Here is a 47,894-nt window from a genome sequence, read left to right as displayed (position 1 = left end):
GACACGCAGTTCGTGCTCGGCGCGAGCGGCCATATCGCGGGCGTGATCAATCCGGCTTCGAAGAACAAGCGCAGCTACTGGATCGACGGCAAGCTCGGCGGCAGTCCGGATGCGTGGCTCGAATCGGCGAAGTCGCAGCCGGGAAGCTGGTGGACGCACTGGTCCAACTGGCTGAAGCCGCACGCCGGCCAGGAGATCGCGGCGCCGAAGAAGCTGGGCAACGCGAAATACAAACCCATCGAACCGGCACCGGGGCGTTATGTCGCCAAGCATCCGCCGGAAGTGATGGGCACCTGAGCTGATGACCACGGGAAACATGGCTATCCACGACGAAGACAAGATCGATTGCCACAACCATGTGTTCGATCCGGCGCGGTTTCCCTATCGGGAGGACACCGTGTACCGGCCCTCCGGGCAGGAGATCGGCACGGCGAAGCAGTTCCTGCGCGTGATGGACGCCCACGGCGTGCGTCACGCGCTGCTCGTCGGGCCGACGAGCGGCTATCGCACCGACAACCGCTGCATGCTCGATGCAATCGCGCAGGCGCCGGGGCGCTTCAAGGGTATCGCGGTGGTGGACAACGATGTCAGCCGTGAGGCGCTCGTTGCGCTGAAGGGCGGGGGCGTCGTGGGGGTCGCGTTCAATCCGGCAATGGAAGGCGCCGAGGTCGTGACCGGTGCGGGCGCGCTGCTCGACCTGCTCGCTGACCTCGACCTGTTCGCGCAGATCCAGGTCGTGGGCGATCAGCTAGTCGAGTTGATACCCACCATCGAAAGGATGCGCACGCGCGTGCTGATCGACCATTGTGGGCGGCCGGAGGTCGGCGGCGGATTGAACCAGCCTGGGTTTCAGGCGCTGCTGCGTCTCGCGGACGGCGGGCGCACGGTGGTCAAGCTCTCGGGCTGGCAGAAGATTTCACAGCAGGATCACCCGTACGAGGATGTGCAGCCTTACGTGAGGGAACTGCTGCGCACGTTCGGAGCCGACGCGTGCGTGTGGGGCTCGGACTGGCCGTTCCTGCGCGCGCCGGTGCGGCTCGATTACGGGCCGTTGCTCACCCTTTTCGCGGAGATGGTTCCCGATGCCGGGCAGCGGCGGCGCGTCTTTTGGGACACGCCGCGAAGGCTGTTCAAGTTTGGGGGATGAAAGGCGGCGTCACCGGCCTGCCGTCGCACCCACTACCGCGCCACGCTGCTTGAACGCCCAGGCGATCGTCATGCCGATACCGAGCGTCGCAAGACACACCACCGGCACGATCATCGGCGCGCTCGCGCTGCCCGCGACCTTGCCCACGTACGGCATCAGGTTCTGGCTGAAGAACCCGCCGAGATTGCCGATGGAGTTGATCGCCGCGACGCTCGCCGCTGCCCGCGCGCCGGAAAAGAAACGCGGCGGCAGCGACCAGAAGCACGGGTAGAGCAGCGGGATGCAGGCCCCGCCGAGCACGAGCGCGGCAAAGCGCAAGGGCAGCGTCGGCAAGACAAGGCTCAAGGCGAAGCCCACGACGCCGACGCCCGCAACGATCCCCATCGCCTTCAGCACGACGCCCTCGCGCTTCAGTTTCGACGGCAGCCACAGCAGCAGCAACGCGCCGAGCGCCCACGGAATCATGTTCAGCAGCCCATTGAGCGACGACGAAACGCCGCCGCTCTTGAGCAGCGTCGGCATCCAGTAGGTCACGCCATAGAGCGACGTCGACATCAGCATGTACGCGCCGGCGAACATCAAGACGCGCGGGTCGATGAGCGCGCGCCACGGATGCTCGGAGGTCGCCTCGGGTGACGCTTCCCGCAACAACGCGGCTTTCATCACGCGCTTCTCCTCGTCGGAGAGAAACGGCGCGCTTTCCACCGAATTCGGCAAATAGCGCAGCGCGACGGCGGCGATCGCGATCGCCGGCGCGCCCGTCGCGACGAACACCCATTGCCAGCCCGCGAGGCCAAGGTTGCCATCGAGCGAGAGCAGCAGCCCGCCCGAGAGCGAGCCGAGCATGTTGGCGAGCGCGCTGCCGAGCGTGAAGAACCCCAACATGCGCGTGCGATGGCTTTGCGGAAACCAGAGCGTCAGATAGAAGATGACGCCCGGATAGAAGCCCGCTTCCGCGACGCCCAGCGCAAAGCGGAACACGTAGAAGAGGGCCATCGAGTGCGTGAAGGCCATCAGCACCGTGATCACGCCCCACGTCGCCATGATCCGCGCGAGCCACAGCCGCGCTCCGAAGCGATGCAGCGCGAGCGTGCTCGGCACCTCGAACAGCAGGTAGCCGATGAAGAACAACGACGCGCCCAGCCCGTATGACGCCTCGGTCATGCCGAGGTCATGCACCATTTGCAGCTTGGCGAAGCCGACGTTCTGCCGGTCGATGAACGCGATCAGGAACATGACGATGAGCAGCGGCATCAGCCGCCAGGCGGTCTTCGTCACGACCTGCTGTTCGGTGGGGGTTGCGGTCTGCATCATGCGGTCGACTCCGGTGAATTCATACATATGTTTAGTTGAATCGTTGGTCGACACAATCAGTGATAACCCGCTGGCGGTCTTGCATAGGGGTTTGCCCCGGCGTGACGAATGGCTCGTCTTCGTGGAAACATATAGATGAATTCATCAGGCCCCGACATGCAAGCCGACAACCGACTTCCCCGCTATCAACGTCTGCGCGACGAACTCGTCGCGATGATCGCCGCGCGCCACTGGCGTCCGGGCGAGGCCATCCCGACCGAGCAGGCGCTCGCGAAAAGCTACGACGTCGCGGTCGGCACGGTGCGCAAGGCGGTGGATTTGCTGGTCGCGGAAGGCATGCTCGAACGCTTCCAGGGTCGCGGCACCTTCGTGCGCCGCGCGAGCTTCGACAGTTCGCTGTTCCGCTTCTTTCGCTTCCAGACCAAGCAGGGCGAGCGGCGCATTCCCGAAAGCCGCATCCTGCGCCGGGAAGTCGTCGAGGCGCCATCCGCCGTCGCGGCCGCGCTGCAGATCGCGCCGAACGCGCGCGTCATCCGCTTGTCGCGGCTGCGCCTGATCGACGACGTCCCCATGCTCGCCGAGGAAATCTGGCTGCCGTTCGATCGCTTCGAGGCGTTCGCCCGGTTGCCGATCGACGGAATCGGCGACCTGCTGTATCCGGTCTACGAGGCGGAGTGCAATCAGGTGATCGCGTCAGCGACCGAGACGCTCACCGTCGAAGCGATCGGGCCGCTGCACGCGCGCCTTTTGCGCATCGAACCGGGCACGCCGACGGTCGTCATCGAACGGCTTGCGTATGGCTACGACCGTCATCCGCTCGAATGGCGGCGCTCGCGCGGCCCCGCGAGCGAATTCATCTACCAGGCCGAGATTCGCTGACCGGATCGCATCCGGCACGATCGATCGACCAGCGCGCACGGCGCGGCGCAATCAGGAGGCAAGCGATGTTCGGATGGTTCAGGGAGATTTCCGGCAACGAGCGGCGCACGTTCTGGGCGTGCTTCGGCGGATGGGCGCTCGATTCCCTCGACGTGCAGATGTTCAGCCTCGTGATTCCGGCGATCATCGCGGAATGGTCGATCAGCCGGACGCAAGCGGGGCTGGTCGGCGGGGCGACGCTGGTTGCATCGGCGCTCGGCGGATGGATTGCGGGCATGCTCGCCGACCGCATCGGCCGCGTGAAGACGCTGCAATGGACCGTCGCGTTCTTCTCGGTCTTCACGTTCCTTTGCGCGTTCGCCCAGACGTATCCGCAGTTCCTCGTGCTCAAGAGCCTGCAGGGGTTCGGCTTCGGCGGCGAGTGGGCCGCGGGCGCCGTCCTGATGGCCGAGGCGATCCGGCCGCAGCATCGCGGCAAGGCGATGGGCACGGTGCAGAGCGCGTGGGCGGTCGGCTGGGCGGCGGCGGTGCTGCTGTACGCGTTGATGTTCTCGCTGCTTCCCGCCGACACCGCCTGGCGCGTGATGTTCGGCATCGGCATCCTGCCCGCGTTGCTGATCCTCTATGTGCGACGAGGGGTCCAGGAGCCTCCGGCGCCGCCGCGCAGCGCGGCGCGGCCTTCCGCGACACTCGACCGTGTGCCGCTCCTCGGCATTTTCTCGCCGCAGGTGTTGCGCATGACGCTCGTCGGCGCGCTGCTCGGCGTCGGCGCGCACGGCGGTTACTACGCGTTGATGACGTGGCTTCCCACCTACCTGAAGACCGAGCGCCATCTGTCGGTGCTTGGCACGGGCGGCTATCTGGCGGTCATCATCGTCGCGTTCTTTTGCGGGTGTCTCGCGAGCGCGCAGCTACTCGACCGCATCGGCCGGCGCGGCACGATACTGCTGTTCTCGATCTGCTGCGTTGCGACGGTGGTGGCCTATCTGTTCCTGCCGCTCGGCAACGCCGCGATGCTGGTGCTCGGCTTTCCGCTCGGATTCTTCGCGGCCGGCATTCCGGCGAGCATGGGCGCGCTCTTCTCCGAGCTGTATCCACGCGGCACCCGAGGTACCGGCGTGGGCTTTTGCTACAACTTCGGGCGTATCGTCTCGGCGGGTTTTCCCGTGCTGGTCGGACACATGTCCGCGAACATGGGGCTCGGCACGGCCATCGGCATCGACGCGGGGATCGCGTATTCGATAGTCGTGGTGGCGGTGCTGATGTTGCCGGAGACACGCGGACGAACGCTCGCGGATGACCTGCCCGAACGTGAAGTCGCCGTGCCGATGCCGCGCGTTCATCGCCGTTGAGCGGGACCCGACGAAACATGGCGATTCAACCTGAACACAAGGCGGCGCCCGGGCCGATCACGGCGATCGACACGCACGCGCACGTCTTCGAGCGAGGGCTGCCGCTCGCCACGCGCCGCCGCTATGCGCCTCGCTACGATGCGCCGCTTCCCGACTATCTCGCGCAACTCGACGCCCACGGCATCTCGCATGGCGTGCTGGTGCAGCCAAGTTTTCTCGGCACGGACTGTCGCTATCTGCTGCGTGCGCTGGCTTTGGCGCCTGAACGGCTGCGCGGCGTCGCGGTGATCGATCCGGCGTGCCCTCCGACGTGCAACCCGGCGCATCTCGACGCGATGCATCGCGCGGGTGTCGTCGGCATCCGTCTGAATCTCTTCGACGCGCCCGATCCGCGTTTCGACGACCCCGTTTGGCATGCCACGCTCGGCCATCTCGGGCGTCTGGGGTGGCATGTGGAGGTGCATGTCGAAGCGAAGCGGCTTGCGGGAATCGTCGAGCCGCTTTTGGAGCACGAGGTGAGGATCGTCGTCGATCATTTCGGACGGCCCGATCCCGCGTTGGGTGTCGAGGACCCGGGGTTTCGGTATTTGCTGTCGCTGGGTCGAACGGGGCGGGTCTGGGTGAAGATATCTGGCGCTTATCGCAATGGCGTGGAGGCGGTTGCGACCGCGTTCGCGCGGGTGGCGGCCGATGCCCTCAAGCATGAATTTGGCGTCGAACGGCTGGTGTGGGGCAGCGACTGGCCGCACACGCAGTTCGAGCAGACCGAGCGCTTCGAGCGGGCGTTACGGGTGTTGGATGCGGTCGTTCGGGATGAGCGTGAACGTCGTGCCGTATTGGTGAGTACGCCGGCGCGGTTGTTCAACTTTGGTCAGGGATCGACGCCACCTTAACCCTCAAGCCGCCTTACTCTGCACATCCTGCTCGACCCAAAGCTGGCTGTCCGGAAACCAGAACGCATCCGGCCGGGGCGGCGCGGCCAGTTTCACCGGCAGCGACGGATTAAAAATCTTCGACCAGGCCGACAAATAAGACGGCGTCTTCACGAGAAACCCGCAATTCGAAAGCAACAAGCTCGACACCAGCGCTTCACGTCCGATTTCAAGTCCCGGATAACCGCTGAAATGAATCGGCATATCGCCATTCGCCAGCAGTTTCGCGGGCGCCACTTTAACAGGCCGGCTAAACGACCAAGCACAAAAGAAATCGATAAACGTCTGTTCGTCGCTTGAAACGAAGATATTCGTCAAATGCGGATGATCGGCAAGCGTCGATTCAACCAGCCGGCAGAAATCGCCCCACGGCACCGTCATCGCCTCGACTTTCTTGTCCGTACCTCTGAAATGAACGCCGAGTGTCGATTTACCGATCTCGAGTCTTTTGCAGATCGCACTGACTTCATCGCGAATAGGCGCAGCCGGCCGATAATGCGAGAGAAACAATTCGCTCGCGCTCTCGATACGAAGCCGTGCTTCATATCGCTGTCGAAAACCGAGTTGAACCAGATCGCTGACAGTCGATGTCCTGACCTTTTGCGAAGCCAACGATCCAGTCGACGGCCGCACGCTTTCGAAGTATTTGGAGAACCAGTCGATCCTGCCTTCGGGATCGCCGTAAAGCCCGCCGCGCGCGGAGATACGCGGCGTCAGGCCTTTCTCCTCGCAATGCATGAGGATGAACAGGACCATCTGCATCACGGAGAAGAAGCCCGAATTCTCGTGTATCTCGATGGCGAACACGCTCCTGTTCAGGCGCTGCCGTGCATGCAGCGAGACCCGCACAGGCGTGGCGACCGAGTGCTTGAACCCTTCGCTGCGCCGGAACTGCCGGACGCGATCGACCACCTTTCGCAACATGGCTCGGCTCCTTATCGATTAGGCTTCTTGGAGTTTGCGTATGGCGTGCGATGCCTGGAATCTCAAGGGCAGAATAACATCCAGACATTCGCTGCGGAACAGATTTGCCGCCTCTGCGTTGGGTTGCTAACGGATGTCGGTAATATTTCCATTGACTCATGCCTGCCGAATCTTCACGCAAACGTTGTCGTAATTTCTGCGCCTTTTCAACGAAAAATTTACTTGCAATGTAATTGGCGTTAACCCCGAGGATTATGTATCGTGAGCGCGTTCATCAATGCGCCGCGACTGCGGCAATAACTCAAAATCAATTGGCCGATCTATCAATATATGGGAGTTTGTTCATCGTCGCGCTCGTCGCCGCGACGATCTTCCCGCTTCAGTCCGAAGCGCTCCTCGTCGGCTTGTTGCTGCATGGCGGCCATCCGGCGTGGCTGTTGGTCGCGGTCGCGAGCGTCGGCAATATCGCCGGCTCGACGATCAACTGGGTGCTCGGCCGCTCGATCGAGCAATTCCGGGATCGCCGCTGGTTTCCGATCAAGCCCGCCGCGCTGGAGCGCGCCGAACGTTGGTATCGTCGATACGGCCGCTGGACGCTTTTACTCTCGTGGACGCCCGTCATCGGCGATCCGCTCACGATGATTGCCGGCGTGCTGCGCGAGCCGCTGGCGTCGTTTCTCCTGATCGTCGCCATTGCGAAGACGGCGCGGTATGTCGTCGTCGCGGCGCTCGTGCTGATTTGATTCGATCCGTTGATTCACATTACAACTAGGCCGAATAAATGAATCGGATGGCGCGTGCATGCGCTGCGCAACCTGATCGCGACGTTCGCGTTTTCGATTGCCGTGTGAACGCCCTGTAACCGCAGCGCGCACGTTTGAAGTCTTCGCGGCGGGCATCTAACCTCTACTCCATCCGAATCCCGCAGGACGATACCCCCACATGGACGATCCTCCCCGCGACACGCACCCGCCGACACCCATCGGCACGCTCGCGCAGATCGTCCGCGATGCGTTCACCGCGCTTGGCCGCGAACTGGCCGCGTGGAAGCCGTCGACCGAGCGCGCCGGTTTCGCGACACAGGCGATGCTCTCGGTCGCGCTCGCGGTGGCGCTCGCTTATGCGCTGCATCTGTCGAATACGTGGTGGGCGGCGATCAGCGGCTTCGCCGTGATGCAGACGAGCTTCGCGGCGTCCGCGCAGCGCGGCGTGCACCGCATCCTCGGCACGGTGCTGGGCGGGTTGCTCGGCGCGATCGTCGGGCCGTTGCTCGGCGATCTGCCGTGGGTATTCGTGCCGGTGATGGGTGTGATCAGCGGGGTGTCGGTGTATCAGGCGCTCGGTTCGGAGGCCGGATACGCGTGGGTCCTCGGCGCGGCCACCGCGCTGATGGTGACGTTCGAAGCGCACCTGCTCGGCTCGGCCTCGGCGACCGCTTCGTTCGCGGTGCTGCGCGTGGCGGAAGTCGTCGTCGGGACGCTCGCTTGCGTGCTGGTGTCGGGCGCGTTTCATATGGGTGAACGCTATTGGCGAGGCAGTGCGCCCGCCGCGGCGGCGCCCGCCACGCCGCCGACTCCGCCGCCGTCGCCCGCCGCGGTTCACGCCGCGCGCAAACTGCTCGCGTGGCAGAGCGCAATGTCGATCGCGATACTCGCGGCGCTGACCTACATCCTGAAGCTCCCCGGTTTCGCGCAGGCGATGGTGACGGCGATCGCGTTGCTGATCCTGCCGGCGTCGTCGCTCGCGGGCCACACGCGGCGGCCCGTCGTCGAACGGATGGTGCAGCGCTTCGCGGGCTGCCTGCTGGCCGGTCTGGTTAGCGTGGCGCTGCTGCCGGTGCTCGGCGATCACGCGTTGGCCTGCATGTTCGCGCTGTCGCTCGGGGTCTGGTGCGGATGCCACGTGCAGACGGGAAAGGAAGGCGCGAGCTACGTCGGACGACAGTTCACGATTGCCTTCATCATGGTCTTCGTGCAGGACCATCACTGGTCCTCAGACCCCGTTCCGGCGCTGATGCGCCTGTCGGGCATCCTGACCGGCATCGTCGTGCTGGCTGTCGTGATGCTCGCGATGAGCCGCCTGCCGCTCGCGCGGCAGAGCGGCAGCGCGCTTTGAACCGTGCTGCGAACCGCGCGCCGCGCGTCGTGCATCAAACCCGCATCAAGCCAGCATCAAGCCCGCATCAAGCCTCTTCGGCCCACGCCATGTTCTCGCGAGCCATCAGCGCCGACGATGCCGCCGGCCCGAAGGTCCCTGCCGTGTAGGTGCGCGGACGGTCGTTGAGTTCCTTCCAGCCCGCGAGGATCGGTTCGACCCAGGCCCACGCCGCTTCCAGTTCGTCGCGGCGCATGAAGTGCGTGAGGCGTCCGCGAATCACGTCAATGAGCAACCGCTCGTACGCTTCCGCGCGCCGCTCGGTGAACGCCTGCTGCAAGTCGAGGTTCAGGTTGACCGGCAGCATGTGCATGCCGCTGCCCGGTTCCTTCGCGAGCATCTGAAGCTGGATCGATTCCTCCGGCTGTAACTGGATGATCAGCCGGTTGCCGTAGTTGCGCGGGCCGCTCGGGATGATCGAGAACGGCAGGTCGGCGAAGTCGATCACGATTTCGGACTGCCGCTTTTGCAGCCGCTTGCCCGTGCGCAGGAAGAACGGCACGTTCGCCCAGCGCCAGTTGTTGATGTGCGCCCGCAACGCGACGAAGGTTTCCGCGCGGCTCTCGGCGGGGACGTTCGCTTCCTCCATGTAGCCCTTCACCGGCTCGCCGCCGATCGCGCCCGCCGCGTACTGGCCGCGCACCGTATCGCGTGCGATGTCGGCGACCGACATCGGCCGCAGCGAGCGCAGCACCTTCAGCTTTTCGTCGCGCACGGCATCGGGATTGAGCGAAACAGGCGGCTCCATCGCGACGATGCACAGCAGTTGCAGCAAGTGGTTCTGCACCATGTCGCGCAGTGCGCCGGTCTGGTCGTAGAAGCCCGCGCGGCTGCCGACGCCCACCGTCTCCGCCACCGTGATCTGCACGCTCTTGATGTACGGCGCCTGCCACAGCGGCCCGAAGATCGCGTTGCCGAAGCGCAGCACCATCAGGTTCTGCACCGTTTCCTTGCCGAGGTAATGGTCGATGCGATAGATCTGCGCTTCCTTGAAGTGCCGCCCGACCGATTCGTTGATCGCCTGCGCCGAGGCGAGATCGTGTCCAAGCGGCTTTTCCAGCACGACGCGCGAACGCTGGTCGACGAGGCCCGCGTTGGTGAGGTTGTCGCAGATGGTCGTGAAGAGATCGGGCGCGGTCGCGAGATAGAACACGCGCAGCGCGTTCGGACGCGACGTTTGCGCGAGCCGCTGGAAGTCGGCGGCACTGTCGATGTCGATGCGCACGTAGTCGAACAGCGCCAGGAATTTGTCCCACGACTGCGGATCGAGCGCCTTGCTGTCGACGAACGGACGCGAGTGCTCTTCCATGAACGCGAGGTACTGGTCGCGCGACCAGTCCTTGCGGCCGATCGCGATGATGCGCGTCTCGGGCGGCAGGTTGCAATGCAGGTGCGCCATGTAGAGCGCGGGCAGCAGCTTGCGAGCGGAGAGGTCGCCGCCGCCGCCGAAAATGATCATGTCGACGGGAAGGTCGCTGGCGGATGGGTTATGAGTCGTCATGGTGCGTAGAGGTTGCCGGTTGATGGAGCAGATGCCGGGTAAATGCCGGAGTAAATGCAGAGACAGGCAAGACTTTCCGAAGACGTCTATGGTGCATGTTTTGCGGGTTTTTTGCACGCAACGCGTCGCGCGGGCCGATTCCGGCGGCTGGTCAGTTCAGCGACGGGTCCGCGCGCAGCGTGTCGATGGCGAGGTCGAGGAACGCACGCACCTTCTGCGCGGCGTGCCGTCCCTCGCGATGCACGACGTGGATCGGCAGCGCCGGCGGTTCGAACTCCGCCAGCACGATCTGCAGCGTGCCGTTGCGCAAATGCCGCGCGACCTGGTACGACAGCAGTCGCGTGATGCCGAAGCCCGCGGCAGCGGCCGCGATCGCGGAGTCGTTGGTGGTCGTGGTGAGGCGCGGCTGGAGGCGCACGAGGACCTGCCGGTCGCCCTCGTGCAGCCGCCATTCGGGGGTCGTCGAGATGCCGCTCACGAGGATCGTCGTGTGCTCGTCCAGGTCTTCGGGGCGGCGCGGCACGCCGTGCCGCTTCAGGTAGTCGGGCGACGCGCATAGCACGCGCCGCACGCGGCCAACGCTGATTGCCTGCAACGTCGAACTGGGCAACTCGCCGATGCGCACCGCCACGTCGATGCCCTCGTCCACCAGATTCACCACGCGGTCGATGAACCACGCGTTCACGTCGGTTTCCGGGTAGCGCGCCAGATAGTCGGTCACGACCGGCATCACGTAGTACTTGCCGAACAGCACGGGCGCGGTGACTGTCAACAGGCCGCGCGGCGACGAATGCGTGCCGGTTGCCGCGAGTTCGGCGTCATCGACTTCGCCGAGGATGCGGCGGCAGTCTTCGAAGTAGGCCGTGCCGGCATCGGTCAGGCGCACGACGCGCGTCGTGCGCGTGAGAAGCCGCACGCCGAGCCGCTCTTCGAGTTCGGTCACGACGCGGCTCACCACCGAAGGCGACACGTCGAGCTTGCGCGCGGCCGACGCGAATCCGCCGGTCTCGACAACGGTTACGAACGTCGCCATCGCCTGGAATCGATCCATCTCGTTCTCGATGTGCTCGCGGTGACCTGCATTCTCGGCCATAAGCCATCGAGGAACAATGGGATGGGGCTTCCCAAGCTTCAGCGAAGTCAGAGATCCAGCACGAGCCGGCTGGCTTCCCCCTCTTGCGCTTCTGCGGGCACCGCGCAGCAGATCAGCGCTTCATCTTCGGGCACATGGAACGACGGCGCGACCGGGTACGCGACCGCGCCCTCGACGATGCGCGTCCTGCACGTCCCGCAGTTTCCGCCCCGGCAACTGAACTCGGGCTCGAGGCCACGCGCTTCGGCAAGGTCGAGCAGCGTGCCGGCCTCGGGCGTCCAGCGCGCCTCCTTCGACGACTTCGCGAACGCGACCGGAACCGCCTCGACCGCCGGCGCACGCGCGGCCGGCGCCGCCGTGCCCTTGTCGATCGTGCGCGCGAGGCCGGCCGGCCCGAACGCTTCCGCGTGGATGCGCGCATCGGCGATATTGAGCGCGCGCAGGCCGTCGTAGATCGACTGCATGAACGCGGCCGGACCGCACAGGTAGAAGTCGTAGTCGTTGAACGGGAGCGTCTTCATCAGCATCGCGATGTCGATGCGGCCTTGCAGGTCGTAGTCCACGCCTTGGCGCGCGCCTTCGGTATCGGTCAGCGAGCGGACCACGTGGACGGCGTCGCCCGCGCTTTTCGCAAGCTGGCTGATTTCGTCGGCGAAGGCGCGCTCGGCGAGCGAACGCGCCGAGTGGAAGAACCACACCGGCCGCGTGCGGCGCTTCCTTTGCCCTTCATAGACGATGTGCCGCAGCATCGCGAGCATCGGTGTCACGCCGACGCCCGCCGCCAGCAGCACGGCCGGCCGGCGCTCGGTGGCGTCGATCGTGAAGTCGCCGGCGGGCGCGCGCGCTTCGATGATGTCGCCGACGTGAAGCGTGTCGTGCAGATGCGCGGACACGAGGCCCTGGCGCTTCACGCTGATGCGATAAAAGCCATCAGACGGCGCCACCGACAGCGTGTAGGTGCGAATCACCGGATGCCCGCCGCCGACGGGCGTCACGCGGATCGGCAGGTGTTGCCCGGCCTGATGCGCGATGATGCCCGCGCCATCGAGCGGTTCGAGATGAAACGAGCGGATCACGGCGCTTTCATCGACGACTCGCGCGACGCGAAACGGCCGCCATGCCCGCGCGAGCGCCGCCGCCTTGAGGCGTTCGGCGGTTTCGTCCCAACTTCCGGTCATCAGTGAATTCGGCGACTGGCCGCGCGCCTCCGCATGCCAGCGCAGCGGCAGCGCGCCAGCACGGTAGACGATGTGGCGCGGCGTGAAGCGCCACAAGCGTTCCGCGCCCTGGAACGCGGCGATTTCCGGCGAATCCAGGATGACTTCGGCATCGCCGGAAAGCTGGAGCAGGTCGCCGGTTTCGAAATCGGGAAATACGAGCCCGGCCTTCGGATTCAGGAGGAAGTTGCCGAGCGTATTGAAGAACAGGTTGCCGGCGAAGTCGGGGATCGTGAGCACGCCGTCGTCGCCGACGCGCACGAAGCCCGGCTTGCCGCCGCGATGCGAGACATCGACCTGGCGCTCGCCGTCACGATCGACGTAGGACGCGACGAAGAAAGAGTCGGCGTTGGTGATCATGCGCGCGGCGTGCGCGGACAACCTGTCGAGCCGCACGGGCGCCACCGGCGAGTGGACGGCCGGATCGCGGCTCATCTCGAAGTCGCGCAACTGGATGTATTGCGGGCAGTTGCCGTAGCTCTGCGCGACTTCCACGCCAAAGCCCGCGGCGCCTTCGCGCCGGATCACGCCGTTCAGTCGATTGCGCCGACGCGTGCGCAAGTCGATGCCGAGCAGGCCGATGGCGGCGCCATCGTGCAAACCCGCGTCGGCGGGGTCGCTGGGGTCGCGCATCGCGTTGACGGTGAGCATCGCGGCGCTGGCCGCTTGCAGGAACCCTGGGCGACCGGCGAGCAGGGTGGCCCACGTTTCGCCGTTGCCGTCGACCGCGCCCGCGACGATGAACGGCAGCAGCGGATAGAACTGCCGGTGTTCATCGAGCAGAAAATTGCGGACAAATCTGCGGCCAGGGCCGTCCATGCGCTCCGCCACGCCGACGCTGCGCTGCAGCGCGAGTTCGCCGTCGTGCCAGGGGGAGCGGGCTTCGATTGCCGATGCGATGGACATGATGATCTGCCGGTGGGTGGGGTTCAGCGTTCGATGTTTTTACGCTTCATGGAGGCCTGAGCGCATCAAACGGTTGAATACAGTCTAGGCCGCCAAGGCGCCCGACTGAATACCGGCGGATTTCAAATGACTATTCTCGAAACGAGAACGATCAGCGCCGCCGAGCGACGCGCGCGTTCACGCCGCCCGACCATGCCAGGCGGCGAGAGAGGCAGAGGCAACGAGCGCGAGCGAACCCCTACTGCGGTTGCGCATTCACCTTCACATTCGCCTTGTTGCCCGCGAGCGGCGAGCCATAGCCGCCGCTTTGCGCATTGTTCGGCAACCCGTTCACGAGCTGCGCCCGCGGGTCGGCAGGGTTCAGGTTCAATTCCCCCGCCTGCTGATTACCGTGCGTCGGATACTGGCTGCCGACTGCGGCGCCCGGCATCAGCTTCGTGCTGTTGTCGGGTGCGTACATGTCGGTTTCGGCGCTTGGCCGCGTCATTTGCTGCGCAACGGCGGACCCGCTCGAAGCCAAAGCCAACATCGATACAACGATTCCCGCGCGAACGATAGCGTTCATGGCTGAACTCCTTCAATGGATTTGAGGTCGGTGTCCGGTCCACGCGTGATGATTTTTCGATGTCGCTGCAACGTGGTTGCATCAAGCCAGTTTAGGCCAACCGCGCGCCACGTGTTGAAGCCCCCATCGCCAATAAGTCCAGCATTTGTCGCGTTCGAGCCCGCTACTTCTTGTGCTTCTTCAGCGTGGCCTTGCGCTTGTGATGCGCGTCGATGATCCTTGTCCGGTGTTTGTCCTTCATCTTCTTCCACCGCTTGCATTCGTCCTTCGTGCGCAGACAGCCGATGCAGAAGCCGGTTTTCTCGTCGAACTTGCAGATGCTGATGCAGGGCGATTCCACAGCCATGAGCGTTCCCGTTGGCAGGCGCAGCAGTGCGCTTCAAGGGCCTCAATCTCGCATGCCGCGTGCCCGCTCATCCAACTGTTTCTTTCAATAGCAGCCATAGGTGAGGCGTTTTAGCGGATGCTAAGATGCCTTCATCCTCACGCGCTCAAGTACGGTCCAGTGCTCCACGACATGCGCCGACCACTCGTCTTCTCAACGCTGAGCCGGCTCGAATTCGAGCGCGCGGTGCTGGGGCGTGTCGTCGCCGGCATGCCGCTCGCCGAGGTGCTCGAACACGTGATCCATCGCGTGGAGGCGTTGTCGGGCGAGCGCCTGTACGCGTCGATCCTGCTCGTCGATGCAAGCGGCAAGCGCCTGGTCCACGGCGCAGCCCCGAGCTTGCCCGCGAGCTACAACGAGGCAATCGACGGCCTCGAATTCGGCCCGCTGACGGGCTCGTGCGGCGCGGCGGCCTACAACGCAGTGCCGGTGATCGTCGACGACATCGAGACCGATCCGCTCTGGCAGTCGTTTCGTGAACTTGCACTCGGACACGGTCTGCGCGCCTGCTGGTCGATGCCGATCCGCGCCGCCGATGGCAGCGTGCTCGGCACCTTCGCCAATTACTATCCGATTCCAAAAAGCCCCACGAACGACGACCTCGAGGAAATCGCGTTTGTCGCGAGCGTGACGGCGCTCGCCATCGAACGCTACAAGGGCGACCGCGCACTGCGCGAAAGCGAGGAACGCCTGCGCATCGCGCAGCAGGCGGGGCGCGTCGGGACCTTCGAGCTGTTTCCTGAGCGCGGGCGCATCGCAGTGTCGGAGGAATTCTGCTGTCAGTGGGGACTGCCCGTGCTTGCCGAGTTCGACATCGTCGAACTGATCGCGCTGATCCATCCGCAGGACCGCGCCCAGGTCCTGACAGGCGACCCGGACATCCCGAGCGGCGCGCTCGACTACCTCGAATACCGCATCCGCCGCCCCGATAACGGCGAGGAACGCTGGATGGGCCGTCGCGGCGAAGCGGTCGACGGCGCGTCTGGCAAGCGTTATCTCGGCGTTTCGTATGACATCACCGATCACAAGCGCGTGGAGGAACGCCTGCGCGTGAGCGAGGCGCAACTGCGGCGGCTGAATGATTCGCTTGCCGCCGAAGTCGAGGCTCGCACGCGCGAGCGCGACCGCATCTGGCGCAATTCGCGCGACCTGTTCATCGTCGCGAGCGAAGACGGCGTGCTGCGCGCGGTCAACCCGGCGTGGACGTCGATTCTCGGCTTCGCCGAGGAAGAACTGATCGGCCGCCCGTTCGCGGACATCGTGCATCCCGACGATGTCGAGGCGACCCGCGCGGCGCTCGATGCCGCGATCGGCGCGGGGTTCGCGCGCTTCGAGAACCGCAATCTGCACAAGGACGGCACGCCGCGCTGGGTGTCGTGGGTGGTGACGCAGGAAGGCGACGCGCTCTACGGCAACGGGCGCGACATCACGCGCGAGAAGGAAACGCAGCGCGCGCTGCGCCAGACCGAGGAGACGCTCCGGCAGGCGCAGAAGATGGAGGCGCTCGGGCAACTGACGGGCGGCATCGCGCACGACTTCAACAACCTGCTGCAAGGCATCACGGGGCCGCTGGAACTGATCCGCCGCTTCGTGCAGCTTGGCCGGATCGACGAAATCGACCGCTTCATCGCGATGGCGATGGGTGCGGCCAATCGCGCGGCGTCGCTCACCCATCGGCTGCTGGCGTTCTCGCGGCGCCAGCCGCTCGATCCCAAGCCCGTCAATGCCGACGAGCTGCTCAACTCCATCGACGACCTGTTGCGCCGGACCATGGGCGAAGCGATCGACGTGAAGGTGATCCGCAACGACCATCTCTGGCTCACCCGTTGCGACACGAACCAGCTCGAAAACGCGCTGCTCAACTTCGCGATCAACGCGCGCGACGCGATGCCCGACGGCGGCCACCTCACCCTCGAAACCGACAACGCGGAACTCGGCGCCGATTTCGCGGCGCGTCACCCGGATGTGGTGCCGGGATCGTACGTGGTGGTGTCGGTGTCGGACACAGGCGGCGGCATGACCGACGACGTCCGCGAGCGCGCCTTCGACCCGTTCTACACGACCAAGCCGCTCGGACAGGGCACGGGGCTGGGTCTGTCGATGGCTTACGGGTTCGCCAAGCAGTCGGGCGGCATCGCGACGATCGAAAGCGAACTCGGCCTCGGCACGACGGTGCGGCTCTACCTGCCGCGCTATCAGGGCGGCGCCGAGCGTCCGGAAGTCGCGGGCGAACTGACGGACGCGCATCGCGCGGAGGAGCGGCATGCCATTCTCGTCGTCGAGGACGATTCCGCCGTGCGCGAACTCGTCTGCGAGATCCTGCGCGACCTGGACTACGAAGTGATGGAAGCCGTCGACGGACCGGGCGGGCTCGCGGTGCTGAACTCGCCCGCGCGCATCGATCTGCTCGTCACCGATGTCGGGCTGCCGGGCCTGAACGGCCGCCAGCTCGCCGATGCCGCGCGCGCGACGCGGCCCACGCTCAAGGTACTTTTCATGACGGGCTACGCCGAGGCGGCGGCGCGCGCCAACGGCTTTCTCGACACCGGCATGGAAATGATTACCAAGCCCTTCACGCTGGAATCGATGGCGAGCCGGATAAGGCGCATCGTCGCGGCCCCGGCGCCGCAGTGATGGCCGCTCCCGGATTGCCTCACCTTTGAATTTGCGAACGGCACGCGCCTTGCTTCACTTGACGGGTTGAACCGAGTCCCCACCGCCCGCCGCTTTCGCGAGAACGAGTTCATGCCTCCACCCTCCGGCCCGCGCCGTCCGCCCGTCAAGGTCCTGCCGCCCGATGCGCCCAGCGTCCGGGCGCTGACGTCGCTCGTGACCGGCGTCGTCGTGATCTGCGCGCTCTACTTCGGGCGCGCCGTGATGATCCCGATCATCCTCGCCGTGCTCCTGAGCTTCCTGCTCGCGCCGTTCGTCGACTTCCTGCGGCGTTTCAGGTTCGGGCAGGTGCCGTCGGTGATCGTCGCCGTGCTGGTCGCGCTGTCGGTGCTGACGGCCGTGGGCGCGCTGATCGGCGCCCAGGTCGCGCAACTTGCCGGCGATTTGCCGAAATACCAGGTGGCCGTCGAGCGCAAGATCGAAAGCGTGCAGAAAGTGACGGTCGGACGCGCCGACGAGATGCTCGGCAAGGCGTCGCGCGCGCTCAAGCGCCTGTCGCCCGCGCGCGAGCAGGAAGCGAACAAGAACGAGAACGACCAGGCCGCGTCACCGATCGACCAGCCGATGCCCGTCGAGGTGCACGAGCCGTCGCCGTCGCCGCTGGAACTCGCGCAGCGTTTCCTGTCGCCGGTGATCAGTCCGCTCGAGACGACCGGCATCGTGCTCGTCGTCGCGATCTTCATCCTGTTGCAGCGCGAGGACTTGCGCGACCGGCTGATCCGCCTGTTCGGCTCGCGCGACCTGCACCGCGCTACAACCGCGATGGACGAAGCCGCGCGGCGCCTCTCGCGCTATTTTCTGGCGCAACTCGGCATCAATGTCGGCGTGGGGATTGTCGTGTCGATCGGGCTGGCGATCATCGGCGTGCCGGGCGCGCTGCTGTTCGGCGTGCTGACCGCGCTGTTGCGTTTCGTGCCCTACGTCGGGACGTGGATCGCGGCGCTCGTCGCGGTGGTGTTCGCTGCCGCGGTCGGCCCGGGCTGGACGATGCTGATCTGGACCATCGTGCTGTTCGGCGTCACCGATGTCGTCGCGGGACAGGTCGTCGAGCCGCTGTTGTACGGGCACAGCACGGGGCTTTCGCCGTTCGCGGTGATCGTCGCGGCGATTTTCTGGAGCTGGATCTGGGGGCCGATCGGCCTCGTGCTCTCGACGCCGCTCACGCTGTGCCTCGTGATTCTGGGCCGGCATGTGGACCGGCTCGAATTCCTCGATGTGCTGTTCGGCGACCGGCCCGCGCTCACGCCAGCGGAAAATTTCTACCAGCGGCTGCTTGCGAACGATCCCAAGGAGTCGCTGGTGCAGGCAGAAACACTGCTGAAGGAGCGCTCGCTGACGGCTTACTACGACGAAGTGGCGCTCGCCGGCCTGCGGCTCGCGCATAACGACGTGATGCGCGGCGTCGTGACGGCGGACCAGTTGCGACGCATCAACGAGTCGGCGCTCGACATCGTGGACGGTCTCGAAGACGCCGACGATTCGCCCCGGACCCGCGAGGCGGAGGAAGAACTGCCCGCGAGCCTCGAAAGCGCCAGCGAGCGGACGGGCGTGCCGCCGGAAGCGCCGTCCGAGCGCTTCGATGCCGTGGAGGAAGGGCACACGGCGTCGGTGCTGTGCATCGCGGGTCGCGGCGAACTCGACGATCTTGCCGCGACCATCGCCGTGCAACTCTTCAAGAAGCACGGGCTGGGCGCGGACTTCGCGCCCTACGAGCGCTTCTCGCGCAACCGCTTCGCCGACGTGGACCTGTCGGGGGTGTCGATCTTGTGCGTCATATCGTTCGATGCCGCCGAATCGCCGCCGTATCTGCGTAACCTGCTGCGGCGCCTGCATCAGCGGGTGCCGTCGGCGGACCTGATCGTCGGACTCGTCGTGCCGGAAAGTTCGCTGCAGGGTGAGGCGCTCGTGCGCACGAGTTCGGCGGCGACGTCGTTCAGGGAACTCGTCGATGCCTGCATCGCGGCCGCGCGCCGGCAATCGAGTGACGGCGTGTCGTGGGTCGGCCTCAATCCGCCGGACGAGGAGGCCGCCGCGGGCGGCAAGGCGGAGGACGCGCCGCGCGTGCCTGTACTGCGCGGGGCCTGAGCTGCGTGCTAACGAGCGGCGATCAACGATCGGCGATCAGCGGTTGCCGTCGAAGAGGTCGTTGAGCATCGTGTCGAAGGCCGCCTGCGCTTCTTCGAGTTCCTGCAACGCGGCGTCGAAAGTTTGCAGCGCCATCTGCGACGGGCGGCCGTCGCCCATCGGCGCGAACTGCGCCTGGAGCGCCGTGAAAGCGGTCTGCACCTGCTTGGTCGCGTTGACGATGCGTTCCATCGCTCGCGCTTCTTCTATGCGATTGTTTTCGGCGCTCATCGAAGACTCCTGAGTTGTAATGCTCCGATAGTACCAAGCGATGGCGGATTTACGGTTGGTGACGTGCGGGGCGTGGCTCGAAGCGCGAGCGTAACAAATCTATGCAGGAATTTTCGCTTCGACGGAAATCCAATAGAGTCGCCCGTGAAAGAACTGGACGACAACTTCCATGACTATGCTCCCTGACCACGCGTCAAACGTGCGGGCCCATGCGCTCGCTCACGCGACTTTCATCATATCCGGCACCGCTGTCGAACCTGACTTCTGGACGGAGTACTTTGGCGTTCAACCCGACTCGACAATCACCCAAGGAAAGCCGTATTTGTATCCGTCTGGCAAGTTCAGCAGGCATCCCGGGAAGCTGGGCTTCTGGGCTATCGAGAGCGCGAAGGCTGTGCGGAGCGACCGGTTGGAACCGCATTTGCGCTACCTGACCGGAATTCTCAAATTGCCACGCGATGACCTTCGTGACCGGATAGGCCAAGACGGCGTCAAGATGTCACTTTGGTGCTACTGGTACAACGAAACCGGTGACCGCGTACCTGATGTGCCTGACGACCTGCGCGAGATGATGGAATCCCTCGGCGGCGTCATCGAGATCGACGAGTACCGCTAGCGATGGGGGTCAAGTCGACGCGAGATATGCAAGGCTAAGGCACGTCAGCCCTTCGGTGAGCTGTAACCTGGTGTTAGCAGCGTCGCCTACAGAGTTCAATCTTCGACGGACCGAGAAAACCACGTTGGTACCGATGTCGATACTGCCGTAATCGAGGAATTGCATATGGACACAACGAACTACGCCAACGTCGGGGAAATCAACGACGTTCCCAGCTTTCACGATGCAGAAATCGTACGCATCGAACATTTCTCGGACGACAGGGAGTTGGTGGTGAGTTTCAAGCGCGTGAGCGGCGAGGCTGGAGTATTTCGATTCACAGGTGTCATTGCTCAACGCATTGTCGACTTCAGCGAGCAGAACGTTGTATCGCGACTTCTCATCTCACCGAGATATCGATTTTCGTCCGACGAAGTACGCACCTGGGTGCAATGGGTGAACAGCCGTGACGATGCCAAGGCCGCACCAATCGACGGTGAACGAGCGGATCAGTATGCGCGCGACTTCGTAACGGGCCGAGGGGCGTTGTTTATCCTGGAGCCGTCATGCGGCGCGGAAATGGCTGTACTTTGCGAATCGATCTGGTTGAAGTCGTAGCCTTCGACGAAGCGAGAAGCCGGGATTCCCGACAAACCCGTTAATCCCCCACCCGCAAACAAAAACGGCAGACCGCCGGTCTGCCGTTTCGCACTACCCCCAACCCCCACGCCTCAAACCAGCCCGGTCATGTAATAAACCCCGATCACGAAAAACACCGCGAGCGTCTTGATCACGGTCACCGCGAAAATATCGCGGTAAGACTCCCGGTGCGTCAACCCGGTGACCGCCAGCAGCGTAATCACGGCGCCGTTGTGCGGCAACGTATCCATGCCGCCGCTCGCCATCGCGACCACGCGATGCAGCACCTCCAGCGGAATATGCGCGGCCTCCGCACCCTTGATGAACGTATCCGACATCGCCGCGAGCGCGATGCTCATCCCGCCCGACGCCGACCCGGTAATCCCCGCCAGCGAGCTCACCGACACCGCCGCGTTGACGAGCGGATTCGGAATGCTCTTCAACGCATCGCTGACGACGATGAACCCCGGCAACGCCGCGATCACGCCGCCGAAGCCATATTCCGACGCCGTGTTCATTGCCGCGAGCAGCGCGCCCGACACCGCCACGCGCGTGCCCGTCGCGAAACGCTCCTTCACGCGGCCGAACGCCGTCACCAGCACGAGGATGATGCCGAGCAGCAGCGCGCCCTCGACGGCCCAGATCGCGACGACCGTCTTGACCGCCGTCGTCACCGGGGCGTGGATGCCGGGCAGCACTTCGGGCGTGACGGTGTAGCTCGCGCCGTACCACGTCGGAATCCACTTCGTCAGCACGAAGTTCGCCACGCCGACCAGAATCAGCGGCGCGATCGCGAGCAGCGGATTCGGCAGCGATTTCGCCTCGACGCGCTCCGGTTCGTTCAGGAGCGACGTGCCATAACCCTCACCCTTCGCCATCGCCCTGCGACGGCGCCATTCGATGAACGTCAGCCCCACCACGATGATGAACAGCGACCCGATCACGCCGAGCCACGGTGCGGCCCAGCCGGTGGTCTTGAAGAAGGTCGTCGGGATGATGTTCTGGATCTGCGGCGTGCCGGGCAGCGAGTCCATCGTGAACGAGAACGCGCCGAGCGCGATTGCGCCGGGCATCAGGCGTTTCGGGATATCGCTCTGGCGATACATTTCCGCCGCGAACGGATACACCGCGAACACCACCACGAACAGCGACACGCCGCCGTAGGTGAGCAGCGCGCACACCGCGACGATCACCGCATTCACGCGCGACTTGCCGATGTAACGGATCGCGGCGGCGACGATCGATTCGGAGAATCCCGACAGTTCGATCACCTTGCCGAACACCGCGCCGAGCAGGAAGACGGGGAAGTACAGCTTCACGAAGCCGACCATCTTCTCCATGAAGATGCCCGAGAACACCGGCGCGACGGCGGCGGGATCGGTGAGAAGGACGGCGCCGAGCGCGGCGATCGGCGCGAACAGGATGACGCTGTAGCCGCGGTAAGCGGCCAGCATCAGGAACGCCAGGGCGGCGAGCACGATGATGAAGGACATTGAGTCTCCGTTGGTTTTTGTTACGGCGGCTTCTTTTGAAAGCCCGGTTGCGCGAACGATGACGCGACCGGCAAGGCGATGAGCACTAATCGTGCCAACACGGCTCCGGCTGGCCTGTCCGGTCCTCCAGCCGCTAACCGACGAAGAATTGTACCGAAACGTCTACTGCGCGAGACGTCGTTGCAGCAAGAAATATCACTCTTCAATGCTCGCTTCATAGCATGAACAAGGCATTGCGGGGCGTCTCTATAATGAGATATTCTGTCTCAATAAAGAGACTGTCCGACGTTCAGGAGATGATTGTCGATGCAAAACGACTGGACTCAGGTTCCCGCCAACTACAACGACGTACTGCGGCGCGCGATGGAATCGCTATTCAAGACCTTCGAGAATCTGAGCGAGGGCACTTTCATCGTGGATGCGGATGCGCGCGTCGTCTGGATCAACAAGCGTTATGCGGCGCGTTTCGGCTTTTCGGACCCGGAGCAGGCGATCGGCCGCGACTGCGAATCCGTGATCCCGCACAGCCTGATGCGCGAAGTCGTGATGACCGGCAAGCCGATCCTGCTCGACGTGCTCGAAACCGACCGCGAACCGCTCGTCGTCACGCGGCTGCCGCTCAAGGACGACCGCGGCGAGACGGTCGGCGCGATCGGCTTTGCGCTCTTCGACGAGATGAAGGCGCTCACGCCGCTCTTCGCGCATTACTCGCGCGTGCAGCAGGAACTGATCGCGACGCGCCAGTCGCTCGCGCAGGCGCGGCGCGCCAAGTACACGTTCGCGAGCTTCGTCGGCACGAGCGTGGCGAGCCTCGAAGTGAAGCGTCAGGCGCGCCGGGCGGCGCAAGTCGAGTCGCCGGTGCTGTTGCTCGGCGAAACCGGCACCGGCAAGGAACTGCTCGCCCACGCGATCCACGGAACCTCGACGCGCGCCGCGAAGCCGCTCGTGACGGTGAACGTCGCGGCGATTCCGGAGACGCTGCTCGAAGTCGAATTCTTCGGCGCGGCGCCGGGCGCCTACACCGGCGCGGATCGCAAGGGGCGCGTCGGCAAGTTCGAACTGGCGGACGGCGGGACGCTCTTTCTCGACGAAATCGGCGACATGCCGCTGCCGCTCCAGGGCAAGCTCCTGCGCGTCCTGCAGGACAAGGAGTTCGAACCGCTCGGCTCGAACCGCATCGTGCGCGCGGACGTGCGGATCATCGCGGCGACTTCCGCCGACCTGCCCGCGCTCGTCGCGGCCGGCCGGTTTCGCGCGGACCTGTTCTACCGGCTGAACGTGCTGACGATCCACGCGCCGCCGCTGCGCGAGAGGCTCGGCGATATCGAGGCGCTCGCCTACGCGATCCTCGAAGAGCTGGCGACGCAGGCGCGGCCGGGCCAAGCGGGCCACTTCGTCTTGCAGGACGACGCGCTGCGTCTCTTGTGCGCGTATCCGTGGCCCGGCAACGTGCGCGAGCTGCGCAACACGCTCGAACGCGCGCTGATGCTATCGGACAGCGAGCACATCGACGCCCGCGCGCTCGCGCCGTTCATCGGCTCGGCGCGCCTGAAGGCGCCGGAGCCGTCGCAAACCGCCATCGACGAACCGGTGACGTCCTACGCGGACGCATTGGCGAATTTCGAAAGGACCTTCCTCGCCGATGCGCTGCGTGCGAGCGGCGGGCGCGTGACCGAGACGGCGAAGCGCATCGGCATCGGGCGGGCGACGCTCTATAAGAAGATCGTCGCGCTGGGCATCGAGATGTAGCGTCGCGCACACGCGTGGCATACTCCAGAAATCATAAAAACAGCGTGGAACAAGGGGTTGGCATGAAGCTCGGCAAAGCACTCGGCGTTTCGATTTCGCTTGCGGCGACGCTTTTGGCGCTCGCCGGTTGCAGCAGCGCACCGCCGCTTTTCTCCGCCGACGGACGCCCGACCACGCTGATCCAGTGCCCGTCGAACGGCGGCTGGAGCCTTTGTACACAGAACGCGCGCGCGACCTGCCAGGGCGGCAGCTACGACGTGCTCGAGCAATCCACGGACAACGGCCAGAACGGACTGCTGATCGCCTGCAAGGCGCAATAGGCATCGGCGAAGTCCGTTTCGAATCGAGGCGCCGTTCGTCATCCTTGCAATGAGACAGGAGAACCGATGTCGAAAGCCGGCTTTGACCCAGAACGCCTCGCCCGTGTGAGTCACGCGTTGCAGCGCTTCGTCGATTCGGGCGATGTCGCGGGCATCGTCACGCTGGCGTGGCGGCGCGGCGAGATCGCGCATGTGGACACGCTGGGCTGGCGCGACCTCGAAACGCAGCGTCCGATGACCCGCGACACGCTGTTTCGCATCGCATCGATGACCAAGCCGGTCACGAGCGTCGCCGCGCTGATGCTGGTCGAAGAAGGGCGGCTCGACTTCGAAAGTCCGGCGTCGAAGTGGTTGCCCGAACTCGCGAACCTTGGCGTGCTCGCAAGTCCCGACGCCCCGCTCGACCAGACCGAGCCGATCCGCGCGCCGATCACGCTCGTCGACCTGCTGACGCATCGCGCGGGTTTCGCGTATCACTTCACGGCGGACGGCGCGCTCGCCGAAGCCTACGAACGCGTGTTCAACGGCTTCGACATGATGGTCGATCCGGGGCGCTGGCTCGACCACGTCGCCGAGCTTCCGCTGATGTACCAGCCGGGCACGCGCTGGCATTACGGCATCACGACCGACGTGCTAGGCGCGCTGGTCCAGCGGGTCGCGGGCATGTCGCTCGACGAGTTCTTCCGCACGCGCATCTTCGAGCCGCTCGGGATGCCCGATACCGGCTTCGTCGTGCCGCCGGAGAAGGTTGACCGGCTGTCGACGTCGTATGCGGTCGAGGGCGCGAGCAAGCGTCAGGTCGCCGAGGACCATCCCGCGACGAGCCGCTGGATCAAGCCGGATCGATTCCAGAGCGGCGGCGGCGGCCTCGTCTCGACCGCTGACGACTATCTGCGCTTCGCGCGCATGCTGCTCGGCCGCGGCCGTCTACACGGCGATGAAGGTGAGCGCGTGCAGGGTCCGCGCATCCTGTCGCACAAGTCGATCGACCTGATGCGCTCCAATTTCCTCACCGCCGAGCAGCGCCGCATTCCGGCTTTCGGCTATCCCGTGTGGGCGAGCCAGGGCTTTGGCCTGGGTCTCGCCATCGTCGACGATCCCGCGCGGCAAATGCGGGCCGGGTATCGCTCGCGGGGTTCGTTCAGTTGGCCGGGAGCGCTCGGCACAAGCTGGTTCGCCGATCCCGTCGAGGACATGATCGGGCTCTTCATGATCCAGCGGCGCGCCGACGAGCCGTTTCCGATGGCGCAGGAATTCGAACGCTTGCTCTACGACGCAATCGACGATTGATCGTCGAAGGCACTTTTCGCGTGACTCGCGGTCTGTCGTGACAGGGGAACACAACGGAGCGCATATCCATGCCGAGCTACAAGCAACTTACCTCGCAACTCGAAAAACTGGAGGCCGAGATCGCGGCGGCGCGTGAGAAGGAAGTCGCCGAAGCGATCGCCGAGATCAAGGCGAAGATCGAGGAGTACGGGCTGACCGCCGAGGAACTCGGCTTTGGCGTGGCGCGCGGCAAGGCCGCCGCCGCGAAGAAGGTGCCGCTGCCAGCGAAGTATCGCAACCCGAAGACCGGTGAAACGTGGAGCGGACGCGGGCGCACGCCGGCATGGCTCGCCGACAAGAACAAGGACCGCTTTCTGATCGAATGACCTGCAGCTTGCAACTCTTGCGACAGGCACGCTCGATCAATCGTGCTGCGTTTCGCGCAGCATCGTGACGTCATAGCCCAGCGCGCGCGCCCGTTCGATCAGCGCCGTGCGCTGCGCGGCCGCGGGCTTCGCTTCGCGCGTCAGTATCCACAGATAGCGGCCGCTCGGCTCGCCGACGATCGACCACGAATAGTCGTCGGCGTGATCGAGCACCCAGTAGTCGCCGATATAGAACGGCCCGAAGAACGACACCTTCAGCTTCGCGTTGTCCGAACCGGGGACGATCTTCGCGCGCCCTTCCGATGATTTGAACGGTCCGGTTAGCCCGCCGACGCGACAGGCATTGATCACGGAGACCAGGCCGTCGTCGCGTTTCGCGTAATTGGCGGTGACGGCTTCGCAGCCTCGCTCGAAGCGGTTCTCATAGCGCGCGAACTCGAACCATTGACCGAGATAGCGATCGAGATCGACGGCTTTCGCGGGCTGCGGCACGTTCGCGTTGCCGCTTTTGTTGCCGCCGTGCATCGCGCAGGCGGCGAGCAACCCGAATCCGCCGATGGCGAGCAGAGCGACGGCACCGTAGATCCAGGGTCGTTTGACGTTCATCGTTGTACCCATGCTTGAATGACGATTGGTGAGATACGCGGGTCAGCAAGCTTCGTTCCGTGGTCCCGAAAGCGCTCACCTTTGGCTGCCCGTTAGGTTGGAAAAGGCGCCAAGGTTCTCTTGCGAACTGCATAAAGCACTTCGAATCAATCGTGCAAGTCATTGATGCGACTGGGTTTCCGCATGCGCATGCGAAGCGCTTGCACGATACGTATCGAAGTCACGCGGCGCATTCACCGTTTGCTTCGCGCGGGTCCCGTATTCGCTCACCTGAAGCACATTCAGGCGACGACGCATACGCCACACCGACAGCCGTTGCGTATGCAACGAATTGCCGATGGCGCTTCGATCAGCGGGCATGCTGTCGGCGTAGAGCCTTATGCAGCAAGGGTTTGCGCGCTTTATCCATCGTCCTGCGCGCCTTCTCTACGATGCTTAGAAATACTGCCGATCACCCAACCGTGAGCTTCGACGTCATGCCGCGACTCACCGTTCACCGGCTCCCGCAACGTCTCACCTTTGGCTCGCGATGCGCCGCGTCAGGCGGTATCCTTGCCCCCGATTCGTTCAAACGCGCCACCCGTTCTCATCCATGCCGACATTCGTTGCAGCGCTGTTCACGCCGCTTCTTACGATCATCCTGCCGCTCTTCGGCCTGATCTTCGCGGGCTTTGCATGCCGCAAGCTCGGCAAGCTCGGGCCGAATGCGTCGTCGGAACTGAATCGCTTCGTGGTCTATCTCGCGTTGCCCGCGCTCCTCTTCGACATCATGGCGAGGACGCCGTGGAGCACGCTCGACCAGCCATCGTTCATCGCGGTATTCGGGATCGGCTCGGGCGTTGTCTTCGTCGTGACCGTGCTTGTGCGGCTCAGGCAGTCGCGACATCTCGCCGACGCAAGCATCGACGGACTCAACGCCGCGTATCCGAACACGGGGTTCGTCGGCTTGCCGCTCTGCCTGCTCGCGTTCGGGCAATCGAGCCTCGCGCCGGCCGTCATCGCGACGATCATGACCGTGTGCGTGTTGTTCGCCGTAGCGATCGTGATGATCGAACTCGGCTTGCAGACCGGGAAGCACATCGGCACGACGATGCGGCGCGTCGCGAAGTCGCTGGTCACGAATCCGCTGTTGATCGCGCCGCTCGCGGGCGCGTTGGCGAGCGGCGCTGGGCTGCATGTGTCGGGCGGCGCCGAAGCGTTTCTCAAGCTGCTCGGCGGCGCGGCGAGTCCTGGTGCGCTGGTCGCGCTCGGGCTCTTCCTCGGTGAAAAAACCGACGCGCGCCATGCGAAGACCGCAAGCGTGCTGGTCGCGTTGAAGCTCGTCGCGCAACCGCTGCTGACGTGGTGGCTCGCGTTTCATGTCTTCGCGCTGCCGCCGTTGTGGGCGAAGACGGCGGTGATCCTGAGCGCGCTGCCGACGGGCACCGGCCCGTTCATGCTCGCGGAGTTCTATCGGCGGGAGGCCGCGGTGACATCGAGCGCGATCCTTTTTTCGACGCTGATCTCGCTCGTCACCGTGACGCTGTGCCTCACCGCGATGCTTTGATTCGCGCGTGCGAGCGGGCAAAAAAATGCCCGGCGCGAAGCGTCGGGCGAAACCACCATCAGGGCGATGGGTGGAGGAGGTCTGTTCGTTCTACATCTGTCTGCCGATTTCTTGACCTTCACTGCGTTCTGACGATGCGCGACTGGCCCGTACCGCTCGCGAGGATCTGCGCGTGCCGCTGCTGGTAGGGCAGAAGTTGCGGATAAGTATTGTCATTGACCGGGTCGAGATCGCCGTTGCGACGCGCGGTCGCGAGTTCGGCTTTGACTTCGGCGCGGGTCTTGCCGAGGTTCGCCGCCGCGACGGCCTGCGATTGAACGACTTCACCGGCAAACACGGGCGGGGTCGCGGTCGCGACCAGGGCGGAAGCCAGCAAGCCAATGATCAGAGTGCGTTTCATTCGGAAGTCTCCTGAGTGCATCGATGAACGCAGTGTAGGAGAGAAGCTATCGGGTATTAATGGCGATTGAGCTAAGACATTGTTGTCGGGCGCCGGAAGAATCCTGGCACATCCATCGTCGACGTTTGGAAGCGCTGACAAAACGCCCAACCGTCGGCGCGTGCCAAAAATCCGGCATCGCAGTGCAACGTATTTTTCTTGCAGTAAGCGCGAACATTTCCGCCAGTTCTGAAAAAGCTTACGAAAAGGGAGCGTCACGGAGCGCTCTTTTTTCGTTTGCCTATCAGATACTAAACACGACAGCAACTTCTCCCCGACTTATCCACATTTTCTGTGCATAACTTTGTGGAAATCGGCCGCTGAACGGCGCGCCCAAGCGCTATCGCCCGGGGTGCACCGCTATTGCGCACTGCACACTTGTTGCGCATGACAGGTTCGCAATCGGGCGCCTATGATGTGCTGTCGCAAGCGCGGTCGGTTCGTCGGGCATTCGTCGTTCTCCGCCGATCCACTGTCTGATTCATGCCTCCGATTTACTCAATCACGGAAACGCGTCATGACCTACAAAGTTGCGGTTGTCGTCGGAAGCCTGCGTCGCGAGTCCTTCAACCGGCAGCTCGCGCAGGCCGTCATCTCGCTCGCGCCAGCCGATTTCACCTTCGAATTCCTGGAGATCGGCAATCTCCCGCTTTACAGCCAGGACTACGATGCCGACTTCCCCGAAGTCGCGCGCAATCTGAAGCAAAAGATCTCCGAGGCGAACGCGCTGCTCTTTGTCACGCCCGAGTACAACCGCTCGATTCCGGGCGTGCTGAAGAACGCGATCGACTGGGGCTCGCGGCCGTGGGGACACAGCGCGTGGGGTGGCAAGCCGGGCGCGGTGATCGGCACCTCCGTCGGCGCGATCGGGACGGCGATTGCGCAGTCGCATCTGCGCGGCGTGTGCGCCTATCTCGACATTCCACTGCTCGGCCAGCCCGAGATGTTCATCAAGCACGATGCGACGCGTATCGATGCAAGCGGCAAGATCGTGAGCGAGGACACGCGCAAGTACCTGCAGGGTTTCGTGGACAAGTACGTCGCGTGGGTGAAGGATCACGCCAGCGTTTGAGCGTTCGGCCGCTTCGCCCACACCGAAAAAAGCCACGGCCCGCTTGCGCGGGCCGTGGCTTTTCAGCGGTACTGCGCGTGCATCAAACGTGGTGGTGTCCCGTCACGCGATCCCAGCCGTGGCGTATCGCGGCCTTGAAGCGATCCCACGTGTCGCCGCCTTCCGGATGGCGGCTCTCCCAGTCGCGGCGCAGTTCGTATTCCATCTGGTCGTCCCATTTGCGGCTGCGAAAGCGCTCATCGTTGCCGAGCGTCGCGCCGAAGCGGTACGCGCCTTCATAGTCCTCATACGCCGAACCGGTCGCCGAATACTTCGACTGGTAGTCGGTGCGGAAGTCGTCTTCGTACTCCATGTACTCGTCGGGGACGGTCTGCGGGCCGAGTGCGCCCGCAGCGCCCATCGGTGCAGCGCCGGGGATGGCGCCTGCTGCACCGGCTGCGCTCGCCGACGCCGCCGACACGCTTTCACGCGACGCGAACGAGTCGTTCGCGGAGGCGTCGGTATCGTCGAGCGGATTGACCGGGCGCCAGTCGCGGGCCGAATCGGTACGGGTGCCGGGCAGCGGATCGCGCCTGGCTTCGGGATCGTATTGATACGTGGCGTCCCGTCCGCCGAGCGCATCGCTTCCGGCGAGCGTTTGACGCGCGATCGACTCGTGCTGCGCGGTCGAGCCGAGGTCGCTCGCTGAACCTGCCGTGCGCGTCGAAAGCGGATCGCGACCGGCGAGCGCATCACGTTCGGAGATCGAACCGGCTGCCAGCGTGTCGCGCTGTGCGGTCGAACCGATGCCGCCTGCGGGACGTGCCGAAAGCGCATCGTCGTGCGTCGCAGGCATGTCGAGCGCACCGAGCGGCCCGGCGGGACTTTCGGTAAACGTGTCGCGCGGCGAGAGCGTGGCGGGGTCCTGACGCATAAGCGGATTGCCGAGCGGATCGGCCAGCGGATCGAGAACCGGCTCGGCGGCGGGGTCGCCGATGTCCGCACGCGGATAAGTGCGCACGCGGCTCGCATCCGCACGCGAGGGCGGCGGCGCGTTCACCGGATCGCGCCCCGGCACGGCGCTGCCGCGCCCGAGGCCGAGTTCATCGAGCATCGAATGATCGCGGTCGTCGGCGGCTGCCGCGGCCGACGTATGGCCGAACGTGCCCCAACTCGCAGCGCGCTCGTCGATGTCGATCGCGCCTTGGTCGGCGAGCGTCGTGCGCGCGATCTCGACTTGCGCCTCACTGTTGGTATCGATGGCGACGAGAACCGCGCCGCGCCGTACTGCCTCGGAATAATGCGCGACCTCCGGCGGCTGCTCGCGTCCGCCGAACAGCATCGAGAAGAAGCGCTCGATGTTCGCGAGCATGCCCGGTTCGGCGTGCGTCTCGACGTCGGGTTCGAGCGACGGTTCGGCTGCATCGTCGCGCTTCGGGTTGGCCTGCAACTCGATGTCGCCGTGCGAGAACCCTGCGGCCATGAGGGCCGCGCGGGCGTTCTCGGCCTGTGCGTAGGTGTCGAAAACGCCGATGACGGTGTGTCGCATGAATGCCTCCTTCAGAAGGTGGAATCTCTGGACGCAGCACGCGCGTACCGGTGCGGCGCAAGTTTTATCCTTCACGCAACTCGCGTGCCGGATGCCGGGCGCCGCCGGGGTTCCCATACGCGCAACTTCAACCGTCAACGTTCAACATGCGCGGTTTTTACAAAATCGGTAGAAAAGAGGGTGTCAGTGCGCGGCTTTACCGGTTGCGCGGTCGGCGGGAAGCGTCGCGTGTTGCGCGGCGGCCGAGCCTTCGCGGATCGCTTGCAACAGCGAATCGAGCAGGGCGATGTCGAAGGGCTTCGACAGCACGCGCGCATCGACCTGTCGCGCGCGATCGAGTTCTTCCGCGTAGCCGGTGACGAGGATCACGGGCACGCGCGGCCTGAAGGTCTGGAGGAGTTCTGCGAGATCGATGCCGTTCAGCTTGCCGGGCATATGGATGTCGGACAGCACGACATCGAAGGGAAACGCGCCGTCGGGCGGAAAGCCGTCGCGCGCGGCTTCGAGCAACGTGAGCGCGGCGTCGGCGTTGAATACGCACGTGACCCGATGGCCCATCATCGTGAGGAGCGCCTCGGTGCCGGCGGCGACCTCGTCGTTGTCCTCGACGAGCAGCACGCACAGCCCGTGCGACACGGCCGCCACGGCCAGTTCTTCCGGCACGGCCACACTCGGCACGTTCGTGGCCAAGGCGCGCGGCAGGTACAGCCGCACCGACGTCCCCGCGCCGATCGCGCTGTCGATCGTGGCGAGGCCGCCCGCGCGCTCGCAGAACGCGAACACCTGCGGCAGTCCGAGCCCCGTGCCCATGCCTTTCGGCTTGGTCGTGAAAAGCGGTTCGAACGCGCGGCCGAGCACGTCCGAACTCATGCCGGCGCCGGTATCGTCCAGCGTGAACTGCACGAAGTCGCCGACGATCGGGAAGCCGTCCTCGTGCCGGAAGCTGATGTTGCCGGCGTGAACCGTGAACGTGCCGCCGTTCGGCATCGCGTCGCGCGCGTTGACCGCTATGTTGATCAGCGCGAGTTCGAGTTCGGCGGGATCGACGCGGATCGGCCACACGTCGGGCACGACTTCGACCGCAAGCGCAACCTTGGCGCCAAGCGACGCCCGCAGCAGTTCGCGTGCGGCCGGCACCCACGCCGCCGTCGCGATGGTTTCGCTGGCGAGCGGCTGCTTGCGCGCGACGCCGAGCAACTGCCGCGTGAGCGACTGGCCGCTTTTCAACGCGCGTTCCATCGCGGAGAGTTCGCGGTCGAGTCCGAGCGCGCCGCGCCGTCGCGCGATCTGCACGTTCGCCGAGACGATCATCAGCAGGTTGTTGAAATCGTGCGCGACGCTGCCGACCAGATTGCCGAGCGCTTCCATCTTGCGCGCCTGCCGGTACGCGGATTCGATCGAGCGCCGCATCGACGCCTCCGCCTGCCAGCGTTCCCACGCTTCCGCCTCGGCGGCGAGGCGCTTGAGCGACAGCCAGATCACGCCCCACAGCACGATGCACGGGGCGAAGATCGACAGCGCGAGCACGGAGACGTGGCGATACCAGGCGGCCCGGATCGTCGAGATCGGATAGCCGCTCGACACGTACACCGGATAGTTCCCGACGCGCCGGAACGCGACGATCTTCAACTGGTCGTCGAGGCCCGAGCGCATTTCGACGACGCCGCTTCGCGCGCCTTCGCGATACACCTTTCGCAGCGGCGACGTGAGTGCGAGCGCCGGCTTGTTCGCGGGCCGCGTCGGATACCAGGCGAGCACTTCGCCATCGGCACGCGTGAGGCCGAGCGAGACGGTCGGCTGATCGCCAAGCAGTTCGCGATAGAACGCGCTGAAATACGGCGGCCGCAGCGCGATCGAAACCACGCCGGCGAATTCGCCCTCCGACGTGCGGCGCGCGACGGCGGTGTTGAACACCGTTTCGCCCGCGACGCGACTCACCATCACCCGCGAGACCTGTTCGAGCGACTGGCCGCGCCTGATGCCGGCGAAGTCTTCGCGATCCGCGATGGAGATCGATGGCGTCGGATACGTGCGGCTGGTCGCGACGAGCCGTCCGTCCGCGCCGAATATCGACACCGACGCCACTTGCGGATAACTGCCGCCCATTGTCTTGAGCTTCTTGTAGATCGGGACGTCGTCGCGGCGGATGGCGTCGTCGTCGAGGCCGTCGACGAGATCGGCCACGCGCTCGTTCAACATCACGTTCATGTCGAAGACCTTGAGCGCGTGCTCTTCCGCAACGCGCGCGTTGCGCGTGGTGAGGTCGGTCGCGGCGGCGACGCGTGCGTGAAAGTCGTCGTACGAGGTGACGGCGACGTAGATGCACGGCAGCACGATGGCTGCGATCAGCAACGCGTACAGGGTGAACCGCTGCGCCGCGAAGTTGCGTTCGGGCACGGCCGGAAACGGCGGCTCGTCCTGCCAGTGCTCGGCGGCAGGCTCGTCACGTGGCGGCGTCATCGGATGGTTTTGGCGTTTTTGTCTGGATGCGGGCGTGCCATGTTAAACGCAAATACAGCGCAAAATCCGGCGTGCCCGAAATGCAAACGTTTGGCGTCGAGCCGGCGGGAAAATCACCGATTCAATCACGCGGATTATTGCGGAATGCATAACGCGTGCCGAAATAATCGCATTCGAATCAGGTCTGTTTCACCAGCATTGCGTTGGAAGAAGCGAAATCAGCGAGATTCGTCGAAGCGCAAACGTACACAAAAGAATGAAAATTAATCAGGCTGTAATCGTATGAGTAATAAATCCTCATTATATCCATCGGTCAACGAAATTAACATGCTCTCGGGGTTTTGGTGAGTTGCTTTGACATCCTTTTGGCCGGACAATTGAATCGTCTGATGGTCACGCGCCGCGAGAGCGCAACCAGAGGACCAGGGACCTTGGCGCATCGTTTCCGGGGAAGTAACGGCAAGAGCGGAGCAACCGCCAGCGCCGCGCGAGCGCGAAGGAAGAAATAGAAAATGATTCGGCCTGACGGCGCGAATCCTGTACGGGGCTGGCTTCCATGATGCCGATCGAAACCGTCATTGCTGCGCGTGCGCCGACCACGCCGCGCACGCCCGCCGCATGGCGCGCCTACGCGCGCCTGCGCCGCTCTCCGCGCGTTGCCGTTGCCACGGACACGCGCCGCCATCCGCACGGACGGCCGCGACAAGCCGATTCGCACGCCCGGCAAAAACCGCTGATTTGCCACGAACGCCCGTTGTCGGCGTTTCCCGCGCATTTTTAGGCGTTTCGATCTAGATCCGTCTAAATCGATCAAGAACGCGGCCGGTGCCGCCGTAAACCTGTGCGAAAGCGCGTCTTACGAACGCACCCAGCCAGATAAACCGCTTATCGATCCCGCCGACCATGCCCTTGCCGATTGTTATTGCCGACGATTCCCTGCTTGCCCGCAAGGTATTGACGCGCGCGCTGCCCGAGGACTGGGACGTCGAGATCTCGTACGCGACCAACGGCCACGAGGCGCTCGACCTGTATCGCGCGGGCCGCGCGTCGGTCATGTTCCTCGATCTGACGATGCCCGACATGACGGGCTACCAGGTGCTCGACGCGCTCCAGCACGAGGACCTCAACACCTTCGTGATCGTGGTGTCGGCGGACGTGCAGCCGATGGCGCAGGAGCGCGTGCGCGCGCTCGGGGCGATCGCGTTCCTGCCGAAGCCCGTGACGCCCGAGGCTTTGCGCCCTGTCCTGAAGGAGTTCGGCCTTTATGTCTGAACCAGCCATGAACGAAGACCAGCGCGACGCGCTGCAGGAAGTCGCCAACATGGCGATGGGCCAGGCCGCGACGCGCCTCTCGAAACTGCTCGGCACGTTCATCGAATTGTCGGTGCCGCGCGTGCGGGTGGTGAGCGTCACCGAGGCGTCGGCGACGCTGCGCGCGATGACCGGCATCACCGATACCGTCACCGCCGTGCGCCAGGGCTTTCGCTCCGACATCAAGGGCGAGGCGATCGTGCTGTGCCGAAGCGCCAGCGTCGAGCAACTGTGTGCGCTCGTCGACGATCCGTACACCAAGTCGACTTACGAAGCGACGTCGCAGGCCGAACTGATCTTCGACGTCGCCAACGTGCTGATGGGCGCGTGCGTGTCGTGCATCTTCGACCGGCTCGGCCGCGCGCCGATTTTCTCGCCGCCGGGCATGCTCGGCACGAACCTCGCGCTCGACGACGTCTTCCAGCCCGACATGCTCGCGTGGAAAACCGCGCTGCTGCTCGAAGTGAACTTCGCGCTGGAGGACCACAGCTTCCGCGCGCACCTCGTCATGCTGATGGCCGAAGACTCGATCCTGCGCATGAACGAAGCGCTCGACGCGCTGCTTTCCAGCTTATGAACGCACTCCGGCACGTGCTCTCGGAACTGGTCGTCGAGCGTGTCGGGTTCGGCATTTTCGTGCTCGACCGCGAGTTGAACGTCGTCATGTGGAACCGCTTCATGCAGGACCACAGCGGCAGGACGGCAGAGCAGGTGATCGGCAAGCCGATTTTCGCGAACTTTCCCGAACTGCCGCGCGTGTGGCTTACGCGCAAGGTCGAAAGCGTGTTCCAGCTCGGCAGCTTCGCGTTCAGTTCGTGGGAGCAGCGCCCATATCTCTTCAGGTTCGACCACGACCGGCCGATCACCGGCGGCGTCGATTTCATGCAGCAGGACTGCACGTTCATGCCGCTCACGCACGAACGCGAAGTAATGGCGGTGTGCATCACGATCTCCGATGTCACGCACGCGAGCATGATGCAGCGCGGCCGCGACGAAGCCGTCGCGAAGCTGCAGGAATACGCCGATCGCGACGGCCTGACCGGCATCGCGAACCGGCGCTATTTCGAACTGCGCCTCGCCGACGAGTTTTCGCGCTGGCAGCGCCATGGCGGCGAGCTGTCGCTGCTGCTCTTCGACCTCGACTATTTCAAGCGCATCAACGACGAATTCGGCCATCTCGTCGGCGACACGGTGCTGCGCGTGATGGCCGAGCGCGTGAGCCAGACGGTGCGCGAGCAGGACGTGTTCGGCCGTTTCGGCGGCGAGGAATTCGCCCTGCTGCTGCCATGCACGGGTTTCGCGGACGCGATGCTCCTCGCGGAAAAGGTGCGCGAAGCGATCTGCGCGACGCCGATCGACGTGCAGGGCGCGCGCGTGCCGGTCACGGCGAGCTTCGGCGCCGCGCAGGCTCGCCGGGACATCACCTCGTCCTACGAGGCGCTCATCAACGAAACCGATGCCGCGCTCTACAGCGCAAAACGGCAAGGCCGGAACCGCTCGGTCGGCTTCGCCTGACGCCGCGGGACCGCCCGCCAGCGGCCGCCGTCAACGCATCGAAGGCCAAACATTGCTATACTTTTTGCCGCTCCCGGCGCTGTTGCCGCCGGCGCGCGCGGGTTTGTCTGTGCGGTCCGGCACGTTTTTCCGCACGGGATCATCCCCGTCCTTCGCCTGAAGGGCGCATACAGGTCGCATGAGCACCAGCGCCCGATTTCTTAATTGCCCTTGGGGGCGCCACAGCGGAGTTCGTCTTGGCCGTTTCCAATCTGATCGTCGACGATGACGCTGCTGCCGATGCCGCGAAGGTGACATCGGGCAGTTCGTTTTATCTCGCGATGCGCATCCTGCCGGCGGCCCAGCGGGACGCGATGTACCAGATCTACGCATTCTGCCGCGCGGTCGACGATATCGCCGACGAAGGCACGCTGCCGCGCCGCGAGCGCGCGCTCGCGCTCGACCGCTGGCGCGCCGACATCGACGCCTGCTACGCCGGCACGCCGAAGAAGTCGCTGCAGGCGCTCACGCGCCACATTCGCGCGTTCCATCTCTCGCGCGACGACTTTCACGCCGTCATCGACGGCATGGCGATGGACGCCGCCGGCGACATCGTCGCGCCCGACGAAGCCACGCTCGACATGTATTGCGATCGCGTGGCGAGCGCGGTGGGGCGTCTGTCGGTGAGGATATTCGGGATGCACGAAGACGCTGGCCGGCGTCTTGCCCATCACCTCGGCCGCGCGCTGCAACTCACCAACATCCTGCGCGACATCGACGAGGACGCCGGCATCGGCCGCGTGTATTTGCCGCGCGAACTGCTGTCGCGCGAAGGCATTTCGACCACCGACCCCGCCTCGATCGTCGCCGATGCGCGTCTGCCGCGCGTGTGCGCCGTCGTCGCCGAACGCGCGCGCGGCCACTTCGCACAATCGGACGCGATCATGGCCGCGTCGCGGCGCTCGGAAGTGCGCGCGCCGCGCATCATGGCGGGCGCCTATCGCTGCGTGCTCGACGCCACCGTCAAGCGAGGCTTCGATCTCCCGCGTACCCGAGTCCGTACGCCGCGTTCGCGCCTGCTGTGGATCGTCGCGCGTAACGTTTTCTGATGTCGCGTCTCGTTCATGTGGTCGGCGCGGGCCTGTCGGGCCTCGCCGCGGCGGTCCAATTGCAGCGCCGCGGCGCGCGCGTCGTGCTGCATGAGGCCGCGCAGCACGCGGGCGGGCGTTGCCGCTCGTACTTCGACCCGAAGCTGAACGCGACCATCGACAACGGCAACCACCTCGTGCTGTCCGGCAATCATGCGACGCTCGCCTATGCGCGTGCGATCGGTGCTGGCGACGAGTTAAGCGGCCCGACCCAGCCCGAATATCCGTTTTCCGACCTGAAGACCGGTGCGCGCTGGACGGTGCGGCTCTCGCCTGGCCGGCTGCCGAAATGGGTCTTCGATCCGCACTCGCGCGTCCCCGGCACGCAGCCCGCCGACTATCTGTCGCTCGCGGCGCTCCTGTGGGCGAAGCCCGGCCGCACGATCGCGCAGTCGATGCGCGCGCGCGGCCGCGTGTGGGACGCGCTCGTGCGTCCGCTGTTTCTCGCGGTGCTGAACGTCGAGCCGTCGGAAGGCAGCGCGCTCGTCGCCGGCAACGTGCTGCGCGAAACGCTCCTGGCGGGCGGGCAGGCGTGCCGGCCGCTCGTCGCGAAGAACGGCCTCGGCCACGCGTTCGTCGATCCGGCGCTGCGGCTGTTGCAATATGGCGGCGCGGAGATTCGGCTCGGCGCGCGGCTTGCCGGCATCGGCTTCTCCGGCACCGATGCGAAGCCGCGCGTGAGTTCGCTCGACTTCGGCGACGGCGTCGACACCCTCGCGGTCGCGCCGGCCGATGGCGTCGTGCTGGCGGTGCCACCGGATGTCGCCCGGACGCTCGTGCCGGACCTCACCGCGCCGAACGAATTCCGCGCGATCGTCAATGCGCATTTTGCCGCCGATCCGCCGCTCGGCTTCGAGCCGGTGACGGGCCTTTTGAACGGCACGTCGCATTGGCTATTCGCGTTCGACGGCCGGCTCTCGGTCACGATCAGCGACGCCGGCGCGCTGCTCGACATGCCACGCGAAGAACTCGCGCGCATGCTCTGGCGCGAAGTGGCCAACGTGACCGGCAACGCGGCCGAGCCGCTGCCGGCGTGGCAGATCGTCGCCGAGAAGCGCGCGACGTTCGCGGCCATTCCGAGCCAGGAAAGCCTGCGCCCCGCCACGCGCACGCGCTGGCCCAATCTCATGCTCGCGGGCGACTGGACGGCAACCGGCCTGCCCGCGACCATCGAAGGCGCGATCCGCTCCGGCCAGAAGGCCGCGGACTTGCTGATGAACCCATCGACGGAACAATGATGAACGACACTTCCCTGCCGGGCCTCGACCGGCCGGTTTCGCCCGCCGCCCTCGCCAAGATCGATGCGTCGGTTTCGAAGGCCACCGACGCGCTGCTCGCCGCGCAGCACGCCGACGGCTACTGGCTCTACGAACTCGAAGCCGACGCCACGATTCCCGCCGAATACGTGCTGCTCGTGCATTACCTCGGCGAAACGCCCGATCTTGAACTCGAAAAGAAGATCGCGCGTTATCTGCGCCGTATGCAGCGCGATGACGGCGGCTGGCCGCTGTTCACCGACGGCGCGCTGGACGTCAGCGCGAGCGTCAAGGCGTATTTCGCGCTGAAGATGATCGGCGATTCGCCCGAAGCCCCGCACATGCAGCGCGCCCGCCGCGCGATCCTCGCCGCAGGCGGCGCGGAGCGATCCAACGTGTTCACGCGCATCCTGCTCGCGCTGTTCGGCGTCGTGCCGTGGCGCGCGGTGCCGATGATGCCCGTCGAGATCATGCTGTTGCCGATGTGGTTCCCGTTCCACTTGTCGAAGGTGTCGTACTGGGCGCGCACGGTGATCGTGCCGCTGCTGGTGCTGAACGCGAAGCGGCCCGTGGCGCGCAATCCGCGCGGCGTGCGGATCGACGAACTCTTCGACGACGCGCCCGTCAACGTTGGCCTCCTCGACCGCGCGCCGCATCAGAGCCGTGGCTGGTTTGCGTTCTTCCGCTGCGTCGACGCCGTGCTGCGCCCCGCCGACAGCCTGTTCCCGCGCGCGACGCGCGAGCGCGCGATCCAGGCGGCGGTGCAATTCGTCGATGAGCGGCTGAACGGGGAAGACGGCCTCGGCGCGATTTTCCCGGCGATGGCGAACTCCGTGATGATGTACGACGTGCTCGGCTACCCCGCCGATCATCCGAATCGCGCGATTGCTCGGCGCTCGCTCGACAAGCTGCTCGTCATCGACGAATCCCTCGATGGCGAGGCGTATTGCCAGCCGTGCCTGTCGCCGGTGTGGGACACGTCGCTCGCGGCGCACGCGCTGCTCGAAACCGGCATGCCCAAGGCGCGCGAGGCAGTGTCGCGCGGGCTCGAATGGCTGCGCCCGCTGCAGATTCTCGACGTGCGCGGCGACTGGATCTCGCGCCGTCCGAATGTGCGGCCGGGCGGCTGGGCGTTCCAGTTCGCGAATCCGCACTACCCGGACGTCGACGATACGGCCGTCGTCGCGATGGCGATGGAGCGCGCCAACCGCGAGAACGGCACCGCGCTGTACGCCGAGGCGATTGCGCGCGGGCGCGAATGGGTCGTCGGCATGCAAAGCAGCGACGGCGGCTGGGGCGCCTTCGAGCCTGAGAACACGCAGTATTACCTGAACAACATTCCGTTCTCGGACCACGGCGCGCTGCTCGATCCGCCGACCGTCGATGTCTCCGCGCGCTGCCTCTCGATGCTCGCCGAACTCGGCGAAACGCCCGCAAACAGCGAGCCGGCGCGCCGCGCGCTCGACTACATCCTGCGCGCGCAGGAGCGCGACGGAAGCTGGTATGGCCGCTGGGGCCTGAACTACATCTATGGCACATGGTCGGCGTTGTGCGCACTGAACGCGGCGGGCGTGCCAGCGAGCGATTCGCGCGTGCGCCGCGCCGCCGAGTGGCTGATCGGCGTCCAGAACGCCGACGGCGGCTGGGGCGAGGGCGGCGAAAGCTACAAGCTCGACTATCGCGGCCTTGAAGCGGCGCCGAGCACGGCGTCGCAGACGGCGTGGGCGCTGCTCGGCCTGATGGCGGCGGGTCTGATCGACCATCCGGCGGTCGCGCGCGGCATCGCGTATTTGCAGGCGACGCAACGCGAGCACGGGCTGTGGGACGAAACGCGCTTCACCGCGACGGGCTTTCCGCGCGTGTTCTACCTGCGCTATCACGGCTATCGCAAGTTCTTCCCGCTGTGGGCGCTCGCGCGCTACCGCAACATGACGCGCGATGGCGTGTCGCGCGTGACGGCGGCGATGTGAGCGCGAACGACGCCCGCGACGCCCGCGCTTTTCGCCGCGTACCGGACGGCGGGCGGGCGGGCGTGCCCGTCGTGGCCGTCACCGGCATGGCGTTCGAGGCGAAAATCGTGCGCGGGTCGGGCGTAACCGTCGTGTTCGCGGCACGCGCCGACTGGCTCGAACGCGCGCTCAGCGAAGCCGTGGCGCGCGGTTGCTCGGGCATTATCAGCTTCGGGACGGCGGGCGGGCTCGCGCCGGATTTGCAGCCGGGCACGCTGATCGTCGCCGATGCGGTCTGCGGTCCGTTCGGACGGCTTGCCACCGACGCCGTCTGGTCGAACCGCATCGCCGAGGCCTTCATCGGCACGCCGCTCGCGGCCCTGACGCGGCGCGGCACGATGGCCGGCGTCACGGCGCCCGTCACGAGCGAGCGCGACAAGCGCTCGCTTCACCAGTCGACGGGCGCGCTCGCCGTCGATATGGAGTCGCACATCGCGGGCGCCATCGCGACCGCGCGCGGGTTGCCGTTCGCGGTGTGCCGCTCGATCGTCGACCCCGCGTGGCGCACGCTGCCAAAGGCGGCGACCGCCGGTCTGCGCGACGACGGTCACACGGCCATCATGCCGATCCTGCGCGAATTGCTGCGCCAGCCGTCGCAACTGGGCGCACTGCTGCGTCTCGCTGGCGACGCACGCGCCGCGCGGACGTCGCTCATTCAGGCGCGGCATGCACTCGGCGTCGCGCGGGCGCTGGCCTTCGACTGAGGCGTTCGCCGGCGATCGTCCGGTCATCCGCGCGATAGAAGATCGCACCGCAGCGCAATCCCCTCCGCCGACAAGAAAATTGACCTCCGCCGTTGCCCGCGCGGGCTATCGTTCGCGTTTCGAACGGCTTGACCAGTGCGCTTCGGGCGCACTCGATCAGCCGTTCGGACGAGGAGACAGTGAAGCTCGACCGTGCGAAGCTTCATCAACGTCAGGGTTGAACGAAAGAGTCGGAAAGCGAGGGTCTGGACATGCGGCGGCTGCCATCATTGATTGCACTGCGTTTCTTCGAGGAAACGGCACGCCATCTCAGTTTTAATCGCGCGGCGCGGGCGCTGTGCGTCACGCAAGGCGCGGTCAGCCGGCAAATCCGGCTGCTGGAGGAATCGCTCAACGTGAAGCTCTTCGAGCGCGATCACAAGGGCATTCGCCTGACGCCGGCGGGCGCGCAACTGATGCCGTGCGTATCCGAGGCATTCGATGTCCTCGAGCGCGGCACGCGGCAGTTGGCCGGCGCATCCGGTCGCGAGCGGCTGATGGTCTGCCTGCCGCCGACGTTTGCCACACAGTGGCTCTCGTCGCGCCTGAACGCTCTGGCGGTGGAGTTGCCGGGCGTCGAACTGTCGCTGCGCACGCAGGCGAACGACGCCTGTCATTGCGCAATCCGCTTCGGTCGTGAACCGCTTGCGCAAGGTCATTCCGAACTGCTGATGATGGAGCGCCACGCACTGGTGGGGACGGCTGCGCTGAAAGGCCAAGACGTGGAGACGCTGCTGGAACGCCTGCCCGCCCTGCATGTGCTTCACGATGAAATCCGCCTCGACCTCTGGCCCAACTGGCTCGCCGCCGCGCGGCTGCCGGGACGGCTGGCGGACAACGGGATCGAATTTTCGAACCTGGAACAGGCGATACACGCGGCGCGGCGTGGCGTGGGGCTCGCGGTCGTCGACCTGAACATGATCGCCGACGAACTCGCCGACGGCGTGCTCGTCAAGATATCGGAGGTTGAGGTGATCGGCCCTTACGGCTACTGGTTCGACGTGCCGTCGCGGCACGTCGAGTCGGAACATGTAAGCGCTTTGGGCGCGTGGCTGTTGGCGCAGGTGGCGGGCGCGTGATGCGCACGCCACCTCAAGCCTCTGCCGCTCAGGCGCGGCTGGCGTCGCGCAGCGTGAGGTTCTTCGTCTCGGGCGCCCAGGCAATCGAGACGATCATCCCGATCAACAGCACGCCCGCGAGCGCCATCATCGTCGCGTGGAACCCGAAGCGCGCGATGCCGACCGGCAGCAGGAACGTGCCGATCGCCGAGCCGAGCCGGCTGCATGCGATTGCGAGCCCGACGCCGCATGCGCGGACTTCGGTCGGAAAGCACTCCGGCGGAAACACGCCGACCAGATTGCTGAACGCCGACATCGTCAGTGTGAAGACGGCGAAGGCGAGGATCATCGCGAGCGTCGCCGACGAAGGCAGCACGCTCAATGCAACCAGCATCGCGCATGTCACGGCGAACGATCCGATCAGGAAATGGCGCCGTGGCAACTTGATCGTGAGCCAGATGCCGATCACCGCGCCGACGACGAGAAACGCGTTCAGAAGCAGGTCGGCGCCGAAACCGTCGTTCAATCCGACCACCTTGAGAATGCCCGGCAGGAACGTGTAGATCGCGAAGTAGGGAATCACGAGGCACACGAAAAACGCGCAATTGAACAGCGTGCGCCGGATCAGGTCTTTGCGGAAAAGGCGCGCATAGCCGCCCTTGCTGCCGTGCGAATCGGCGGCGCTGTCCGAGTCGAGCGTCACGTGCGCGCCGAAATGCTTCGCGACGATGGAGTGCGCCTCGGCGGCGCGCCCCTTGCCGAGGAGCCAGCGCGGCGACTCGGGCGTGCCGATGCGCAGGAGCAGCACGATCAGCGCCGGCACGCTCGCCGACGCCAGCAGCCAGCGCCACGCGTCAGGAACCGCATCGCCGTAATGCAGGCCGAGCACGTTCGCGGCCACGTAGCCGATGGTCCATACGACACTGAACGAGCCGAGCAGCGCGCCACGATGCTTGCGCGGCGAAAACTCCGCCAGGATCGCGTGACCGACCGTGAAGTCGCCGCCCATTCCGATGCCGATCAGCACGCGCAAGAAGAACAATTCGAGCGGCGAGGACGCGAAGAACTGCATGAACGCGGCGAGCGTGATGATGATGAAGCTCGTCAGGAAAATCCGCTGGCGGCCGAGCCGGTCCGAGAGCCAGCCGAAGAACAGGCTGCCGAGGAAGATGCCGATCAGCGCGGAACAGCCGATTGCGCCCATCCAGAACGCGTCGAGCGGAATCTGCCGGTTCAGCGACGTCAGCGCATAGCCAACTGTGCCGAGCGCATAGCCCTCCGTGAAGTGCGCGCCGAACGTCAGGCCCGCGATCTTCACGTGAAAACGGTTGAGCGGAAGATCGTCGAGGGCGACGGGGCGGGGCGACTGATGTGATTGATGCGGTAGGTGCGTGGCAATTGCCGGCTGCGCGATCATTCCGGGCGTGGCGGCCTGTATTTCCTGCTGGCTCATCGGCGTCTCCTTATATGAGGTTTCATGCGGCTGGTGCCCGCTTCGCGCGCGGCGCCAGCCGTGGACGATTTATCGGCCGAGGCCGCTCATCATCATGTATTTCAGTTCGACGTATTCATCGAGTCCGTACTTCGATCCTTCGCGGCCCAGGCCGGATTGCTTGACGCCGCCGAACGGCGCGACCTCCGTCGAAATGAGTCCTTCGTTGATGCCGACCATGCCGCTCTCGAGCGCATCGGCGACCCGCCACGCGCGGCCCAGATCGCGTGTGTAGAAGTACGCGGACAGGCCGAACGGCGTGTTGTTCGCCCGTTCGATCACCTCGGCTTCGGTGCTGAAGCGAAAGCACGCGGCCACCGGGCCGAAGGTTTCTTCCTGGGCGACGAGCATGGCTTCGTTCGCGTCGGTGAGGACGGTCGGCTCGTAGAACGTCCCGCCGAGCGGATGCGGCCGGCCGCCTGTGAGCACCGTCGCGCCGTGCTTCAGCGCGTCGTCGACGTGTTGCCGCACTTTTTTCAGCGCCGCTTCGTTGATCAGCGGGCCTTGGTCGACCTCGCCCTGCAACGCATCGCCGATGCGCAGCTTGTTCACCGTCTCGGCGAGCCGTCGCGTGAACGCGTCGTAGATGCCGTCCTGCACGTAGAAACGGTTCACGCACACGCAGGTCTGCCCGGTATTGCGGAATTTCGATGCCATCGCGCCCTGCACGGCGGCGTCGAGATCGGCGTCGTCGAAGACGATGAAAGGCGCGTTGCCGCCCAGTTCGAGCGACAGTTTCTTGAGCGTTTCAGCCGATTGCGCGGCGAGCAGCTTGCCGACGCGCGTCGAGCCCGTGAACGAAAGCTTGCGCACGACCGGCGACGCGGTGAGCGTCGCGCCGATCGCCAGCGCGTCGCCGGACACGATGTTGAACACGCCGGGCGGAACGCCGGCTTCTTCGGCGAGCACGGCGAGCGCGAACGCGCTCAACGGCGTTTCCTCCGACGGCTTCAACACCATCGTGCAGCCGGCCGCGAGCGCGGGGCCGGCCTTGCGCGTGATCATCGCGAGCGGGAAATTCCACGGCGTGATCGCGGCGACCACGCCCACCGGTTCGCGCGTCACGACGATCTTCGAATCGGGCTTCGGGCTCGGGATGACGTCGCCGTAGCTGCGCTTGGCTTCTTCCGCGAACCATTCGAGGAAGCTCGCCGCATACGCGACTTCGCCCTTCGCTTCGGCGAGCGGCTTGCCCTGTTCGCGCGTCAGGAGTTCTGCGAGCGCGTCGCGCTGGGCGAGCATCAGTTCGCCCCAGCGTTTCACGCGCGCGCCGCGTTCCTTCGCCGTCAAGGCGCGCCAGGCGGGAAAGGCGCGTTGCGCCGCATCGATGGCGCGCTGCGTTTCCGCGGCGCCTGCCTTCGCGACCTCGGCGATCGTCGCGCCGGTCGCGGGATTACGGACCGTGTAGGTTTCCTTGCCGGCGTGCCAGGCGCCGTCGATGTAATGGCCGTTGCGCATCAAGCTCATGCCGCCTGCTCCAGTGCGTGGCCGAACGTGCCGCGCGGCGCGCGTGGTGCGCGTGCGATGCGGCGTCCCGCCGTGTAGTCGTTGATGAGGTCGCACGGCGTGTAGTTACGCTCGAGTTCGTACAGTTCGTCGGCGTCGAGTTGCGTGCCGAGCGCGGCGAGCGCGCTGTCGAATTGCGCGGGAGAATCGGCGCCGACGAGCATGCTCGCCACGCCGCTGTTCTGGAGCACCCAAGCCTGGGCGATCTGCGCCGCGCTCACGCCACGGCGCGCCGCCACCCGCGCGACCGACGCCGCGATCTCGCGTGAGGCTGCGTCGCCGTACATCTGCGCGGTAAAGAAGTCGGTCTGATTGCGCGTCGACGCGGCGTCGCACGTCAAGAGGCCGCGCGCGAGCGGGCTGAACACCGACACGCCGAGCCCCTGGTCCGCGCAATACGGCATCATTTCGCGCTCTTCCTCGCGATACGCGAGGTTCAGTTGCAACTGCATGTTGATCGGCTTGTGCCAGCCGTGGCGCTCGCAGGCCTGCATGATCTTGGCGAGCTGCCACGTGTACATCGTCGAGACGCCGATATAGCGCGCCTTGCCCGAGCGCACCACGTCGTCGAGCGCGGCCATCGTTTCCTCGACCGGCGTGTTCACGTCGAAGTAATGCAGCATGTAGATGTCGACGTAGTCCATGCCGAGACGCTTCAGCGACCCGTCGATGCCGTCCATGATGTGCTTGCGCGAATGGCCGCCCGCGTTCTGATACGTGCCCATGTCGTAGCCGACCTTCGTCGTCACGACGATTTCCTCACGGCGCGCGAGCCGCCCGAGAATCCGGCCGACGACTTCTTCGCCGACGCCCGTCGAATAGAAGTCGGCGAGGTCGATGAAATTGACGCCCGCTTCCAGCGCGTGACGCACGATCGGTTCGCTTTGCTTTTCATCGAAGATCCACGGTTTCCATTGCGGCGTGCCCATGTTCATCGTGCCGAGGCACAAGCGCGAAACCTTCAGGCCCGAGTGGCCGAGGCGTACAAATTCCATTTGCAGTCTCCTTGGCCGGACGACGGTCCGGCCGGCGTTGTCTGGGGTGCGCCTTAGCGCAGGTTGGGCGTGTAGAACGGGTTCGATACTTCGCGCGCGGCGGCGAAGACTTCGTCCCGTTTCGGCAGGCCGAGCATCGCGGCCTTGATGGCGTTTTTCGCCGCGCGGTAGTTGTTCTGGTAGACGGCGTCGAGATCGTCGGTCTTCGGATTGACCCAGTTCGCCGAGACGACGACCCACTCGTTCTCCGCTTCGGGCGGCAGCGTGCCGTCCTCCAGCGACTCGACGACCGCTTTCGCGATCCCTGCCTGCGACGCGCCCCAGGTGGCATTGCCGTGGAACTCGCCTTCGATTTGCGCCTTGTTCACGTAGAGCGTGAGCGGCTTGGCGGGCACGCCGGGCCGCGCGATCACGACGAACGGCGCATGTCCCGCCGACGGCGTGGCGAGCGCGGTGGCAAACGCCTGACCTGCGGGGCCGGTGCGCGGTCCGACGAGGACGTTGATGTGGGCGAGATTGACGCCGGGGCCTTCGAAGCCCTCACCGATGAAGAGTTTTTGCTGCTGTTCGTTTGCTGACATTGCGCGGTTCCGTTTTCCGTTCAGGAGGTGATCGACGGAACCGATTGTGCGAGAGGATGCGATCCGGGCTGAATCGATGATTTTTCGGCCGGGTTATGAGCGGGGGTAATGTCGGGATATGCCCTAGGGTGGCCGCTGGCGCTTGGGGGTGGGTGTTGTTTACACCGTTTGATGCGCTTGGGCTTCTATGGAACTTGTATTGTTTTTGGTTTATTAGCTCTGCCCCTGTCCGGGGCGGGACTCACTTTCTTTGCTGCTGCAAAGAAAGTAAGCAAAGAAAGCAGCTTTCAAACGCCAGCCCTAACACGTCTTCACCCGCACTCGAAACGGAGTGGTTCAACCGGGGGAGTGTCGTTAGCGGGGTTTCATCGTTGTTGGCATGTAGAAGAGGCGCGCACGTCGCACCGCCATACGGAGTGGATCAGCAGTCATTCATCCGTCATGGCACTTCGTGCTCGACGACAGGTTTGCCAGTCGTGGTGAATTGAAGCAAGCGACAGCACGAACGTAGGACGTAGATATAGCGAGGGGCTTCGGGTTTCGGTTTGCCTGACGGGTGAGCGCGTAGCGCGAGGCTGGATGTATGACTGCTGGTCCACTTCGTTTAACGGTGCGACGTGCGCGCCTCTTCTACATGCCAACAACGGGGAAACCCCGCTAACGACACTCCCCCGGTTGGACCACTCCGTCATAACGGTCTGGCGGCGACTGGCAAGCATTGGCGGTGAGAAGCTGCTTTCTTTGCTTACTTTCTTTGCAGCAGCAAAGAAAGTGAGTCCCGCCCCGGACAGGGGCAGAGCAA

General features: G+C 65.1%; 42 protein-coding genes and 1 pseudogene. 26 read left to right on the top strand and 17 right to left on the bottom strand.

The window, feature by feature from the left end:
* Both AWB68_RS23780 and AWB68_RS23775 read left to right on the top strand, forming a co-directional pair.
* A pseudogene (locus AWB68_RS23780) lies at window positions 1-297 on the top strand (class I poly(R)-hydroxyalkanoic acid synthase); the annotation flags it as partial.
* A 19-nt stretch (window positions 298-316) separates the two neighbouring features.
* Entirely contained in the window at window positions 317-1,147 is an 831-nt protein-coding gene (locus AWB68_RS23775; protein WP_087646802.1) for an amidohydrolase family protein, read from the top strand.
* 9 nt (window positions 1,148-1,156) lie between these two features.
* On the opposite strand, the gene AWB68_RS23770 is transcribed toward AWB68_RS23775, so the two are convergent.
* On the bottom strand, window positions 1,157-2,461 hold the full coding sequence (locus AWB68_RS23770; RefSeq protein ID WP_087646801.1) for an MFS transporter: 1,305 nt from the start codon (window positions 2,459-2,461) through the stop codon (window positions 1,157-1,159).
* A 156-nt stretch (window positions 2,462-2,617) separates the two neighbouring features.
* Here AWB68_RS23770 and AWB68_RS23765 point away from each other — a divergent pair, with 156 nt between their 5' ends.
* From AWB68_RS23765 to AWB68_RS23755, 3 genes are all read left to right on the top strand, one after another.
* The gene (locus AWB68_RS23765) at window positions 2,618-3,340 is read left to right on the top strand and encodes a GntR family transcriptional regulator (RefSeq protein ID WP_087646800.1); all 723 of its coding nucleotides are present in this window, start codon (window positions 2,618-2,620) and stop codon (window positions 3,338-3,340) included.
* 65 nt (window positions 3,341-3,405) lie between these two features.
* Window positions 3,406-4,692, top strand: coding sequence for an MFS transporter (locus AWB68_RS23760; RefSeq protein ID WP_087646795.1), 1,287 nt, complete (start codon window positions 3,406-3,408; stop codon window positions 4,690-4,692).
* 17 nt (window positions 4,693-4,709) lie between these two features.
* Entirely contained in the window at window positions 4,710-5,585 is an 876-nt protein-coding gene (locus tag AWB68_RS23755; protein WP_087646794.1) for an amidohydrolase family protein, read from the top strand.
* A 3-nt stretch (window positions 5,586-5,588) separates the two neighbouring features.
* On the opposite strand, the gene AWB68_RS23750 is transcribed toward AWB68_RS23755, so the two are convergent.
* Window positions 5,589-6,548, bottom strand: a complete 960-nt coding sequence (locus tag AWB68_RS23750; RefSeq protein ID WP_087646793.1) for an O-fucosyltransferase family protein — start codon at window positions 6,546-6,548, stop codon at window positions 5,589-5,591.
* Window positions 6,549-6,859: 311 nt separating this feature from the next.
* On the opposite strand from AWB68_RS23750, the gene AWB68_RS23745 reads away from it, so the two are divergent.
* Window positions 6,860-7,291, top strand: a complete 432-nt coding sequence (locus AWB68_RS23745; protein ID WP_087646792.1) for a YqaA family protein — start codon at window positions 6,860-6,862, stop codon at window positions 7,289-7,291.
* Window positions 7,292-7,490: 199 nt separating this feature from the next.
* Window positions 7,491-8,663 carry an FUSC family protein gene (locus tag AWB68_RS23740; protein ID WP_087646791.1) on the top strand — a complete coding sequence of 391 codons (1,173 nt, stop codon included), beginning with the start codon at window positions 7,491-7,493 and terminating at the stop codon, window positions 8,661-8,663.
* A gap of 67 nt (window positions 8,664-8,730) precedes the next feature.
* Here the strand turns inward: AWB68_RS23740 and zwf are convergent, their stop codons facing one another.
* The 5 genes from zwf to AWB68_RS23715 form a co-directional block, all read right to left on the bottom strand.
* Window positions 8,731-10,203 (bottom strand): glucose-6-phosphate dehydrogenase, encoded by a 1,473-nt coding sequence (zwf, locus tag AWB68_RS23735; RefSeq protein ID WP_087646790.1) that lies wholly within the window; start codon window positions 10,201-10,203, stop codon window positions 8,731-8,733.
* Window positions 10,204-10,354: 151 nt separating this feature from the next.
* Window positions 10,355-11,254 carry a LysR family transcriptional regulator gene (locus AWB68_RS23730; protein WP_087646799.1) on the bottom strand — a complete coding sequence of 300 codons (900 nt, stop codon included), beginning with the start codon at window positions 11,252-11,254 and terminating at the stop codon, window positions 10,355-10,357.
* A gap of 89 nt (window positions 11,255-11,343) precedes the next feature.
* Window positions 11,344-13,419, bottom strand: a complete 2,076-nt coding sequence (locus AWB68_RS23725) for a 2Fe-2S iron-sulfur cluster-binding protein (protein ID WP_087646789.1) — start codon at window positions 13,417-13,419, stop codon at window positions 11,344-11,346.
* Between the two features lie 238 nt (window positions 13,420-13,657).
* Window positions 13,658-13,984, bottom strand: coding sequence for a hypothetical protein (locus tag AWB68_RS23720; RefSeq protein ID WP_125483017.1), 327 nt, complete (start codon window positions 13,982-13,984; stop codon window positions 13,658-13,660).
* A 163-nt stretch (window positions 13,985-14,147) separates the two neighbouring features.
* The gene (locus tag AWB68_RS23715) at window positions 14,148-14,330 is read right to left on the bottom strand and encodes a DUF1289 domain-containing protein (protein WP_087646788.1); all 183 of its coding nucleotides are present in this window, start codon (window positions 14,328-14,330) and stop codon (window positions 14,148-14,150) included.
* A 171-nt stretch (window positions 14,331-14,501) separates the two neighbouring features.
* Here AWB68_RS23715 and AWB68_RS23710 point away from each other — a divergent pair, with 171 nt between their 5' ends.
* Window positions 14,502-17,003, top strand: coding sequence for a PAS domain-containing protein (locus AWB68_RS23710; protein WP_160110049.1), 2,502 nt, complete (start codon window positions 14,502-14,504; stop codon window positions 17,001-17,003).
* 111 nt (window positions 17,004-17,114) lie between these two features.
* Window positions 17,115-19,127, top strand: a complete 2,013-nt coding sequence (locus tag AWB68_RS23705) for an AI-2E family transporter (RefSeq protein ID WP_087646786.1) — start codon at window positions 17,115-17,117, stop codon at window positions 19,125-19,127.
* A 36-nt stretch (window positions 19,128-19,163) separates the two neighbouring features.
* On the opposite strand, the gene AWB68_RS23700 is transcribed toward AWB68_RS23705, so the two are convergent.
* Entirely contained in the window at window positions 19,164-19,397 is a 234-nt protein-coding gene (locus tag AWB68_RS23700) for a hypothetical protein (protein ID WP_087646785.1), read from the bottom strand.
* A 175-nt stretch (window positions 19,398-19,572) separates the two neighbouring features.
* Between AWB68_RS23700 and AWB68_RS23695 the strand changes: the two genes are divergently transcribed.
* Both AWB68_RS23695 and AWB68_RS23690 read left to right on the top strand, forming a co-directional pair.
* Entirely contained in the window at window positions 19,573-20,013 is a 441-nt protein-coding gene (locus AWB68_RS23695) for a DUF4279 domain-containing protein (protein ID WP_087646797.1), read from the top strand.
* A gap of 165 nt (window positions 20,014-20,178) precedes the next feature.
* A complete protein-coding gene (locus AWB68_RS23690) occupies window positions 20,179-20,610 on the top strand; it encodes a hypothetical protein (RefSeq protein ID WP_087646784.1) in 432 nt (143 codons plus the stop codon).
* A 113-nt stretch (window positions 20,611-20,723) separates the two neighbouring features.
* Here AWB68_RS23690 and AWB68_RS23685 read toward each other — a convergent pair whose 3' ends face one another.
* A complete protein-coding gene (locus AWB68_RS23685; protein ID WP_087646783.1) occupies window positions 20,724-22,124 on the bottom strand; it encodes a GntP family permease in 1,401 nt (466 codons plus the stop codon).
* A gap of 306 nt (window positions 22,125-22,430) precedes the next feature.
* Here AWB68_RS23685 and AWB68_RS23680 point away from each other — a divergent pair, with 306 nt between their 5' ends.
* From AWB68_RS23680 to AWB68_RS23665, 4 genes are all read left to right on the top strand, one after another.
* Entirely contained in the window at window positions 22,431-23,873 is a 1,443-nt protein-coding gene (locus AWB68_RS23680) for a sigma-54 interaction domain-containing protein (protein WP_087646782.1), read from the top strand.
* A gap of 62 nt (window positions 23,874-23,935) precedes the next feature.
* Window positions 23,936-24,193 carry a hypothetical protein gene (locus AWB68_RS23675; RefSeq protein ID WP_235028462.1) on the top strand — a complete coding sequence of 86 codons (258 nt, stop codon included), beginning with the start codon at window positions 23,936-23,938 and terminating at the stop codon, window positions 24,191-24,193.
* A gap of 66 nt (window positions 24,194-24,259) precedes the next feature.
* A complete protein-coding gene (locus AWB68_RS23670; RefSeq protein WP_087646781.1) occupies window positions 24,260-25,483 on the top strand; it encodes a serine hydrolase domain-containing protein in 1,224 nt (407 codons plus the stop codon).
* A 68-nt stretch (window positions 25,484-25,551) separates the two neighbouring features.
* Window positions 25,552-25,848, top strand: coding sequence for an H-NS histone family protein (locus tag AWB68_RS23665; protein WP_087646780.1), 297 nt, complete (start codon window positions 25,552-25,554; stop codon window positions 25,846-25,848).
* Window positions 25,849-25,884: 36 nt separating this feature from the next.
* On the opposite strand, the gene AWB68_RS23660 is transcribed toward AWB68_RS23665, so the two are convergent.
* Window positions 25,885-26,454 (bottom strand): lipocalin family protein, encoded by a 570-nt coding sequence (locus AWB68_RS23660; RefSeq protein ID WP_200828775.1) that lies wholly within the window; start codon window positions 26,452-26,454, stop codon window positions 25,885-25,887.
* Between the two features lie 592 nt (window positions 26,455-27,046).
* On the opposite strand from AWB68_RS23660, the gene AWB68_RS23650 reads away from it, so the two are divergent.
* Window positions 27,047-28,000, top strand: a complete 954-nt coding sequence (locus AWB68_RS23650; protein ID WP_087646777.1) for an AEC family transporter — start codon at window positions 27,047-27,049, stop codon at window positions 27,998-28,000.
* Between the two features lie 118 nt (window positions 28,001-28,118).
* Here AWB68_RS23650 and AWB68_RS23645 read toward each other — a convergent pair whose 3' ends face one another.
* The gene (locus AWB68_RS23645) at window positions 28,119-28,400 is read right to left on the bottom strand and encodes a DUF4148 domain-containing protein (protein WP_087646776.1); all 282 of its coding nucleotides are present in this window, start codon (window positions 28,398-28,400) and stop codon (window positions 28,119-28,121) included.
* Window positions 28,401-28,956: 556 nt separating this feature from the next.
* Here AWB68_RS23645 and AWB68_RS23640 point away from each other — a divergent pair.
* Entirely contained in the window at window positions 28,957-29,511 is a 555-nt protein-coding gene (locus AWB68_RS23640) for an NADPH-dependent FMN reductase (RefSeq protein WP_087646775.1), read from the top strand.
* Between the two features lie 82 nt (window positions 29,512-29,593).
* On the opposite strand, the gene AWB68_RS23635 is transcribed toward AWB68_RS23640, so the two are convergent.
* Both AWB68_RS23635 and AWB68_RS23630 read right to left on the bottom strand, forming a co-directional pair.
* Window positions 29,594-31,039, bottom strand: a complete 1,446-nt coding sequence (locus AWB68_RS23635; protein ID WP_087646774.1) for a hypothetical protein — start codon at window positions 31,037-31,039, stop codon at window positions 29,594-29,596.
* Between the two features lie 183 nt (window positions 31,040-31,222).
* Window positions 31,223-33,499, bottom strand: coding sequence for a hybrid sensor histidine kinase/response regulator family protein (locus AWB68_RS23630; protein ID WP_087646773.1), 2,277 nt, complete (start codon window positions 33,497-33,499; stop codon window positions 31,223-31,225).
* Between the two features lie 556 nt (window positions 33,500-34,055).
* On the opposite strand from AWB68_RS23630, the gene AWB68_RS23625 reads away from it, so the two are divergent.
* From AWB68_RS23625 to AWB68_RS23585, 9 genes are all read left to right on the top strand, one after another.
* A complete protein-coding gene (locus AWB68_RS23625; protein ID WP_087646772.1) occupies window positions 34,056-34,280 on the top strand; it encodes a hypothetical protein in 225 nt (74 codons plus the stop codon).
* A 122-nt stretch (window positions 34,281-34,402) separates the two neighbouring features.
* Window positions 34,403-34,771, top strand: coding sequence for a response regulator (locus AWB68_RS23620; protein WP_087646771.1), 369 nt, complete (start codon window positions 34,403-34,405; stop codon window positions 34,769-34,771).
* On the top strand, window positions 34,764-35,387 hold the full coding sequence (locus AWB68_RS23615) for a chemotaxis protein CheC (RefSeq protein WP_087646770.1): 624 nt from the start codon (window positions 34,764-34,766) through the stop codon (window positions 35,385-35,387). The genes AWB68_RS23620 and AWB68_RS23615 overlap by 8 nt, the downstream gene beginning before the upstream one ends.
* Complete coding sequence (locus AWB68_RS23610) at window positions 35,384-36,325, top strand: sensor domain-containing diguanylate cyclase (protein ID WP_087646769.1); 942 nt, start codon at window positions 35,384-35,386, stop codon at window positions 36,323-36,325. Before AWB68_RS23615 ends, AWB68_RS23610 begins: the two co-directional genes overlap by 4 nt.
* A 236-nt stretch (window positions 36,326-36,561) precedes the next feature.
* Window positions 36,562-37,413 (top strand): presqualene diphosphate synthase HpnD, encoded by an 852-nt coding sequence (hpnD, locus tag AWB68_RS23605; RefSeq protein WP_087646768.1) that lies wholly within the window; start codon window positions 36,562-36,564, stop codon window positions 37,411-37,413.
* Window positions 37,413-38,690, top strand: coding sequence for a hydroxysqualene dehydroxylase HpnE (hpnE, locus tag AWB68_RS23600; RefSeq protein WP_087646767.1), 1,278 nt, complete (start codon window positions 37,413-37,415; stop codon window positions 38,688-38,690). The genes hpnD and hpnE overlap by 1 nt, the downstream gene beginning before the upstream one ends.
* A complete protein-coding gene (shc, locus tag AWB68_RS23595) occupies window positions 38,690-40,678 on the top strand; it encodes a squalene--hopene cyclase (RefSeq protein ID WP_087646766.1) in 1,989 nt (662 codons plus the stop codon). Before hpnE ends, shc begins: the two co-directional genes overlap by 1 nt.
* Window positions 40,679-40,764: 86 nt before the next feature.
* Entirely contained in the window at window positions 40,765-41,421 is a 657-nt protein-coding gene (locus AWB68_RS23590; protein ID WP_235028464.1) for a phosphorylase, read from the top strand.
* 251 nt (window positions 41,422-41,672) lie between these two features.
* Window positions 41,673-42,539: a LysR family transcriptional regulator gene (locus tag AWB68_RS23585; RefSeq protein WP_087646764.1), complete on the top strand. Its 867-nt coding sequence runs from the start codon at window positions 41,673-41,675 to the stop codon at window positions 42,537-42,539.
* Window positions 42,540-42,567: 28 nt separating this feature from the next.
* Here AWB68_RS23585 and AWB68_RS23580 read toward each other — a convergent pair whose 3' ends face one another.
* The 4 genes from AWB68_RS23580 to fae form a co-directional block, all read right to left on the bottom strand.
* Window positions 42,568-43,971 carry an MFS transporter gene (locus AWB68_RS23580; RefSeq protein WP_087646763.1) on the bottom strand — a complete coding sequence of 468 codons (1,404 nt, stop codon included), beginning with the start codon at window positions 43,969-43,971 and terminating at the stop codon, window positions 42,568-42,570.
* Window positions 43,972-44,040: 69 nt separating this feature from the next.
* Window positions 44,041-45,468 carry an NAD-dependent succinate-semialdehyde dehydrogenase gene (locus AWB68_RS23575; RefSeq protein ID WP_374729600.1) on the bottom strand — a complete coding sequence of 476 codons (1,428 nt, stop codon included), beginning with the start codon at window positions 45,466-45,468 and terminating at the stop codon, window positions 44,041-44,043.
* A gap of 5 nt (window positions 45,469-45,473) precedes the next feature.
* Window positions 45,474-46,511: an aldo/keto reductase gene (locus AWB68_RS23570; protein WP_087646761.1), complete on the bottom strand. Its 1,038-nt coding sequence runs from the start codon at window positions 46,509-46,511 to the stop codon at window positions 45,474-45,476.
* Between the two features lie 53 nt (window positions 46,512-46,564).
* On the bottom strand, window positions 46,565-47,092 hold the full coding sequence (fae, locus tag AWB68_RS23565) for a formaldehyde-activating enzyme (protein ID WP_087646760.1): 528 nt from the start codon (window positions 47,090-47,092) through the stop codon (window positions 46,565-46,567).
* Between the last annotated feature and the right edge of the window lie 802 nt (window positions 47,093-47,894).

It is taken from the genome of Caballeronia choica (genome assembly GCF_001544535.1).
In the GTDB taxonomy this organism is placed as follows: Bacteria; Pseudomonadota; Gammaproteobacteria; order Burkholderiales; family Burkholderiaceae; genus Caballeronia; species Caballeronia choica.
The sequence above is the reverse complement of the archived record's forward strand: the minus strand, read 5'-3'. Positions and strand labels throughout refer to the sequence as shown.

Coding starts and splice junctions, on each gene's coding strand:
- AWB68_RS23775 (WP_087646802.1), top strand. CDS start 317: ATGGCTATCCACGACGAAGACAAGATCGATTGCCACAACCATGTGTTC.
- AWB68_RS23770 (WP_087646801.1), bottom strand. CDS start 2,461: ATGATGCAGACCGCAACCCCCACCGAACAGCAGGTCGTGACGAAGACC.
- AWB68_RS23765 (WP_087646800.1), top strand. CDS start 2,618: ATGCAAGCCGACAACCGACTTCCCCGCTATCAACGTCTGCGCGACGAA.
- AWB68_RS23760 (WP_087646795.1), top strand. CDS start 3,406: ATGTTCGGATGGTTCAGGGAGATTTCCGGCAACGAGCGGCGCACGTTC.
- AWB68_RS23755 (WP_087646794.1), top strand. CDS start 4,710: ATGGCGATTCAACCTGAACACAAGGCGGCGCCCGGGCCGATCACGGCG.
- AWB68_RS23750 (WP_087646793.1), bottom strand. CDS start 6,548: ATGTTGCGAAAGGTGGTCGATCGCGTCCGGCAGTTCCGGCGCAGCGAA.
- AWB68_RS23740 (WP_087646791.1), top strand. CDS start 7,491: ATGGACGATCCTCCCCGCGACACGCACCCGCCGACACCCATCGGCACG.
- zwf (WP_087646790.1), bottom strand. CDS start 10,203: ATGACGACTCATAACCCATCCGCCAGCGACCTTCCCGTCGACATGATC.
- AWB68_RS23730 (WP_087646799.1), bottom strand. CDS start 11,254: ATGGATCGATTCCAGGCGATGGCGACGTTCGTAACCGTTGTCGAGACC.
- AWB68_RS23725 (WP_087646789.1), bottom strand. CDS start 13,419: ATGTCCATCGCATCGGCAATCGAAGCCCGCTCCCCCTGGCACGACGGC.
- AWB68_RS23720 (WP_125483017.1), bottom strand. CDS start 13,984: ATGAACGCTATCGTTCGCGCGGGAATCGTTGTATCGATGTTGGCTTTG.
- AWB68_RS23715 (WP_087646788.1), bottom strand. CDS start 14,330: ATGGCTGTGGAATCGCCCTGCATCAGCATCTGCAAGTTCGACGAGAAA.
- AWB68_RS23710 (WP_160110049.1), top strand. CDS start 14,502: ATGCGCCGACCACTCGTCTTCTCAACGCTGAGCCGGCTCGAATTCGAG.
- AWB68_RS23705 (WP_087646786.1), top strand. CDS start 17,115: ATGCCTCCACCCTCCGGCCCGCGCCGTCCGCCCGTCAAGGTCCTGCCG.
- AWB68_RS23700 (WP_087646785.1), bottom strand. CDS start 19,397: ATGAGCGCCGAAAACAATCGCATAGAAGAAGCGCGAGCGATGGAACGC.
- AWB68_RS23695 (WP_087646797.1), top strand. CDS start 19,573: ATGCTCCCTGACCACGCGTCAAACGTGCGGGCCCATGCGCTCGCTCAC.
- AWB68_RS23690 (WP_087646784.1), top strand. CDS start 20,179: ATGGACACAACGAACTACGCCAACGTCGGGGAAATCAACGACGTTCCC.
- AWB68_RS23685 (WP_087646783.1), bottom strand. CDS start 22,124: ATGTCCTTCATCATCGTGCTCGCCGCCCTGGCGTTCCTGATGCTGGCC.
- AWB68_RS23680 (WP_087646782.1), top strand. CDS start 22,431: ATGCAAAACGACTGGACTCAGGTTCCCGCCAACTACAACGACGTACTG.
- AWB68_RS23675 (WP_235028462.1), top strand. CDS start 23,936: ATGAAGCTCGGCAAAGCACTCGGCGTTTCGATTTCGCTTGCGGCGACG.
- AWB68_RS23670 (WP_087646781.1), top strand. CDS start 24,260: ATGTCGAAAGCCGGCTTTGACCCAGAACGCCTCGCCCGTGTGAGTCAC.
- AWB68_RS23665 (WP_087646780.1), top strand. CDS start 25,552: ATGCCGAGCTACAAGCAACTTACCTCGCAACTCGAAAAACTGGAGGCC.
- AWB68_RS23660 (WP_200828775.1), bottom strand. CDS start 26,454: ATGAACGTCAAACGACCCTGGATCTACGGTGCCGTCGCTCTGCTCGCC.
- AWB68_RS23650 (WP_087646777.1), top strand. CDS start 27,047: ATGCCGACATTCGTTGCAGCGCTGTTCACGCCGCTTCTTACGATCATC.
- AWB68_RS23645 (WP_087646776.1), bottom strand. CDS start 28,400: ATGAAACGCACTCTGATCATTGGCTTGCTGGCTTCCGCCCTGGTCGCG.
- AWB68_RS23640 (WP_087646775.1), top strand. CDS start 28,957: ATGACCTACAAAGTTGCGGTTGTCGTCGGAAGCCTGCGTCGCGAGTCC.
- AWB68_RS23635 (WP_087646774.1), bottom strand. CDS start 31,039: ATGCGACACACCGTCATCGGCGTTTTCGACACCTACGCACAGGCCGAG.
- AWB68_RS23630 (WP_087646773.1), bottom strand. CDS start 33,499: ATGACGCCGCCACGTGACGAGCCTGCCGCCGAGCACTGGCAGGACGAG.
- AWB68_RS23625 (WP_087646772.1), top strand. CDS start 34,056: ATGATGCCGATCGAAACCGTCATTGCTGCGCGTGCGCCGACCACGCCG.
- AWB68_RS23620 (WP_087646771.1), top strand. CDS start 34,403: ATGCCCTTGCCGATTGTTATTGCCGACGATTCCCTGCTTGCCCGCAAG.
- AWB68_RS23615 (WP_087646770.1), top strand. CDS start 34,764: ATGTCTGAACCAGCCATGAACGAAGACCAGCGCGACGCGCTGCAGGAA.
- AWB68_RS23610 (WP_087646769.1), top strand. CDS start 35,384: ATGAACGCACTCCGGCACGTGCTCTCGGAACTGGTCGTCGAGCGTGTC.
- hpnE (WP_087646767.1), top strand. CDS start 37,413: ATGTCGCGTCTCGTTCATGTGGTCGGCGCGGGCCTGTCGGGCCTCGCC.
- shc (WP_087646766.1), top strand. CDS start 38,690: ATGAACGACACTTCCCTGCCGGGCCTCGACCGGCCGGTTTCGCCCGCC.
- AWB68_RS23590 (WP_235028464.1), top strand. CDS start 40,765: ATGGCGTTCGAGGCGAAAATCGTGCGCGGGTCGGGCGTAACCGTCGTG.
- AWB68_RS23585 (WP_087646764.1), top strand. CDS start 41,673: ATGCGGCGGCTGCCATCATTGATTGCACTGCGTTTCTTCGAGGAAACG.
- AWB68_RS23580 (WP_087646763.1), bottom strand. CDS start 43,971: ATGAGCCAGCAGGAAATACAGGCCGCCACGCCCGGAATGATCGCGCAG.
- AWB68_RS23575 (WP_374729600.1), bottom strand. CDS start 45,468: ATGCGCAACGGCCATTACATCGACGGCGCCTGGCACGCCGGCAAGGAA.
- AWB68_RS23570 (WP_087646761.1), bottom strand. CDS start 46,511: ATGGAATTTGTACGCCTCGGCCACTCGGGCCTGAAGGTTTCGCGCTTG.
- fae (WP_087646760.1), bottom strand. CDS start 47,092: ATGTCAGCAAACGAACAGCAGCAAAAACTCTTCATCGGTGAGGGCTTC.